Genomic DNA, 56893 nt, shown 5'->3' on the forward strand with positions numbered 1-56893 from the left:
GGTGGTGCCGTCCTCGGGTAAGGTGCTGACCGGTGGCGTGGACGCCAACGCGCTGCAGAAGCCCAAGCGATTCTTCGGCGCCGCGCGCAACATCGAAGAGGGCGGCAGCCTGACCATTATTGCCACGGCCCTGGTGGAAACCGGCTCCAAGATGGACGAAGTCATCTTCGAGGAGTTTAAGGGTACCGGCAATATGGAAGTGCACCTCGACCGCCGCCTCGCCGAGAAGCGCACCTATCCTGCCATCAATCTCAACAAATCCGGCACCCGTCGCGAAGAGTTGCTGGTCCAGGCCGACATGCTCAGCAAAATGTGGATATTGCGCAAGTTGCTGGCGCCTATGGACCCGGTGGAATCCATGGAGTTTCTGCTCGACAAGGTGCGTGGCACCAAAACAAACGCGGAATTCTTTGATTCCATGAACCGTTGAGTGGGTCCGCTGGACGCCTGCCCTGTCCATCCCTATAATTCGCCTCTTTGTATCGAGGCCCCGAGAGTAGCTATCATGAAAACCGATATTCATCCCAAGTACGAAGAAATTACCGTCACCTGCAGTTGCGGCAACGTCTTCAAGACGCGCTCGACCGCGAATCGCGACCTGCACATCGACCTTTGCTCCGAATGCCATCCCTTTTACACCGGCAAGCAGCGCGCCGTTTCTGCCGCTGGTCAGGTAGAGAAGTTCCGCAAGCGTTACGGCGGTTAGTAAATCGCCATGACGGAGGCGGATACCCAGACAGATCTGCGGCGACGGGCACTGGCGTATCACGCCCGCACGCCAGCGGGTAAGCTTTCGGTCATGCCGAGCAAACCCTGCAGCAGTCAGGAAGATCTGTCTCTGGCCTACACGCCCGGAGTCGCCGCTCCGGTGCGGGAGATCGCCGACGATCCGGAGAAGGCCTACGACTATACCGCGAAGGGCAACCTCGTCGCCGTAGTCAGTAACGGTACGGCGGTGCTCGGTCTGGGCAACGTCGGGCCGCTGGCGGGTAAGCCGGTCATGGAAGGCAAGGCACTACTCTTTAAACACTTTGCGGATATTGATGCTTTTGATATCGAAGTGCAGGCGCGCGATGCCGAACATCTCATTGACGTAGTGGCGGCCATTGCCCCCGGTTTTGGCGGCATCAATCTGGAGGACATCGGTGCGCCGGTCTGTTTTCAGGTCGAAGAAGCCTTGCAGGCCATGCTGGACATTCCCGTATTCCACGATGATCAGCATGGTACGGCAGTGATCGTGGCGGCGGCGTTGCAGAATGCATTGGAATTGCAGGGTAAGGAATTGGGCCGCATCAAGGTCGCTGTTGTTGGTGCTGGCGCAGCCGGACTTGCCATTGCGCGTATGCTGCGGGCGCTGGGGGTAGCGGATATCTTCCTGAGCGATTTGCACGGCGTACTGCACAGCGGACGCACGGACCTCACCCGGTGGCATAAACCCTTTGCGGTGGCGCCCCGGGACTGGGATCTGGCGGCAATGTTGCGCGGTGCCGATGTGGTCATCGGCGTCTCTGTGCGCGGCACCATTCCGGAAGCGGCGCTGCCGACGCTGGCACCCAAACCAGTGATTTTTGCGCTGGCCAATCCCGATCCTGAGGTGGACCCCGCCGTAGCGCGGCGCCTGCGTCCCGACGCCATCATCGCCACGGGTCGTTCGGATATGCCCAATCAAGTCAACAATGTGTTGGGCTTTCCCTTTCTCTTCCGTGGTGCGCTGGATTGCCGGGCTCGGCAGATCAACCAGCCCATGCTGCTGGCGGCCGTGGATGCATTGGCGAAGCTGGCGCGGGAGCCGGTGCCGGATGCGGTACAGGCCGCTTATGGGCGGACAGCAACGCAAGGCCTGGCCTTTGGCCCCGAGTACATTATCCCCAAACCTCTGGACCCACGCCTACGGCAGCGGGTCTCTGGCGCAGTAACCGTTGCCGCGCGAAAAAGCGGCGTTGCGCGGCGTTAAATCACGATGCGTCTCGCGGATCTGACGGTTCGCGATCTGCGTTTCGCCTTTGGCCAATTGCTCGCCGCCGTTCTCTTTTTTGCCCTGGTCTGGAAAATTCTCGCGCCCTTTTTGCCAGCGCTTGGCTGGGCGGCTGTTCTCGTTTATGCGACTTGGCCGCTGGCTGGTCCCATGCGTCGACATTGGCCGCCTGTGCTGGCAGCAGCAGGCGCCACGCTCATGCTGGCGCTGATTTTTATTCTTCCCGTACTTTTCCTGAGCATCACCCTGGGCACGGAGTTGCACCATGTACTGACCGATCTTGGCAATCTGGATGCACGCACGGCTCTGGAAGCAAGGCTGAATCGGATATCTTGGGTGCATGATCTGCTTGCACAGATCCCCGCCCCCTGGACGGCGAAACTCATGCCTGGTGCTCTGTCTCCCGACCTCTCCGCCTGGGCAGGGCGGCTGGGCAATGTTGCGGGCGGGATCGGGCGTTTCGGCGCTTTGCTTGTACTCGTTCTCATCACCGCTTTTTTCTTCTACCGGCATGGTGAATTGCTGTTGGATCAGTTGCGCCGTTTCGTCGGCCAGGTGCTGGGACAGCGGGGTGACGCTTATCTGCGGACGGTGGCCAGCACCATCCGTGCAGTGATTTACGGTATTCTGGCGACAGCGGTGGCGCAGGGGGCCCTTGCGGGGGTGGGTTACGCGATGGCAGGACTGTCCGCGCCCGTACTGCTGGCCATCATCACACTGCTGTTTTCCTTTATTCCCTTCGGTACTCCCCTGGTTTGGGGCGCTGCGAGCATCTGGCTGCTCTTTCAAGGCGATATCTGGGCGGGAATAGGGCTGGCCCTGTGGGGGGCGCTGGTGGTGAGTTGGATTGATAACCTGATTCGCCCACTGGTGATTTCCAGCGCGGTACGGATTCCATTTCTACTGGTGCTCTTCGGGGTGTTGGGTGGCATTCTCGCCTTCGGTTTTCTCGGGTTGTTCCTGGGGCCGGTGCTGCTGGCCGTATTGCTGGCAATATGGGACGAGTGGTTGCTGAGGCCAGCGCCTGCTGGGCCGCAGGGTTGAATGTCCGCTCTATGAGGTGTTGTGAGCGAGTTGCGGATTCCGGTCACACTTGCGGCTTGTGCAATCCGGCCAAGCAGATGCCTTGATATATCCCCTCACCATGCATATATTTTGGTATCTATCCTGGTAAGAGGTGCAGTCATGAGTCAGGTAGCCAAGCTATTCACCAATGGCCGCAGCCAAGCGGTACGTTTGCCAGCCGCTTATCGGTTCGATACCAAGGAAGTTTTTATCCGCAAGGACTCGGAAACGGGCGACGTGATATTGTCGCGCAAGCCGGCTACCTGGGATGACTTCTTCATTGCGCTCAAGGGTGCCAATGTGCCAGCCGATTTCCTGGACGAGAAGGAACGCAACCAGGGGATGCAGAATCGTGACCCTTTTGAGGGATATAGCGAGTGAAACGGTACATGCTGGATACCAATACGGTAAGCCACCTGCTCAGAGAACATCCGGTCGTGACTAAGCGCATAGTGACGGTACCAATGGCGTCCCTTTGCATCTCTGCCATCACCGAAGGCGAGCTGCTTTTTGGTCTGGCAAAACGTCCGGTCGCCAAACGGCTTCACGTTGCCGTGCGGGAGTTTCTCCGGCGCGTCGATGTGCTGCCTTGGGACAACTCCACGGCAGAACATTACGGGGTTGTGCGGGCTGATATGGAGAGGCGAGGCAGGATACTGGCGTCACTTGACTTGCTGATTGCTACGCACGCGCTAAGCGTGGATGCGGTACTGGTGACAAACGACAGAGCTTTCAGCCAGATGGCTGATCTGAAAGTGGAAGATTGGACAATATAACTTTCTCGCTGTTCTGATAGGTAACGTCGGCTTCTTGGCCTGTCTCCCACTTGGCCCTATACTCCAAGCACTAACCAGGCGGTCAGTGTGCTTTTGCTCTGCACCCTGTCGCGCCGCTCTCTGGGTGTTATCCACGCGATATCCCCTGCTGAACTTGCCACGAGGACCTCATGCGCTCCGATATGATCAAAAAAGGTTTTGAACGCACTCCCCACCGCGCCCTGCTCAAGGCTTGCGGTGTCACGGATCAGGATATGGACAAACCCTTCATCGGGGTGGCCAACTCCTTCATCGACATTATCCCCGGTCATGTGCATCTGCAGGAATTCGGACGCATCGTCAAGGAGAACATCCGTGCGGCAGGGGGCGTGCCCTTCGAGTTCAATACCATTGGTGTGGATGACGGCATCGTCATGGGTCACGACGGTATGCGTTACTCGCTGCCGAGCCGTGAGCTGATTGCGGACTCCATCGAGACGGTGGTGCAGGCCCATCATCTGGACGCGCTCATCTGTATCCCCAACTGCGACAAGATCGTGCCCGGTATGATCATGGGCGCGTTGCGCTGTGACGTCCCCACGGTGTTCGTCTCCGGCGGCCCCATGGAGGCCGGTCATCTGTCTGACGGGACGGCGATCGATCTGGTGACGGCCTTTGAGGCGGTCGGACAGTTCAAGCGCGGGCAGATCACCCAAATTCGTCTCAAAGAGATCGAGGACAAGGCCTGTCCGACCTGCGGCTCCTGCTCCGGCATGTTTACGGCCAACAGCATGAACTGCCTGATGGAGGTCCTCGGTATTGCGCTGCCTGGCAACGGTACCATCCTGGCGACGGCGGCGGCGCGCCGCGACCTGGTGCGGCAGGCTGCGGATCGGGTGGTGGCCCTGGCCATGGCGGGCGGGCCGACCATGCGGCAACTGGTGGACTTCGATGCCATCGATAATGCGTTCATACTGGATATGGCTATGGGCGGTTCCACCAACACGGTGTTGCACACCCTGGCTATCGCTCGGGAGGCTGGTCTGGAGTATCCGCTGGCGCGGCTGAACGATCTGGCGCAGCAGGTGGCCTACCTTGCCAAGGTATCGCCAGCCCTGTCTACGGTGCATATCGAGGACATCGGCCGCGCCGGTGGTATCCCGGCTATCCTCCATGAGGTGCACAAGCGCAACCCCGATGTACTGCATCTCGATAAGCCGACAGTGAGTGGCCAGAGCCTGCGCGAGATCGTATCGGCGGCGACGGTCAAGGACAGCAGGATCATCCATCTGGCCAGCGATCCCATTTCACCCACTGGCGGCCTGCGGGTGGTCTTCGGTAATCTCGCGCCCGAAGGCGGTATCGTCAAAATTGGCGCGGTACTGCCCGCGATGCGGAAATTCTCGGGACCAGCGAAGATTTTTGAGAGTATGGAAACGGCGGCGGACGGTATTCTCGCCGGTGAGGTCAAGGCCGGTGATGTGGTGGTGATCCGTTACGAAGGCCCGAAGGGTGGTCCCGGAATGCCGGAAATGCTGACGCCTACCGCCAACATCATGGGCATGGGCCTGGGCGAAAGTGTGGCCTTGATTACCGATGGTCGTTTCAGTGGAGCGACCCGTGGGGCCTGTATCGGCCATATCTCCCCGGAGGCGGCGGAAGGCGGCCCCATTGGCCTGCTGAAAGATGGGGACATGATTTCTCTTGACCTCGACAACGGCAAAATCCACGTCGACCTGAGTGACGAAGAATTGGCCGAACGCCGCAAACATTGGGTGCCGATAGAAAAGCCTCTGAAGTCATCGTGGTTGCGCCGTTATCGTAAGCTGGTGACCAACGCCGCCAATGGCGCGATCCTGGAGTCCTAAGCATTCATGAGCACTGGTGAGCTACATCTCGGCGTCTATGTAGACGCCGAAAATATTCGTTATAACGGTGGTTATGCGATGCGTTATGACGTGCTGCGGCGCTTCGCCGGACGGGAGGACGAGGCGCGGCTACTGCGCCTGAACACCTACATGGCAGTGGACGGCGAGCGCATGAAGCGTGACCGCGAGTACCGGGAACGGATTCGTGGCTATCAGCAGGCGGTGCGCGATCTGGGCTGGAAAATTATCGAAAAGCCGGTGCGCTGGTTCATGGACGAAGAAGGCAACAGCATGTCCAAGGCCAATGCTGATCTGGATTTGGCGGTGGATGTGATGCTGCAATCCGAGCGGCTGGATCAGGTGCTGCTGGTCACGGGTGACGGGGATTTCCTGCAGGTGGTCCGCGCGTTGCAGAATAAGGGATGCCGGGTCGAGGTGCTGGCGTTCAAAAATGTCTCCAGAGAATTGCAGCATGAAGCGGACGCTTTCTACTCCGGTTATTTGGTGCCCGGGTTAATTCCTACCCGCGGCGACGTGCGGGTGCCGTGGGGGGAAATAGGCTCACGCATCCGCGGTATCTGCATCCGCTGGGAGGCGGACCGTGGCTTCGGCTTCATCCGTTTTTTGACCGGTATTTCTGCCCGGTTGTGGGTGACCGATACCCGGCAGGAGGATTCTCCTTACGAGTCGGCCTTTGTGCATATTTCTGACCTGCCGCGCGAATTGGATACGGATGACCTCCCGAGCCGGGACATCATTCTGGAGTTTGATCTTGAGTCCAGTGAGACGGAAAAGGGTGGCTTCATCGCCCGTCGCTGCACGGTGGTCAATCGCTATGATGGACGCACCGGGGGCTTGTCTAAGGTGCCCGACCGCGCCGCCGCCACGGAACGGGGGGAGGATACGGGGTTCTCTTCGGAAGGCGAAGGCGAGGAAAATGAGGCGGTCGCCGACCCCTCCTGACCCCGTTTCACGCTTTCACGCTGCGAAAAAATACCTGGCTGCGGCGCTGGAAGTTGTAAAGGTGCTGCCGCGGTACCGGTAAATCCTCCAAAGTGCCGTGGTGAAAGTTGCGCTCCAGAAACCAATGGGTCGTCTGGGTGCTGAGCACGAAGATCTGTTCCAGCTTCTGCGCCCGCGCGCGTTCCTGACAGTAGTCAAGCAGTCGCTCACCGCGCCCCTGACGACGATAGCGGCTGTCTACCGCAAGACAGGCGACTTCGGCCATCCCCTGTTCAAGGTAAGGATACATGGCCGCACAGCCGATGATTTTGCCATCCCGTTCCATGACCACGAAGTGATCTGCTTCCATTTCAAGGCGCTCCCGGCTGCGCCGCACCAGCACGCCACGTTCTTCCATGGGACCGATCAGATCCAGGATGCCGGGAATATCGGCGACAGTGGCGGTCCGCAGATGTTCGAAAGGGTCCTGGGAGATGAGTGTACCGAGACCATCGCGCGTGAAGAGTTCGCGCAGCAGCGCACCGTCCACATGCCGGGATATGAGGTGGACACGATCCACCGTTCCGGCGCAGGCGATCGCGGCGCTGTGCAGATGCTCGCGCAGGTCACCTTGGATATCGTCCTGAGAAAGTAATTTCGGCAGTTCAGACAAGGTAATCTGGCGCAGAAGTTGACCCTGGGCATCGGTCACGCCGTCTTCATCCATGAAAAATATCAGCTTGGCGGCGTGCAAGGCCAAAGCCGCCGCCACGGCCACTTCCTCCGCGCGGATGTTGAACAGGGTGCCCGTCGGTGAGACACCGATGGGGGAGAGCAGGACGATTTCGTCGGCGGCAAGATGGCGTTGGATGGCCTCTGTCGCCACCCTCCGCACCTGGCCGGTATATTGGTAATCCACTCCCTCCAGCACCCCAAGGGGCTGGGCGATGATGAAGTTGCCGCTGACCACCTGCAACCCGGCATGGGCCATGGGCGAGCCCATTTGTCCCTCGGACAATGCCGCCTCCACCACCAGACGGGCGCCGCCTACCGCCTCGCGGAGTACCTGCATGGCCGCCAGGTCGGTGATGCGTTTGCCGTTGACCCGCTCGGTGCGCAGTTGGTAGGCCCGCAGTGCCGCGTCAATCTGCGGCCCGGCCCCATGCGCCAGGACGACATTGATGCCCAGACTGTTGAGCAGGGCGATATCGTGGGCGAGGTTGCGGATGCTGCCGTCCGCCAGGGCGTCGCCACCGAAATTGATGACGAAGGTCTGCCCGCGAAAGCGATGAATGTAGGGCGAAGACTCGCGGAAACTGCGGACGAAGCTATCGGCTGGCATCTGAGAGCACGCCGCCCCTAAAGGACATTCAGGGCGATGGCTGGACGCCGTGTTTTGGGCGTGTTTTGCGCGGCATACTCCTCCGGGCTATAGGCCTTGATCGACAGTGCGTGTATCTCCTGACGCACCGGGTCGGTGGCCGCATTGACCAGGCGGTGACGTGCCAACGGGGCCAAGCCCGCGAACTGGCTGCTGACAATGCGCACCTCGTAATGCCCGCCACCGCCGGACGACGCATGACCACTGTGGGCTTCCGTCCTGTCATCGATTTCCAGGAATTCCGGATTCAGGGCGTCACGCAATAAATTACCAAGGATTTCCTTGTTCATGGCAAAAATACTCCTTTATAAGGGCGAACGCTGACCTCTGCGTAAACACCGGCACTGAGATAAGGTTCGGCGGCAGCCCAGGTATGGGCATCCTCCAGCGAATCAAAACGGGCAATGATCAGACTGCCGGTAAACCCCGCTTCGCCCGGTTCTTCACTGTCTATGGCGGGGAATGGCCCGGCAGTCAGTAAACGCCCCTCGGATTGCAACTGATGCAGGCGCGCCAGATGATCGCCCCGCGCCGTCTGGCGCTTGCTCAGGGAGTCGGGATTGTCCGTGCCAATAATGCAGTAATACATGAACCTTTTCCTGTCGGTGAAATGTATGCTCTAAAGCTGCCCCATTTGCAGTCCGTTGGCAACTATCTCCGCTGATCAACGACTACGCCGACGAATCGCCATCCTTAGCCTCTTGCGGCAAAGCACGCGAGATCACCACTGCTTGAAAGAGCACGAAAATGACGGTGATGGCGAGCATGCCGAACAGCTTGAAATCCACCCAGATACTCGTCGAAAACGCATAGGCCACGATCAGGTTCAGGACCGCGCCGAAGAGAAAGAAGGCAATCCAGTAGCCATTGAGGCGCCGCCAGAAAGACAGGGGCAGCGCGGCCGGCAGTTGTCCGCCCATCAAATGTTGCAGGAGCGGCTCCTCGCGCCAGTGGGTAAAGAGCAGGGCCGCCGCGAACAGCACATAGAGAATGCTGGGTTTGACCTTGATGAAGGTGTCATTATGGAAATATAGGGTCAGGCCGCCGAAGGTCAGGATCAGCAGGGTGGAGACCCAGGTCATGGTCTCCACCCGGCCCCGCCGCCACCACTGCCAGGCCATCAGCAGGATAGCGGCAACGATGAGCACCTCGGTGGCCGTGTAGATCCCGTGAATCCTGTAGGCCACGAAAAAGAGGATGATGGGGAGGAAATCGGTAAGCAGTTTCATGACGCGCCACGGTAAATGGGGTTAAGCTACGCTATCTAATCACAGAAAGGAGTTCGTGGACAGTGGAACGTCAACAGGTGATTCAGGGTTTAGCCGCCCTTTTGGGGGACAACAGCAGCCATCCTCTGCCCGATTTTGCCGGGGTAAAGGCCGCGCGCTGGCGCCATCTGCCCCTCGGTGGCCGTCTGGAAGGGGTGGCCCGCGTGGACTTGCCGGAGATGGACGAACTGCTCGGTATCGAAGACACCAAGGCCGCACTGGATTTGAACACCCGCCAGTTTGTCGCCGGTTTTCCCGCCAATGACGCCTTACTCTGGGGCGGGCGGGGCACGGGCAAGTCTTCGCTGGTCAAGGCGCTCTTGCATCGCTATGCGGATCGGGGGCTGCGGGTGATTGAAATCGACCCGGACGGCATCCTCGACCTGCCGGAGATTCTGGCGGCGCTGCAGGCAGCCGATCCGCAGCAGGCCTACTATTTTGTGCTCTTCTGCGATGACCTGTCTTTCGGCGCCGATGACCCCGGCTACAAGGCCCTCAAGTCGCTGCTGGACGGTGGGGTGGAGGCGCGTCCGGACAACGTGCTGCTCTACGCTACCAGCAACCGGCGGCATCTGATGCCGCGCCATTTCGCCGACAACGAGGAATATCATCGCCACGGTGAGGAAATCATCCCCGGCGAGACGGCGGAAGAAAAAATCAGTCTCTCCGAGCGCTTCGGCTTATGGCTGGGCTTTTATCCCTTTGATCAGGCCATGTATCTGGATATTTGCATTATCCATCTGCAACGTCTGGGGGTGCGGACGCCGCCGGCGGAGTGGCGGGAGGAAGCCTTGCGCTGGGCCTTGCAGCGCGGCTCGCGCAGTGGCCGGGTGGCGCGGCAGTTTGCCCGTCACTGGGCCGGGTCCAGGGCGCTGGCGGCACGATAGCAGCTTACCCATCCGATCGTGCGCCGAGTTCGCATAGCCTGCCCGGCGCTTGCGGATCAAAGGATATTTGCCGATGGTTACCGAACATAGAAAGATGAAAGATATACGAGTTATTGAACAGTTTTGCCCTCCAGAATGGGGACCAAAAGTGCGCATAAACGGGGTGTTGTGCGATCAGAAAACGTTCGTTTGTAGTTCGTCCGTTTTGGAAGCCAGTGCGTGCGCGAGCAGTGCGTAAAAAACACTCAATATCAGACCCATAAAGGCGCCCAATATGATGAAAACGGATTTCCCTGGTCCAACAGGCTCGATGGATGGCGATGACGGACGCACCACATGCGTTGTTTGCAAAGCTTTTAATGTTGTTCGCGCCAATTCTATTTGTGCGGAGTTGGTTGCGATCCGCGAACTAAGGTCGCCCTCCCTAAGCTTTAAAGCTGTCCGCGCCAATTCTATTTGTGCGGAGTTGGTTGCGATCTGTGAACTAAGGTCGCCCTCCCGCCGTTTTAATGATTTCAATTGATTCAGTAGGTCGGTCTGCTCCTTAGGTAGTGCTACAGATCGCTCCATCTCTATGTTAAATAATTGTTGCTGCTCTTGTGCTACCTGATTATTTTGGATCATCATAGTTAGTGCGGTAGAATTGTTGTGGACTCCATGGACACCATTTTTCACAAGCGGTTGCATTTTGGCAATCTCTTGCTTTATGCGACCCCCTTGGTTTTGAAGCACGACATCTTTTGTCTTTAGAATATCTAATTCACTGGCAACAGAATGTTCTTGATCAAGATTATTTGATACCTCAGTTGAGAGGGTTTTTGCAGTTGCCTGAAGTTGTTTAAGTTTGGCTTCTGCAGCAGCTTTGACATTTGGTATGCTAACGGAGAAGGTTTTTGCATTTTCCTGAAGTTGTTTAAGTTTGACTTCTACAGCAGCTTTGGATACGGCCGCGATCCTTGCGTTGTCGCTAACCACACGCTGAAGCGAAGCGTTCTGAATTTGGCTGACGATATTACCAAAACGCTTCGGTGCGTCTGTCTTGATGCAAACCATGGAAGAGGATTTGGGATTGGACGTCTTAAACTGTTTTGTATCAAAATTAATTTTCTTCTGCCCATTGAGGACGCTGTCGACGACAGACGGAATATAGGCATTATCTAATTGCGCTATTGCACTTTGTGGGGAGTCAATGAATATCGGCTGACCTTTTGTGTCACGTCCAATAACGCCCATAGCAACACAGGCTCGATAGGAATAGTTGGTTGGACGAATAAAGCTGTAAGCAGCTGAAAGTGAGGCGAAGAATATGGTTGCGCCTATGATAATAAATCGTTTTTGGCGAAGGATTGAATATATTTCATACAGGCTTATTTCATCATAATTTGCTTGTTGCTTGTTGCTTGTTGCTTGTTGCTTGTGTTATTCATGCGGCACCTTTTAAGTATGTTCTTTATTTGTTAAAATTATTCAACTACAAATTTTATTGCAGTACGCTAATGTCACATTCTTGTGAACTATGATGCTATAAGGCGATTTGTATCATTGTGTCTTGTGGCTTGCAACAGGATGGTAAGTGATAGCCTGATGTTACGCGCTTCATCGCCTGCAAGTGGATTGCCATTTTGAGACAAAACGATGAGCGTCCTTAGCGGTTGCTCAAGCGGTCGTGCTGTTGCCATGCCTCCTGCTGGCATGGGTGATGTGAAGATCATAGTGCAATCCATGCGGCCAGGCCATAGCGGAAATCGCCGTTTCAACGGGCTGATTGCGGCTGGTTGATCTCCTGGCTGATGATATGCAGCATCTGGGCATGAATCCGCAGATTACCGGCGACGATATTGCCGTTTTGCAGGTAACCCTGATCACCCTTGAAGTCGGTGGCGACACCGCCCGCCTCCTGCACCAGTAGCGCACCGGCGGCGAGATCCCAGGGCTTGAGGTTGAACTCCCAGAAGCCGTCATAGCGCCCCGCCGCGACATAGGCGAGGTCCAGCGCCGCGGAGCCGGGCCGCCGGACGCCCGCGGTCTTCAGCATGAAGGCTTTGAGGGTGGCGAGGTAGGGGTCCAGGTAGGAAAAATCCCCGTAGGGGAAACCGGTACCCAGGAGTGCCCCATCCAGGTCCTTGCGCTGGGCAATGCGCAGGCGGCGATCGTTGAGGTGCGCCCCGCTGCCCCGGCTGGCGGTAAACAGCTCGTTATGCACCGGATCATAGACTACCGCGTGCTCCAGGCGGTCGAAATGGCGGACGGCAATGGAGACGCAGACTTGCGGCATGCCGTGGATGAAGTTGGTGGTGCCATCGAGGGGGTCAATGATCCACTCGAAGTCTTTATCGGAGATGCGGCTGCCTTCCTCGGCGAGAAGCCCGTGATCGGGGTAAGCGCGGCGGATAATCTCCACAATGGCGGCCTCGGCGCGCTGGTCGACGTCGGTGACAAAGTCATTGTGCGCCTTGCTGGCGATGCTGATTTCATTGACCCGGTCGAAGCTGCGGTTGATGATATCGCCAGCTTTGCGGGCCGCCCGAATGGCGGTAACGAGAATAGGATGCTGCATGAGAACCTTGTGCGAGGAGGAGTCGGAATTGGGGCAGTATAAAGGAGAAAGGCGGTGGCCGCACGGGCGAGGGTTGCGGGCATGATCGGGACGTCTTTGCAGGGCTTGCGTATTGTCCTCGTTGAACCCAGCCACCCCGGCAATATCGGGGCGACGGCACGGGCCATGAAGGTGATGGGATTGCGCCATCTGGTGCTGGTTAATCCGCGCTTTTTCCCCCATCCGGAGGCCACGGCTCTCGCTTCCGGTGCCGAAGATATTCTGGAATCGGCGCAGGTCTGTACCAATCTGGATACGGCCTTGCAGGGTTGCCACAAGGTCTATGGCACCAGCGCCCGCGATCGCCGTATCCAGTGGCCCAGCAGCAACGCGCGGGAGGCGGCGGGAGAGATTCTCACGGATCTGGACACGGGGGATTGTGCCCTGCTCTTCGGCCGGGAGCGGACGGGGCTCACCAATGCGGAGATGGATCGTTGTCAGGTGCTGGTGCATATCCCCACGGCGGATGCATACCACTCCCTGAATCTGGGGCAGGCGGTGCAGGTACTCGCCTATGAGCTCCACATGGCCGCCCTGACGGCCCAGCCAGCGCAGGATGTACCTGTGGAGGATGTGCCGGAGCCGCCCGCGCCCATCGAGGATATGGAAGGCTTTTATGGCCACTTGCAGCATGTGCTGCGCCGTAGCGGTTTTCTTCAGGAGATTCGCGCTACTCGCATGATGCGGCGCCTGCGTCGTCTCTTTGACCGCGCCAGACCGAGCCAGAACGAGGTGAACATCCTGCGCGGTATCCTTACCGAAATTGAGCGCTGGGCGTCTAAAGTAGACAGAAAGGATCAGGATAGTCTTTAATGCGAGGCTTGGTAGTGGCTGGGGCAAATACAGGGGAGTGTGGCAATGGGCGGATACTGGCGGAGTGACCTCGACGCAGTTTTTGCGCGCGATCCCGCAGCGCGTACCCGTCTGGAAGTGTTGCTCACCTATCCCGGCGTTCACGCCCTGTTCCTGCATCGGATCGCTCATGCCCTGTGGCGTCACCGCTGGCGCCTGTTGGCGCGCAGTCTGGCGGCCTTTTCGCGTTTCTGGACAGGTATCGAGATTCATCCGGGGGCGCAGATCGGTAAGGGTTTCTTCATTGATCATGGGATGGGCGTGGTGATCGGTGAGACGGCGGAGATCGGCGACGACTGTACCCTCTATCACGGCGTGACTCTGGGCGGGACTTCCTGGAAGCCGGGCAAACGCCATCCGACCTTGGGGCGTGGCGTCATTGTCGGCGCTGGTGCCAAGGTGCTGGGACCGGTCGTTATCGGGAATAATGCGCGGATCGGCTCCAATGCAGTGGTGGTCAAGTCGGTGCCAGAGGGCGCCACCGTGGTGGGCATCCCTGGGCGGGTCGTCAATAAGGGTGAGCATACGGACAACTTCGAAGCCTACGGCCTGACCGGGCAAATGCCCGATCCGGTGGCGCGGGCCGTGGAGTGCATGCTGGAACACATGCATCGCCAGGATGCGGAGATCGCGCAATTGCGGGATGGTCTCCAGCGGCTGCAGCCGCTGGAGACCATGATGCCCGTGGAGGAGATCGTCTGTGTGCTGGATGATGAGGCCTCAGAAAGCGAGGGAACTCGTGCGGGTAATACTTGACTAATTTAGTAGAGATAGTAGGATGTCGTACAGAGGAGCACCGGACATGAAACTGACGACGAAAGGACGTTATGCGGTGACCGCCATGCTGGATCTGGCATTGAATCAGCGTGGCGGCGTGGTGACGGTAGCCGACATTTCCCAGCGTCAGCAGATTTCCGTGGCTTATTTGGAGCAGCTCCTTGGCCGCCTGCGTCGTTATGGTCTGGTGGAGAGTGTACGTGGTCCGGGTGGTGGTTACCGGCTGGCCATGCCGGATTCAGAAATTTCGTTGACGCGGATTGTGGAGGCTGTCAATGAGTCCATCAGTACGACCCAGTGCGGTGGTGATCCGCAGCAAGGATGTAAGGGGGGCGGGCAGCAGTGCCTTACCCACGACCTGTGGGAAGAATTGGGAGATCGTATCGCCGAGTTTCTCGGGGGAATCACCCTCGGGCAACTGGTACAGAAGCAATTGCACAAGGAGTCGATGCAGTCGGCACCGATCCGGATGACGGATAGGACAGCACTGCGCCCGACGCATGAAACCGCTTAGGATCATGAGGTACAGGAAATGAATCAACCCAAAATCATTGCACTGGATGTCGGGCAGCCCTGGTTGGTCAATCCGGATCGTCCCATTTATCTGGACTATCAGGCGACGACCCCGGTGGACCCGTTGGTTCTGGAACAGATGCTGCCTTTTCTGACCCATGACTTTGGCAATGCGGCTAGCCGTTCCCATCCCTATGGCTGGACAGCGGAAAAAGCGGTAGAGAAGGCGCGCCAGCAGGTGGCTGATGCCATCCACGCCGATCCCCGCGAAATTGTCTGGACTTCGGGTGCGACGGAAGCGACCAATCTGGCCCTCAAGGGTGCGGCGCATTTCTACTCCGGCAAGGGCAGGCATCTCATCACCTTGCGCACCGAGCACAAGGCGACTCTGGACACCTGCCGCCAGTTGGAGCGCGAGGGTTTTGAAGTCACTTATCTGGAAGTGCAGGAGGACGGTCTGGTTGACCTACAGGCTTTTGCGGCGGCGATTCGTCCGGACACCATCTTGGCTTCCGTGCTGTACGTGAACAACGAGATAGGCGTCGTCCAGCCCGTAGAAGCCATCGGCAAAATACTGCGCGCTCACAAGGTATTGTTCCATGTGGATGCAGTGCAGGCCCTGGGCAAGATACCGGTGGATGTGGAAGCCATCGAGGCGGACATGATGAGCCTGTCCGGGCACAAGATTTACGGACCCAAGGGGATCGGTGCCCTCTACGTGCGGCGTAAACCCAGGGTGCGGGTCGAGGCGCAGATTCATGGCGGTGGCCACGAGCGCGGTATGCGTTCCGGGACGTTGCCTACGCACCAGATTGTCGGCATGGGTGCGGCAGCCGAACTGGCCGTACAGTCGATGGAGAGCGATGCCAAGCGTATCCGCCAGTTGCGCGACCGTCTGCTCAAGGGCATTCAGGAGCAGGTGGAGGAAACCTATATCAATGGCAATATGGAACACCGGGTGCCGCATAACCTCAATATCAGTTTTGCCTTTGTGGAAGGCGAGTCGCTGATTATGGCGTTGAAGGAAATCGCTGTGTCCAGCGGATCGGCCTGTACCTCGGCCAGTCTGGAGCCTTCTTATGTGCTTCGCGCCCTGGGTAAGTCCGATGAGCTGGCGCACAGCTCCATCCGCTTCGGCATCGGTCGCTACACGACAGAAGAGGAAATCGATGCCACTATCGAGCTCATCGCCGCGAAGGTAGACAAATTACGAGAGTTGTCTCCGCTCTGGGAGATGCATCAGGAAGGTATTGATCTCAACAGCATTCAGTGGGCCGCACACTAAGGCCCTTACAAGAGGAGAACCATCATGGCATACAGTGAAAAAGTGATTGATCATTATGAACATCCCCGCAACGTGGGAGCGATGGACAAGGATGACCGTGGCGTCGGCACCGGTATGGTGGGTGCACCGGCCTGCGGCGATGTGATGCGTTTACAGATCAGGGTGAACGGGCAGGGCATTATTGAAGATGCCAAGTTCAAGACCTACGGTTGCGGTTCGGCCATCGCCTCCAGTTCGCTGGTGACGGAGTGGGTCAAGGGCAAAACCCTCGATGAGGCGATGACCATCAAGAACAGCCAGATCGCCGAAGAGCTGGAACTGCCTCCGGTCAAGATCCACTGCTCCGTGCTGGCCGAAGACGCCATCAAGGCGGCGGTGGAAGATTACCGGAAAAAGCAGGACGGGGCGCAGGTGGCGGTACAATCGGAAGTGGCCGTTGTCCAGGTGGCACACTAGGATATCGTCATGGCTTTGACCTTATCGGAAAGCGCGGCGCAGCAGGTGCGCAAGAGTATTACCAAACGTGGCAAGGGTCTGGGTATCCGCATCGGTGTGAAAACCAGCGGCTGCTCCGGCTTGTCGTATGTTATGGAGTTTGTGGACGTCCCCAACCCCGAAGATCTGGTGTTTCCCCACGATGACGTGAGTCTTTTTGTGGACCCCAAAAGTCTCATCTATCTGGATGGCACGGAGCTGGACTTTACCCGCGAAGGCCTGAACGAGGGATTCCGTTTTAATAATCCCAACGTGAAAGATGCCTGCGGCTGCGGTGAGAGCTTTACGACCTGATGGCGGATTCCTGTTTCCGCTGCGGGGCGGAGTTGGGTGCTCCGCCCGCGCTGTGTGCATCCTGCGGGGCGGTGCAACCCTTCCGCGCGGAGCTCTCCCTGTTTGCGGTGGCGGGCTTGCCCGAAACCTATGATCTGGACGTTCAGGCACTGCGCACGCAGGTGCTGGCGCTGCAAAAGGGCCTGCATCCAGACCGCTTCGCCAATGCAGTGCCTGCAGAAAAACGCTATTCCCTGGAGTGGAGCACCCGCCTCAATGAGGCCCTGGCGATATTGCGGGACCCCCTGCGGCGTGCCGATTATCTCCTGCAGCGGCAAGGCGTGGACGCGCTGGGTGAGCAGGTGAAGGTCGCTGACCCGGAACTGCTGATGACCCAGATGATCTATCGCGAACGTCTGGAAGATCTGGTGGCGGCACGCGACCTGGCGGGCATGGAGGCTTTGCGTCGGGAGGTGGATACGGCAGTGAGCGGGGTGGTGCAACGTCTCAGGGGGTTATTGGGGGTTTTACCCTGTGCTGAGCCGGAAGCAGCGGGTGCCGCGGTGCGCGCGTTACAGTTTCTCGATAAACTTCTCGGCGAGATAGACCGCAGCGAAGAGTCCTTGCAGAATGCCTGAGCGGCAGAACCTCCACAATCAGGGCGATATATCATGGCGTTAATGCAAATTGCAGAACCGGGCATGGCCGCCGAACCGCATCAGCGGCGGCTGGCCATCGGCATCGACCTGGGGACCACCCACTCGCTGGTGGCCTCCGTGTTGTCGGCGGTGCCCACCGTCATGCGCGATCATAAGGGTAAGTACCTGCTGCCTTCGGTGGTGCGCTACCTCGGTGGCGGCGATATTCATGTCGGCTATCCCGCAGCCGCAGCCGCCGGGCAAGACCCGCACAATACCATTGCCTCGGTGAAACGCCTGATGGGGCGCGGCCATGGCGATGTGCAGACCCTTGCCGGGCACCTGCCTTACGATCTTGTTCCTGGAGAAGGTATGGTGCGTCTGCGCACGGTGGCGGGCGAAAAATCCCCCGTAGAGGTGTCTGCCGAAATATTGCGGGTGCTCAAAGAGCGGGCGGTGGAAACCCTGGGTGGCGAACCGGAGGGCGCGGTGATCACGGTGCCCGCCTATTTCGACGAGGCCCAGCGTCAGGCCACCAAAGATGCGGCCCGTCTGGCGGGGCTGAATGTGCTGCGCCTGCTGGCCGAGCCGACCGCCGCTGCGGTGGCCTATGGTCTGGACAAGGGCAGTGAGGGCGTTTTCGCCATCTACGATCTGGGCGGCGGAACCTTCGATATTTCCATATTGCGCTTGCAGGCGGGGGTCTTTGAGGTGTTGGCGACCGCCGGTGATTCCGCCCTGGGCGGCGACGATATGGATCATGCGTTGGCCGAATGGCTGATGCAGGAGGAGGGCGGTGATGTGTCCGATCCCTTCTGGCGGCGGCAGCTGTTACAGCAGGCGCGTACCACCAAAGAGGTGCTCAGTACCGTTGAGGAAACGACGATAGTGCTGACACCTTCCGGTCGTGCGCCCCATGCGGTGAAACTGTCGCGTAGCCAGTTGGAGTCACTGATTCAGCCGGTTATCCAGCGGTCCCTCCCGGCTTGTCGGCGGGCGCTACGGGATGCCGGTTTAAAGCTGGATGAGATTGAAGGCGTGGTGCTGGTGGGCGGCGCCACCCGTGTCCCCGCCGTGCGCGCGATGGTGGAGGAATTCTTTCAGCAGGTACCGCTGACGGATATCGATCCCGATCAGGTGGTGGCCCTGGGCGCCGCCATTCAGGCCGATGCCCTGGTGGGCAATCAGCGCGAAGATTTGCTGCTCATGGACGTGCTGCCGCTCTCCCTTGGTCTGGAGACCATGGGCGGACTGGTGGAGAAAATCATTTCCCGCAACACCCCCATTCCGGTGGCACGGGCGCAGGAATTCACCACCTTCAAGGATGGTCAGACGGCCATGACCATCCACGTCGTGCAGGGGGAGCGCGATCTGGTGCAGGACTGCCGTTCGCTGGCGCGCTTCAGTCTGCGCGGTATTCCCCCCATGGTGGCCGGTGCCGCAAGGATTCGCGTGACTTTTCAGGTGGATGCCGATGGCCTGCTGGCGGTGCGTGCAGAGGAAACCGGTACGGGGGTGCATTCGGAAGTCGTCGTCAAACCGTCTTACGGTCTGAATGATGCGGAAATCGCCAGGATGCTGCAGGACTCGTTCACCCATGGCGCCGAAGATGTGGCCAGGCGGCGCCTGTCGGAAGCGAAAGTGGAGGGCGAGCGGGTGCGTGAAGCCTTGCGCTCGGCTTTGGCCGTCGACGCCGACCTGCTAGCTCCTGCGGAGCGGGAAATTCTGGACAAAGCCGGTGCTGCGTTGACCAACGCCTTGTCGGGTAATGACGCCGACGTTATCACTGGCGCCGCTGAAGCGGTTGAAACTGCCGCGGAACCGCTGGTACAGCGGCGTATGGACAGTGCCCTGCGCCGCGCCATCGCCGGCCGTTCTATTGACGATCTGGGAGATTGAATGACTAAAATACGCGTCTTGCCGAACCCGGAAATCTGTCCCGAGGGGGCGGAGTTCGACGCTGAACAGGGGGAGACCATCATCACCGCCGCCATGCGCAATGATATTCACATTGAGCATGCCTGCGAGATGTCCTGCGCCTGCACTACCTGTCATGTGATTCTGCGCGCGGGTTTTGACAGTCTCGCGGCGGCGGAAGAAAAAGAAGAGGATTTGCTCGATAAGGCCTGGGGCCTGGAGCCGACCTCCCGCCTCAGTTGCCAGGCGAAAGTGACGGATACCGAACTGGTCATCGAAATCCCCAAATATACTATCAATCTGGAAAAGGAGCGGCACTGATGCGCTGGACCGACACCATGGAGCTTGCCATTGCCCTGGATGAAGCCCACCCGGACGCCGATGTGGTCCATCTGCGTTTCACCGATCTGCATCGCTGGATATTAGAACTGCCCGATTTTGAAGGCGAACCCGAAAAGTCCAGCGAAGGCATCCTCGAAGCCATCCAGATGGCCTGGTTGGCGGAGAGAGACTGAGTCGGGCCGCGCCATGGCGGATAAAAAGGCCCTCATCGCCCTCTCGGGAGGGGTGGATTCTGCCGTAGCGGCACTGCTCATGCGGGAGCAGGGCTACGAACTCACCGGCGTGACCATGCGCCTGTGGCCCAGGAGCCGCTGCTGCGATGAAAAAGATATCGAAGACGCCGCCGAGATCTGCGCCCTGCTCGATATCCCCTATACGGTGCTGGATTATCGCGAGGCGTTCCGGCGTCAGGTGGTCGATGTGTTTGTCGCCGAATATCAGGCGGGGCGTACGCCCAATCCCTGTGCGCGCTGCAATCAGTTCCTCAAGTTCGATGCCCTCCTGGCGGAAGGCGAAAAGTTGGGCGCCACGATGCTGGCAACGGGGCACTATGCGCGCCTGGCGGAAATTTCTTCGGGCACCGCCCTGCTGCGTGGCCGTGACGAAGCCAAAGACCAATCCTATTTTCTTTTCGCCATTGGCGTCGCGCTATTGCCCCGCCTGCGTTTTCCCGTGGGTGGCATGAACAAGGATGAGGTGCGCGCCATGGCCCGCAAACACGGCCTGCCCGTGGCCGCCAAGCAGGATTCACAGGATATCTGCTTTGTCCCGGATGGCGACTACCGCCGCTTTCTGGAAGATTACGCCGGATTGGACATGGCGCAGGAAGGAGAGATGATCGACAGCAGCGGGCAGGTTATCGGCCATCATCCGGGCACCTTGCACTTTACCGTCGGACAGCGGCGCGGTCTGGGCGGTGGCAGCGGTCAGCCGCGCTATGTTTTGGCGCTGGACCCGGTGCAGAACCGGGTGATTGTCGGTGGTGCGAACGAGCTCTACCGCCGTGCAGCCAGCCTGACCGAGTGCAACTGGCTGGCGGATTTGCCGCCCGGCGAAAGCCATGCTGTGACCGTAAAATTGCGTTATCGCTCTCGCGCCGAGCCAGCCATGCTGCGCCTGCTCCCCGATGCCAGGGCCGAACTTCGCTTTTCCGAGCCGCAACGCGCCGTCACCCCCGGTCAGGCTGCCGTCTGCTACCAGGGCGAGCGTCTGCTGGGCGGGGGCTGGATTCAACACGCAGGATAGTCCGCGCGCCTGCGTCAGAACATACCCAATATATGCTGTATTTCCGGTAACATGCGCTGTACGCATTTTTTCCCCTCCATTATGGCTTCACCGGCACGATAAAACTCCAGTAAGCCAATATGGGACAGCTTTGGAGAAAGCAGGATATCCGGGGGATCTCCTGCCATGCGACTCCTGGTGATCCTATCCTGCATAATATTGACCGATCCGGCGATGGCATCAAACAGGCTGGGTGGTTGCTCCTCATCGCTGGTCACTGGAAATATCGAGGCGGTATATGCCGTGACCAAATCTGATATTTTTCCTGCGACACCGGTACCTTGTTTTTCTATGGTTTTGTGGTTTTTGAGGCGTTTTCCAATGATGTCATCGTTTAACGTTACGGCTATAACCATATTCGCACCAAGCGCCCGACAGGCGGAAATGGGAACGGGATTCACCAGCCCGCCATCTATAAGCCATTTACCATGGTTTTTAACCGCTGGAAAGAGGCCAGGTACTGATATGGAAGCAAAAACGGCCTCCAGGATGGAGCCCTCCGTCAACCAAATTTCCCTGCCAGTATGCAAATCTGTTGCTACAGAGGCATACCTTTTGGCAACAATATCCTCTATTTCCGAATCATCATCTGCCACATATTTTTTGAGAAAATAATGGAGCCGTTCTTTGTTGACAAAACCATTCAGTGACATGTTGATGGCAAAAAATTTGGCGGTTTCAAGCTTCGTCAGCGAGCGCACCCATTCTTCCAGCTTCTCAAGGTTGTTGGAAACATAAGATGCGCCAACCAATGCGCCTATGGAGGTACCGCAAACAATATCCGGTACGATTCCATGATCACTTAACGCGCTTATCACCCCGATATGTGCCCATCCGCGAGCCGCGCCACTGCCAAGAGCTAAACCTATAGTCATGGTGATCTCACCCCCAAGTGTTTTTTGTCACATGGCCCAGGATGCACTGTAGCGCGCCCGCGAAGTGCGCGATAGGGAAGGTGTGGATGATGTCGCTCCTTTCGCGGCTGCCGATCCTGCCATCATTTATTACTCGCAATGATTAGTATGTTCTGTTAAAGTGCACTCGCCTTCATGCCTCAGTCTGCATGAAGCGCGTCGCACTGGTTCCCACCTTGATGAAGCGTCTGCCATAGACTGGCGCCCCTGTGGCGAGGCCGGTGTTTTTGGAGTAAAAATTATGTCATCTTTTGAATCCCTTGGGCTTTCTGAACCCATTTGGCGTGCAGCTGCCGAGCGCGGTTACACTACTCCCACCCCCATTCAGGAGCAGGCCATTCCGGTGGTCATGTCCGGTGTCGATCTGTTGGCTGGCGCGCAGACGGGTACCGGCAAGACCGCTGCGTTCGCCATGCCCATTCTGCACAAGCTGTCCGCCACCGCAGATACTGCGGCGCATAGTCCTTCCAGTGTGCGTGCGCTGATTCTCGTCCCCACCCGTGAACTGGCGGCACAGGTAGAGGAGAGCGTGCAGTTGTATGGGCGTTATCTTTCTCTGCGTTCGCTGGTGCTCATCGGTGGTGTTAAGATCAATCCGCAGATGCAAAAGTTGCGTCGCAGTGTAGACGTATTGGTCGCTACCCCCGGTCGTCTGCTGGATCATATCCAGCAGCGCAGCGTCGACCTCTCTCACGTCGAGATCCTTGTGCTCGACGAAGCAGATCGCATGCTCGACATGGGTTTTATCCGCGATATCCGGCGTATTCTTGCGGTTTTGCCCAAGAGGCGCCAAAACCTGCTGTTCTCGGCGACGTTTTCACCGGAAATCCGCAGCCTGGCCGATGGCTTGCTGAACAATCCGGCCAGCGTCGAAGTCGCGACGCGCAATGCTACTGCTGACAATGTCGCCCAGCGGATTTTTGCCGTCGATCAGGATCGCAAGCGGGAACTTCTTGCGCACCTGATTGAAGAACATCAATGGGGGCAGGTGCTGGTCTTCACCCGCACTAAGCATGGTGCCGATCGACTTGCCAAGCACCTGTCCCAGGATGGTATGCAGGCCATGGCCATCCACGGTGACAAGAGTCAGGGTGCACGTACCCGCGCTCTGGCGGAGTTCAAGGAAGGTAAAGTTCGGGTATTGGTCGCAACGGACATCGCCGCCCGCGGCATCGATATCAGCGAGTTGCCCCATGTAGTTAATTTTGAACTTCCCCATGTGCCCGAGGATTATGTCCATCGCATCGGACGAACCGGTCGCGCTGGCAACAATGGCCAAGCCGTATCGCTGGTGAGCAGCGAAGAGCGTAAGCAGTTGCAGGATGTGGAAAAGCTGCTGCGCCGCTCCTTTGATCGAGAGATCGTCGTCGGCTTCGAGCCTCGGCAATCCTTCCCCAGCCATGTGCCGTCATCGGCTCCGCGCCGTCCGACTCACGCCGCCGGGCGGGGCCGACCCAGTTCAGGGACGACGCCTTCGGGCCGTGCCCGCCGCGCATGATCTAGCCTTTTTTCAGTCCGATAATGAGGTGTAACCCGCGGGGACTGCGTTCAAACCGGATAGGCCCGTCAGCTTGCATCACCAAGGCCTTAGTTTGTGGGTCTAAAGAACGAGCTGGCCCCGTGTCTGGGGCCATGAGGAAGTGCTGTCTGATTGAACGAATACGCCCCCGGATTTGTTGCTTTTCTCTGTGAGCCGCCTATATAGAATCGTGTATAGCATTACCAATACTTTCAAACTTTCCGCATATTCTGGGCGATTCGCAGTCTGTTTTTGGTTAGAAGGAAGGTGTTATGTCCGATGCCGCATCAGAGCCTGCCGTAAATACTATTTCTCAATTGATTCGACTCATTACGGACAAGCACTTGCCGGCGTTTGCAAGTACCCTCAAAAACGTCTTCAGAGCTACCGACAGCGATTCGACATCTGGGCAGCAGATCGCGCAGATCATATTGCGGGATTCCGCTTTGACTTCACGGGTGTTGTGCGCGGCCAATGCGGCCAATCTGGGTTACGGCGCACACACTAAAATTGCGACGGTCAGCCGTGCCGTAGTGGTATTGGGCGTCAATGCATTGCGCAGCTTATGCGTTTCGGCAGCGGTGGTAGAGTCCATGACTGGCCCTCGACAGTTCCGGGATCGCGTGCGCGATGCACTGGCACGGGCACTGCATTCCGCTTTTCAGGCTCGGGACATTGGTGTTAGCGAAGGTCTTGGTCCTGAGGCTGCAGAGCGCCTATTTATTGAGTCACTGCTTTCCCATATCGGTGAGATTGCGTTCTGGTGCTATGGCGAGGAGTTCGCGGTGCGGATGGATGCGGTGTTGCGGGTAGGAATGCCAACCGCGGAGGCCGCGCGTGAAGTATTGGGATGTTCTTTTCAGCAATTCGGTCGGGATCTTTTACAGATTTGGAAGCTCGATTTTGTGTTGCAGAACAGCCCGGAGGTGGGGTTGGGCAATCGCCTGACCAGTGCCGCCGCGCAGGGCTGGGGGCACCCGATCCTGAAGAGTATTGTCACCGAAATCAGCCAGATATACCGTCTGTCCGACGAGGATACCTGTGCACGTCTGCAACGGAATGCTGAGGCGGCAAATCAGATGGCCATTATGCTGGGTATTGAAGGTATCCAAGAGTTGTTACCCGACCATACGGATGCAGAAACTATTGAGAATATTGCGGACGAAGGCCAGGGCACTCAATACCCAGAACCCGATTTCAAATTGCAGATGCGGGCACTGACTGAACTGGGGAAGGTCGCGCAATCGCGCAAGGATCTCCCGCTGCTGCTGGAAACCTGTCTGGAAGGTATTTATCGCGCTGTGGGACTGGATCGCGCGGCTATTTGCCTGATCAGTCCGGATCGGGCCCTGCTGTCCGCACGTATCGTCGTTGGCCATCAGGCGAACGTGCTACACGCGCTGCTAAACTGGCCGCTGACCGCGCAATCGCTCAGGGCTCTGCAACCCGATCTGCGTTGTTGGCGGCAGGAGCGCACGACGCACTCAAACCATCCAAAAAATCCGATGAAAAGCGCACTAAGCTTCTTGTTCGATACCTTGCCGGGTGATGCCTTGCTGGCGACCTTTTCGGTGGACAACCGCCCTATCGGAATTCTCTATGCGGATCGGGAGCCTTCGGGCCGTGCCCTCGATGCGGACGCCTTCGAGGGCTTCAAGAGTTTTGTCGAGCAAACGGAGATGGTCATGCGCAGTCTGCGTCGTGCCTGAGCCGACGGGTTGCTTTGTCAACCGCCTGGGCCGTAGTCCAGAGTCGGACTTGGCGGGCAGCGTTCTTCCCATCCAGCACTGGCCGAGTTATCTTTGTCCGCAATGCCTTGGCATTCCGCCAGGGCTTGCGCCACAATAAGCGGGTGATGAGCGTGTCCGAGCGAAAGGCAGATATGGACGAAGACAAGACATCCTCCCGCGTTCTGGTGGTGGAGGATGAGGAAGGTATTCAGGAACTCCTGCGCGTCACCCTGCAGCGTCAGGGCTTTGAAGTGCGTTGTGAGGGGAGTGTCGAATCTGCGGAAACGGTGCTCCTGACCTGGGCGCCGCAGTTGCTCGTTCTTGACTGGATGCTTCCCGGCGAGAACGGTCTGGCATGGTGCCGTACTCTGCGCCGCCGTGAGGAGACCCAGAAGCTGCCCATCATTTTGCTCACGGCGCGCGGTGGAGAGGGCGACCGGGTGCATGGTCTTGAATCGGGCGCGGACGATTATCTGGCCAAACCTTTTTCTCCGCGGGAGTTGGTGGCGCGGGTCAATGCCCTGCTACGGCGTAGTTATGGCGGTACGGCGGCTAGTCGGGTACGGCTCGGTGAGCTGCATGTGGACCTACGCGCGCATCGGGTGTATGCCGGTAAGGTACAGATCCATCTCGGCCCTACCGAGTTTCGCCTTTTGCGTCTCTTTGTGACCAATCCAGAACGCGTCTTTTCGCGGGATATGCTGCTCGATCAGATCTGGGGGCGGCAGAGCTTTATCGAAGAGCGGACGGTCGACGTTCACATTCGTCGCTTGCGGCGGGAATTGGACCATCACGGTTATGCTCATATCATCGAAACAGTAAGGGGTGAAGGCTATCGCTGTAGTGCCTTGGGTCCCCAGCGAGATACGGTGGGCGGGCGATGACTGGTACGGCGGTTTTTGAGCATTCAGCGCGCCGCCGCGCACGTCGCTATCCTTTTCCAGCGTGAAGCACCTCCGTGCCTGGTTTTATCCCGTAGCGCTCTGGGCGCTGATCCCGATTTTTCTGACCGCCGATGATTTGCGCGCTTGGCCCTACCTCCTACCGGTGGTCATCGCCCTCTTGTTGGCGCTCTGGGTCGGCTGGCATCGCCAGCAATCCCAGAGCTTCAGCGCTTGGTTCCGCAACCCGGATACCTTGCTGCCACCGTTGGCGGGGGGGATGTGGGAGGAGACCTTTGCCGAGGGCTACCACTGGCGGCGTGATCAGGAGGTACAGCACCGCCTGCTCAGTGCCCAGATTGTACAATTGCGCGACGCCTTGCAGGCCATGCCGGACGTCGTGGTGCTCATGGATGAGCGCGGCCAGCTACTTTGGGTGAATCCTTCCGGTATCCGTTTGCTGCAACTGCAATGGCCAGAGGACGCCGGAAAGCCGCTAACCTTCTGGCTGCGCACCCCGCATCTGCGGGCCTTCCTCGCTGGCGAGGGGCCACCCAGCTTGCAACTCCCCGCACCGGCAGATGCACAACAGATTTTGGAGGGTATGCGCTATCCCCTCGCCGATGCTGGCGCATTGGTTATTTTCCGGGACGTGACCCGCATCCGTCAGCTCGAACAGGTCCGTCAGGACTTCGTGGCCAATGTCTCCCACGAGTTGCGTAGCCCGCTCACGGTGGTGCGCGGTTTCCTGGAAAATATGTTGGATAGCCCTATCGCGACCGATGATGAGGTGAGCAGTCAACTCCGTCTCATGGAGCAGCAGACGCTACGCATGCAGTCTTTGGTTGAGGACTTGTTGTCCCTGGCGCGCATGGAAGCCGCCGAAGCAAATCCGGAACACTGCGAAACGCTGATGCTCGCGGATATGGTACACAACACGCTGGATACCCTGGCGCCCGCGATAGCGCAAAAACGTTTGCAGATCGACACCGTGCTGGATAACGACTTGGGTTTTTTTGCAGAAACCATCGACCTGACTAGTATCATTCGCAATTTATTGGAAAACGCCATCAAATATACCCCGGTAGACCGCGCTGTCAGCGTGCGCTGGGAGCGTCGCCCTGGCGATCTGCTTCTGGTGGTGCAGGATACCGGCGATGGTATCGCTGCCGAGCATCTGCAGCGTATCACCGAACGTTTTTACCGGGTGGACAAAGGTCGTTCCCGACGCATGGGCGGCACGGGGTTGGGACTGGCTATTGTCCGTCACGCCGTCGAGCGTTATCAGGGGCATCTGGAGGTAACCAGTGAAGTGGGTAGGGGAACCACTTTTACTGTGCATTTCCCGCTTCATCTCGCCCGCAGTCTCCTTTCCGACCCTGCGATGTCATAAAATTGTAATAAAATCTTGCTATAATCTTTGCTCAGTCTTGAACAAGACCTGAATAAGGGGCGTGATATGATGAAAACCATTGGCGTGGCTTTCGTGTTGGGCGTGATGAGCCTGGGCGCAGCAGGGCTGGCGCAGGCGGCAATTATTTCCGCCGCAGGCGGCACGGCCATTTATCCCGTTCTGTCCAAATGGGCAGAAACCTACAAACAGAAAACGGGCACCATGGTGAACTATCAGGCCATCGGCTCTGGTGGTGGTATTGCCCAAATCATGGCCAAGACCGTCGCTTTCGCCAATAGCGACATGCCTATTAAACCTGAAGATCTCAGCAAAGACCAACTCATCCAGTTTCCGGCAGTGATTATTGGCATTACCCCCGTCGTGAATGTCCCCGGTATAAAGCCCGGTGAACTGACCTTCAACGGTACCGTGCTCACCGGTATTTACCTGGGTAAAATCAAGAAATGGAACGACACGGCCATAGCCGACCTCAATAAGGGCGTTAAGTTGCCGGATATGAATATCACCGTGGTCCATCGTTCTGATGGTTCCGGCACTACCTTCAACTTTACCAATTATCTGGCCAAGGTCAGCCCGGAATGGAAGCAACGGGTGGGCGATAACACCGCCGTTTCCTGGCCTGTGGGTGTGGGTGGCAAGGGTAATGCGGGCGTCGCTGCTTATGTGCAGCGGATTCCTGGTGCCATCGGCTACGTGGAATATGCCTATGCCAAGGAAAATCACATGGCTTACGGCAAAATGATCAATGCTGCGGGCAAAGTGGTGGCCCCTGATCTGGCCACTTTCCAGGCCGCCGCGGCGAACGCGGACTTTACCAAGGTAGAGGATTTCTACATGATTCTCACCAACCAGCCGGGTGCCCAGAGTTGGCCCATCTCCGCTGCGACTTACATCCTTATGCGCAAAAACGCCGATAAGACGGCTAATGCCGGGGTTTTGAAGTTTACGCGCTGGTTCCTGACAGCCCCGCAGGCGCAAGCAGAAGCCAAGAGCCTGGATTATGTGCCATTACCAAAAAATACGGTGACGCAAATTGAGGCGTACTGGAAAAAGAATCTGGGTCAGTGAACTAAAATATGGACGATACCCGTGGCGCAGAATTGGGAATGGGGAAGGCTGCGGTGCCGTCCCCCGCTGTGCCATCTCGCATCGGCCTGGTGCGATCAAGGCGTCTGCATGTTATGGACCGTGGTTTCCGCTGGCTGACAGGCGGGCTCGCCTTTTTGGTTCTGCTCCTGCTGGTCGGTGTAGCGTTGTCCCTCTTTGTGCGCGGGTGGGGAGCCTTTCATCATTTTGGCTTCGCTTTTTTCTGGAGCGAGGCCTGGGATCCTGTTACGGAAAACTTCGGCGCTCTGGTGCCGATTTACGGGACTTTGGTCAGCTCCCTGGTCGCCATGTTGATCGCCGTGCCCATCAGTTTCGGCATCGCGTTATTTATCAGTGAACTTGCGCCCGAATGGTTACGCCAACCGGTCGGTAGCGCCATAGAATTGCTGGCGGGTATCCCCAGCATCATCTTCGGCATGTGGGGTCTCTTCGTCTTTGCGCCGGTTTTGGGCCGCGCAGAGCCTTGGCTCAATGACCATCTGGGTGTTCTGCGCGGTATTGGTGCGTTGTTTCGCGGCCCGCCGATGGGCATCGGTATGCTGGCTGCCGGTATTATTCTGGCCATTATGGTAATCCCCTTTATTTCGGCGATCATGCGCGATGTTTTTCTGGTTGTGCCCACGCTGCTCAAAGAGTCGGCCTATGGCCTGGGTGCCACGACTTGGGAGGTGGCACGCCATGTGGTTCTTCCATATACCCGTACGGCGGTAGTCGGTGGCGTGTTCCTCGGTCTGGGCCGCGCCCTTGGTGAAACCATGGCAGTAACTTTTGTGATCGGTAATGCCCACGATCTCCACATCTCTTTGCTCGACGCTGGAAACTCTATCGCCGCAGCACTGGCGAACGAGTTTGCCGAGGCTTTTTCACCCATGTACAAATCGGCGCTCATGGCCTTGGGTTTCATTCTCTTCATCATTACCTTCGTGGTGCTGGTGCTGGCCAAACTGATGCTTTGGCGTCTCGGTCAGGGGCAAGAGAAGGCGGGCTTATGAGCACGGCTATGAACGTCCGCTATCTGCGCCGCCGCTTCTGGAATATCTTTAATCTGGGCATGGCGGTAGCCATGACCTTGTTTGGCCTCTTCTGGCTGGTCTGGATTCTCTGGACCACCCTCTCTTATGGCGCTACCGCCCTGAACCTGGAACTGTTTACAGCCGATACACCTGCGCCCGGCAGCATCGGCGGGCTGCGCAATGCCTTCGTGGGTAGCCTGTTGATGATCGGCGTGGCGGTACTGATTGGTACTCCTGTGGGAATCCTGGCCGGCACCTATCTCGCCGAGTTTGCGCAAGGCAGCCGCCTGGCGGGGGTCATCCGGTTTTTTAATGATATTCTGCTCAGCGCGCCTTCCATTGTGATCGGCCTGTTTATTTATGCAGTCATGGTGGTGCCCATGGGGAACTTCTCTGGTCTTGCCGGGGCCTTGTCACTGGCTATTTTGCTTTTGCCCGTCGTCCTGCGTACCACGGATGAGATGCTGGGCATGGTCCCCGGCACCCTGCGTGAGGCGGCCCTGGCTCTGGGGGCGCCCCATTGGAAGATGATCGTTCAGGTGAGTTATCGGGCTGCGCGTTCTGGTATACTCACCGGGGTTCTGCTGGCGGTCGCGAGGATTAGCGGCGAGACCGCACCGCTGCTGTTCACGGCGCTCAATAATCAGTTCTTCAGCATGAATCTGGACAAGCCGATCGCCAATGTCCCCGTAGTCATTTTTCAGTTTGCCATGAGTCCTTATCCGGAATGGCAGCATCTGGCCTGGGCGGGTGCGTTGATAGCTGCCATGGCTGTGCTAGTCTTGGGCCTCGTTTCTCGCTTTCTTATCAAAGACAGGAGTCCGCGTTAATGTCGGAACCTCAGAAAACCAAAATATCCGTCCGCCACCTGGATTTTTTTTACGGGAGCAACAGGGCTCTGACAGATATCAATCTGGAAATGCCCGAGAATCAGGTGACAGCGTTCATCGGGCCATCGGGTTGCGGCAAGTCGACGCTCCTGCGGGTCTTTAATCGCATGTATTCTCTGTACCCCGGGCAACGGGCGACCGGCGAGGTACTGCTGGATGGTGAGAATACGCTCGCTCCCGGCACGGATGTGAATATGCTGCGCGCCAAAGTTGGTATGGTATTTCAGAAACCAACGCCTTTTCCCATGTCCATCTATGACAATATCGCCTTTGGCATCAAGCTCTATGAAAAATTACGCAAGGTGGAGATGGACGAACGGGTGGAGCAGGCGTTGCGTCAGGCAGCCCTCTGGGAGGAGGTGAAGGATAAGCTCAAGACGAGTGGGCTGGGGTTGTCCGGCGGACAGCAGCAACGCCTGTGTATCGCGCGCGCAGTGGCGGTGCAACCAGAGGTGATCCTGCTGGATGAGCCGACTTCGGCGTTGGATCCTATTGCTACCCTCAAGATTGAAGAGCTGGTGAGCGAACTGCGCAATCAATTTACGATTCTGATCGTCACCCACAACATGCAACAGGCGGCGCGCGTCTCTGATTACACGGCATTTATGTATATCGGCGAGATGGTGGAATTTGGGCCTACCAATCAGTTATTCACCAATCCCGAAAAAAAGCAGACAGAAGACTACATCACGGGTCGCTACGGTTAAGGAGCGCAGCTATGGACAAAGAACCACATATTTCCCAGCGTTTTGATGAAAAACTCCATGAGGTCCACGCCTTGGTCCTTGCCATGGGGGGGGTGGTGGAGGAGCAAATCACCAATGCTGTCAAGGCATTGCAGGAGTCAGATGCCGAACTGGCCCGTGAGGTGATTGGCCGTGACCATGAGGTGAATGGTTACGAGGTGCGTATTGAAGAAGAGTGCATCAATATTCTGGCTACACGTCAGCCTGCCGCCAGTGATCTGCGTTTGGTGATGACGCTGATCAAGACTGTTGCGGATCTGGAGCGGATGGGCGACAAGGCCAGCAAAATTGCCGACATGGCCCTGGCCATGGGACATGGCGCGCGTAACGACAATCCGGCCTTTCTCAGAGACGTGAGCGTCATGGCGGACTATGCCCTGAACATGTTGCGGCGCGCCATGGATGCTCTGGCCCGTGCAGATGCCGAGGAAGCCATTGCCGTCGCCAAAGGCGATGAGGTGCTCAATCAGGAATACCGTTCTGCCCTGCGCCGTCTGATTACCTACATGATGGAAGATCCGCGTACCATCACCCCGGCCATTGATGCGCTTTTTATCGCCAAGGCCATTGAGCGTATTGGCGATCATGCCCGGAATATCTGTGAATACGTCATTTATCTTGCTAAAGGGAAAAGTGTCCGGCATGTTCCGTTAGATGAGGTAGAACAAAGTATCCAGAGGAAATAGCCATGGTGGAATCCACAGCCACAGCAGAACTCAAAAACTTTCTGGCGGCCGTGGATCTGGGTTCCAACTCCTTTCATATGGTGGTTGCAGAAGAAGTTGGCTCTGATATCCGTCTGCATGATCGTTTGCGTGAAGGCGTTCGTCTGGCTGAAGGTCTGCGCGATGATGGTAGCCTTGATCCTGCGGTAGAACAACGCGCACTGGACTGTCTGGCGCGCTTCGGTCAGCGTCTCCGCGGTATCCGCCCGGAGCGGGTGCGGGTGATCGGCACGAATACCTTGCGCGATGCGAGTGCTGGAGAAGACTTTGTGCGCGCCATCGAAAAAACGCTCGGTTACCCGGTGGAAATCGTGGCCGGCCGGGAAGAAGCGCGTCTAGTTTACCTCGGCGTGGCGCACAGCTTGGCGGTAGACGCGCGTGAGCGGCGTTTGGTTGCGGATATCGGGGGAGGTAGTACGGAGTTGATTGCGGGCCAGGGTTTTACCCCTGATCTGCGGGAAAGCCTGCATTTTGGCTGTGTGGCCTCTACCCGGGCCTACTTTCCCGATGAACTGATTACGGCGGCCGCCTGTGAGCGTCTTGAAAAACGGGTGCGTATGGCGGTAGAACCCATGCTCGATGATTTTCTCCGCCATGGCTGGGATCAGGCGGTGGGTTCTTCGGGTACCATCAAGGCGATTGCCCGTGTCCTCGCGGAGAACGGTCAGGGTTCGCGCATCACCCACGCGGGCATGCACTGGCTGCGTGAGCAAATGACGCGTCTCGGTTCAGTACGTGCGCTGACCCAGCTGAAGGGCCTGAAGGCGGATCGTGCCGCCGTTTTTCCGGGTGGATTCATCATTCTCTTCGCGCTCTTCGAGTCCTTGCGTCTACAGGAAATGCGTTTTTCTGAGGGCGCTTTGCGCGAGGGGGCCATTTATGACCTGCTCGGGCGCATCCATCAGGAAGACACCCGGGAGATGAGTATCCGCAGCCTGCAGGAACGCTTTCACAGCCAAGTGCAGCGTAACCAGGGCATAGCGCAGTGGGCGGCGCACTTTTTCAAGACGGCATCCGTATCCTGGCCGCTCCACGGCGGGCATCAGCAATGGCTGCACTGGGCCGCTATGACCCATGATATCGGCCTCGACATCGCCCATTCGGGATTTCACAAACATGGTGAATATGTCTGGCGGAATGCCGATATTGCGGGATTCTCCCGTCGTGAGCAGGGCGTTGTTGCAGCGCTCGTGCGCGCCCAGCGAAAACGCCTGCCTAGCCACGCGCAGTTACGTGCTCTGGGTATCGCGGCTGAGGATGTAGTGGCGTTGCAGCAATTGGCGATTCTGCTCCGCTTGGCTATCCTGTTTCATCGTGGCGCGACCCCGCTGGCGGCACCTCCGAGTTTGACTGTGTCCGGTAAAAAATTGATCCTCGCATTACCACAGAAATGGCTGACAGAAATGCCACTGATGGCTGCCGATCTGGAGCAGGAGCAGGAGTGGATCACGCCAGATTTTTGCCTGCAATGGTAATCCTCTAAACCCTTTGTTTTATCGACACGAGGCGTGGGGCACGCATGTCAGACGGTTTTGCTCACCTGGCCCTCATCACGGAAACCTATCCACCAGAGGTGAACGGCGTAGCCCATACGCTGCAGCGCATGGTAGAACATCTCCATGAGCGAGGTTATCGGGTTACCATATTACGTCCGCGGCAGACGGGTGAAAGGGCAGGGGGCGACCTGTTTCGTGCCCTGTCTTTACCGTTCTATCCGCAGGTTCGGGTGGGGTACAGCTTGTCTGGCCACATCGGTCAGCGGTTGCAGGCTTTGCGTCCGGATCTGGTACATATTGCCACGGAAGGCCCGTTGGGCCTCGCCGGACTTCGGGCCGCCCGTCACCTTAAAATCCCCGTGGTGAGCAGTTTTCATACAAATTTTGACGGCTATGCCCGGCATTACCGTTTGCAGTTCCTGCAAGGGCTGGTCTTGCGCTATCTGCGGCGCTTCCACAATGCCACCCGCAAAACCCTGGTACCCAGTCAAGGAACTTTCGCCCACCTGCAGGCGCAGGGCTTCCTGAACCTCGCCATGTGGAGACGCGGGGTGGACACGGCGCTCTTCAATCCGTGCCGACGCAGCGCTGCGCTGCGTGCACAACTTGGGCTGGATAAGGACGATGCGCTCTTGATTTATGTTGGACGCCTGGCTCATGAAAAAAATCTACCCGTTCTCATGAACGCTTACGAACGCTTGTGGAAAACTTGGCGAGGGCCGGGCAAGTTGCATCTCGCCCTGATCGGCGACGGCCCCCTGTTGACTGGTCTCACCAGGCAGAACCTCGCCGGTTTTTCCCTGGAGGGCATACAAAAGGGTGAGGATCTGGCGCGATGGTATGCGAGTGCGGATCTGTTTTGTTTCCCCTCCTGTAGCGAGACTTTTGGTAACGTCGTGCTGGAGGCCATGGCCAGCGCCTTGCCGGTACTGGCCTATGACGCCTCTGGTGTCAATGAACATTTCCGTTCGCCAGATGAAGGCGTCCTGCTTCCCCTAGAGGGTGATTTTGCCAGTGCCATCAGTCAGCTGCTTATGGATCGTGCGCATTTACGGGAAATGGGCCAGCGTGCCCGGCAACGCGCAGAAGGTCAAACCTGGGCGCATATTATCGATGCGCTTCTCGAGGATTACCGGAATAGCCTGGATAGCATTTCTTGACCGCCCTCAGAACCAATTTGCGTCCGCCAGCACCTTTGCTATTGTTGCGCATGCTGGAGAAGCTCCTGGCAGAAAGGGGTGGAGGATGCGACCATTGATGTGATCAACGAGGTGCTGAGCTGGCTGCATCTTCAACCCATTACGTTGGCGGTGATTATCGTCTTCCTGCGTCAGTATGGTTACTGGATTCTCTTTATTGGCACCCTGCTGGAAGGGGAAGCTGTGGTGATTGTTGCCGGCGCCTTGGCGCATGCGGGCGTTCTGGATCTTCCCATGGTGATATTTGTTGCCTGGCTGGGTAGTACCCTCAACGACCAGGTGCTTTACCAACTCGGTTATCGTTATGGCGAACGCCTGTTGAATATTCTGCCGCGCTTTCTGCGCCGCCATGTAAATCAGGCCGAGGACTTGATTCGCCGTTTTGGTGACTGGGTGACGCTACTCTTCCGTTTTATCTACGGCACTCGCACCATTACTCCGATTTTGCTGGGAGTACATCGCTACCCAGCGCGGCGTTATCTGTGGATGAACCCGGCTGCCGCGGCGGTGTGGGCGGCGGCCATCGCCGGAATGGGTTACGTTCTCGGTGCTTCGCTACAGAGCCTGTTGCAAGGTGTTCAGCATGTGCAGATCCTGCTCCTGCTGCTGTTGATCGCGGGAGCGGGGGTGTATTGGTGGTGGCATGGGCATGGGCGCGGTGAATAGCGCGCTGTGGCCACATTATGATGGGCAAGACGGGCACTTCAGGCCATCTGAACCTTACGACGATTTGCCAGAAGGCGTGGTTTTATGCTAAAACGCGCTGGGCTTCGGCCTAATACTCACACGTGCCGATACAGATCAGCCGGGTGTCCGCAAGGATGGCTGCCTGGGGTGCGTGGCGGATCATAACCCTTGAAAACTGGAGAAACCTTATGAGCAGCAATGTAACCATGCGCGCCCTGCTGGAAGCTGGCGTCCATTTTGGTCATCAATCCCGTTACTGGCATCCGAAGATGGCGCCATATCTCTTTGGTGAGCGTAACCGCATTCACATCATTAACCTTGAACACACCCTGCCGATGCTGCGCACCGCGCTGAGCTTTATCGAGCAGATTTCCCGCAAGCATGGCCGTGTCCTTTTTGTCGGCACCAAGCGCCAGGCACGCGAGGCGGTCGAGCAGGAAGCCCGCCGCAGCAGCGCCTTCTTTGTCAATCAGCGCTGGTTGGGTGGTACCCTGACCAATTTCAAGACCATCCGTCAATCCATTCGTCGTCTCGATGAATTAGATCAGATGGCGGCCGACGGCACCATGGAAAAGCTGACGAAAAAAGAGGTGCTCACCCTGACCCGCGAGCGTGACAAGCTGGAGCGCAGTCTCGGTGGTATCAAAGACATGAACGGTCTGCCGGACGCTATCTTCGTGATCGACGTCGGCCATGAAAATATTGCCGTGCTGGAAGCCCGCAAGCTGGGTATCCCGGTGATCGGCGTGGTGGACAGCAACTGTGATCCGCTGCTCATCGACTATCCCATCCCCGGTAACGATGACGCCACCCGCGCCATTCGTCTGTATGCCGCTCTGGTGGCTGATGCCATTCTCGACGGCCGTCAGGGTGGCGAATCAGCGCTGCTCGACGAATTTGTCGAGGTCGACGAAGAAACGATCGAAATCGACGCCGACTAAAGTATTCATCAAAACCAAGGAGCATTCATGGCTATCAGTGCACAACAGGTCAAAGAACTGCGCGAGCGCACCGGCGCCGGCATGATGGAATGTAAAACGGTACTGACCGAAGCCGGTGGTGATATGGAGGCTGCTATCGACCTCCTGCGCGCGCGTGGTCTGGCCAAGGCTGACAAAAAGGCGAATCGGGTAGCCGCAGAAGGGGTAGTTGTCACCGCCCTCAGTGGTGACCAGAAGCGGGGCGTAGTGCTCGAAGTAAACTGTGAAACTGATTTTGTCGCCAAAAATGAAGATTTTCTGGCCTTGGCGAAAGACTGTGCGGAGCAGGCACTGGCGCAGGGGTTCAAAGAAGCAGATGCCTTACTGGCCGATGCGGAAGTGGAAGAACGCCGCAAGGGGCTGGTCAGCAAACTCGGCGAGAACATTAGTCTGCGCCGTCTGCAGCATTTGCAGGTCAAAGAAGGCGTGGTCGGCGCTTATATCCATGGCAGCCGCATTGGTGTGCTCGTCGCTCTGGACGGCCAGGCGGCGACCAGTGAACTCGGTCGTGATGTGGCCATGCATGTGGCGGCGGCACGTCCCGAGGTGATCCATCCCAGCCAGGTTTCTCCTGAGCGTCTGGCCCGTGAGAAAGAAATTCTCATTGTGCAGGCGGCAGACAGTGGTAAGCCCGCAGACATCATCGAGAAGATGATCTCCGGACGTCTGAACAAATTGCTCAACGAAATCGCGCTCACTGGGCAGCCCTTCGTCAAGGATCCTGATCGCAGTGTCGGTCAGCTGGTGCAGGGCTTCCCGGGTGTCGAGGTGCTGGAGTTTGTACGTTTCGAAGTAGGTGAGGGAATTGAAAAGGCCCCCACCGCGGATTTTGCCACCGAGGTTATGGCACAAGTCCGGGGGTCCTGAATGACTGCGCCCGTGTATTCCCGCGTCCTCCTCAAACTCAGCGGGGAGGCGCTCATGGGCGAGGGCCAGTATGGTGTCGACCGTGAGGTCGTGCAGCGTATGGCCCGGGAAATCAAGGACGTTTCTGATGCCGGAGTACAGGTCGCTATCGTGATTGGTGGCGGCAATATCTTCCGGGGTATGGCCAAGGCGGCCGAAGGCATGGATCGCGCTACCGCCGACTACATGGGTATGCTGGCGACGGTCATGAATGCGCTTGCAGTGCAGGATGCCCTGGAACATCTGGGTTTGCCGACTCGGGTGCTGTCGGCGCTGCATATTGAGCAAGTGGCGGAGCCCTATATCCGGCGGCGGGCTATCCGTCATCTGGAGAAGGGGCGGGTCGTGATCTTTGGTGCTGGTACCGGTAATCCCTTTTTCACTACCGACACGGCGGCCAGTCTGCGCGCTGTGGAGATCAATGCCGAGGTAGTGCTTAAGGGAACCAAGGTCGATGGTGTTTACACCGATGATCCAGTCACCCACCCTGAGGCCATGCGCTACCGGGAATTGTCCTATAGCCAGGTGCTAGAGCAGAATCTGCAGGTCATGGATGCAACGGCCATCACCCTTTGCCGTGATAACGACATGCCGATCATCGTTTTTTCCATCAATAAATCCGGCGCTTTGATGCGGGTGATGCTGGGTGAAGAGGAAGGCACTTCGGTGCACAGAGAGATTGCATGAGTATTCAAGAAATTAAAAAGGATTCCGAAACCCGGATGAAGAAGAGCATTGAGTCTCTGAAGGGGGAGCTCACCCGGCTGCGGACGGGCCGGGCCAGTGCCGGACTGCTTGACCATGTGCAATTGGACTATTATGGGGCGCCGACGCCCCTGGCGCAGGTTGCGTCTGTGTCGGTTGCCGATGCCCGATCGCTGCTTGTCACGCCGTGGGAAAAAAATCTGATTCCGAAGATTGATAAGGCGATTCGCGATGCTGGCCTGGGCCTGAATCCAGTGGCAGGTTCGGATAACGTGCGGGTTCCGTTGCCAGCGCTCTCCGAAGAACGCCGCAAGGAAATGGTCAAAGTGGTCCGGCAGGAGGGTGAGGGTGCGCGTGTAGCTATTCGTAACATCCGTCGCGACAGCATTTCTCAGGTTAAGGAACTGCACAAGCAGAAAGCTATCTCGGAAGATGAAGAACGGCGCGCCGAGGAAGAATTTCAGAAGCTGACGGACCGCTTTATTGATGAAGTGGACGCGGTGGTGGAGGCGAAGGAAGCTGACCTCATGGAGGTCTGAACGCATGTCTTCTGCTGACGAAAACCTGCCTGCCATGCCGCGCCACATTGCCGTCATTATGGATGGCAATGGCCGCTGGGCTTACCGTCAGCACTTGCCGCGGGTGGCTGGTCATCGGCGCGGTGCGGAAGTGGTACGGGAAATGGTGCAATCCTGCGTGGATATCGGTATTCCCTACCTGACGCTTTTTGCGTTCAGCACCGAAAATTGGCGGCGCCCGGTCCTCGAAGTGCGCTTGTTGATGAATCTCTTCCGCCTATTGTTACGGCGAGAAGCTCGTAAACTCCATGAGAATGGCGTTCGCCTGTGTATCATCGGCGATCGCAGTGCATTGGATTGCGATATACGCCAGCTCGTCGAAGAGGCGGAGGCGCTCACTTGTAACAATAAGCGGCTCCAACTCAATCTTGCAGTGAATTACGGTGGACGTTGGGATATTGTGCAGGCAGCACGCGCCGCCATGGCGGCAGTGCAGGCGGGGGAACTCGCCCCTGAAGACTTCTCGGAGGCACACATTGCCCAGCATCTCTGCCTGGCAGACATCCCCGAGCCCGACCTGTTGATTCGTACCGGTGGCGAGGAGCGCATCAGTAATTTCCTGATTTGGCAGTTGGCTTACACCGAGTTTTATTTCAGTGATACGCTTTGGCCGGATTTTGACCGCATGGCTTTGGAGTACGCTCTGCAATCTTTCGCGCATCGGCAACGCCGCTTCGGACGGACGGGTGACCAGGTTCTGGAGGGCGATTGCTCCGCCAGCGATTGATTACTGCCTCCTTGTTATTCTTGCTGGTTCTTGTGCTGATTTTTTGGGCACCTTTCTGGGTTTTTCTCGCTTTCCTCATATTGTTGGCCTTCTTGGCAGGGCAGGAGTGGGGGCATCTTAGTCTGATAGCCTGGCCAAATGCGTTGGCGTTGGTATTGGCAGCGCTGCTTCCGATGCTCATCTCCTCGCAGTGTCTTTCCTGGTCCGCGCTGGCACAGGGCAGCGTGATCTGGTGGGGGCTGCTCGCGGCACTGCTGATGCTGACGCCGCCTTCTCTGTTACGCGAGGCTGCGGCCTGGCAGCGCCCGGTGACCGCTATGACGGCGTTTCCTGTGCTTTTACCGGCACTGCTATTCAGTCTGTCCTTGCAGCAGCGTACCCCACAGTTTTTGTTATGGGTGATTCTGGTCATCAGTGCGGATGACGTGGGTGCGATGACTTTTGGTAAAATCTGGGGGCGTCATCGATTAGTACCACGCATCAGCCCTGGCAAGACCTGGGAGGGTTTGCTGGGCGGCTTGCTTGCCAGCGCCATTATGGGCACACTGGGCGCTTGGATGTGGATAGGTGCGGCGGTCTCGAGCCTTCGTTCCGGCGCCGTTTTGGGCTTGGTTACGGGCACCTTTGCGGTCTTGGGAGATCTTTCCGAGAGCTTTCTGAAACGCCGCGCCGATTGCAAGGATAGTGGCCAGTTGTTGCCGGGGCATGGCGGCCTGCTGGATCGCTTGGACAGCATGAGTGCGGGCATCCCGGTGTTTGTAGCCGGGCTTTATTATCTGGGTTGGTGGAAATGACACGAGGCATCTGCATACTCGGGGCTACAGGCTCCATCGGCAAGAGTACCTTGGATGTGGTATCGCGCCACCCGGATCAATTTCGGATCGTTGCGCTCACCGGTAATCACCGTGTCGCAGAAATGCAGGCATTGTGCGTGCAGCATCATCCTGAGTTGGTGGTAATGGCCGCTCCAGAGGCCGCGCAGCAGTTGCGCGTTGCCCTGGCTGATGCGGGTCTGAAGAATATCCGTGTGGAAAGTGGTCGGGAGGCGCTGGCAGAAGCAGCGCGTATGCCCGGTGTTGATGAAGTGATGGCGGCCATTGTGGGTGCCGCCGGTTTGTTACCGACCCTGGCGGCGGTGGAGTCTGGAAAAAAAGTCTATCTGGCCAACAAAGAATGTCTGGTGATGGCGGGTAACTTGTTCATGGAGCGGGTACGGCATCATCAGGTGATACTGCTCCCCATCGATAGTGAGCACAATGCCGTATTCCAGTGCTTTGCCGAAGGCAAAGGCGTGCGCCGCATTCTGCTGACGGCCTCCGGAGGACCTTTCCGGACCTGGCCCGTGGAGCGTCTCGCGGCCGTAACGCCGGACCAGGCCTGCGCCCATCCCAACTGGGTCATGGGCCGGAAAATCTCCGTGGATTCCGCGACCATGATGAATAAAGGTCTGGAGGTCATCGAAGCGCATTGGCTCTTTAATCTCTCCGCATCCCATATTGATGTATTGATCCATCCGCAGAGCATCATCCATTCCATGGTGGAATATGTGGATGGCTCCGTGCTGGCACAATTGGGTAACCCCGATATGCGCACCCCCATTGCCCATGCCCTGGCCTATCCGGAGCGCATGGAAAGTGGGGTTTCTTCTCTGGATCTGGCGCGCGGGCCGGACTTGCAGTTTGAAGAGCCAGATTTGCAACGTTTCCCCTGTCTGGCGCTGGCCTTTAATGCCCTGCGGGCGGGCGGTGCCGCAGCGACTGTGCTGAACGCGGCCAACGAGGTGGCGGTGCAGGCCTTCCTGGATGGCGCCCTGCCATTCTCGCGTATTGCGGCCGTTGTTGAAGACACACTCAACGAATTGCAGCCTGCCGCCCCGGATCATCTGGATGCGGTGTTGGTTGTCGATCGGCTCGCACGGGAAGCCGCAGTCCGCCATCTTAGCCACCATAGATCGGGTATGCAGTGACCTTCCTGAGAGCAAATGCAAATTCTTGAGACCATAGGGGCCTTTATTCTGGCTATCGGCATCCTCGTGCTGATCCACGAATCCGGTCACTTCGCGGTCGCCAGATTGATGGGCGTCAAGGTGCTTAAGTTTAGTGTAGGCTTTGGGCCGACCCTGATCAGCCGCCGTTGGGGGCGAGATCAGACGGAATATGTGATCGCCGCACTACCCCTGGGTGGCTACGTCAAAATGCTCGGCGAACAGGGCGGTGAGCCAGTCCCGGCCGAAGACAGTAAACGGGCCTTTGATAACCTTGCGCCCGGTAAACGCTTTTTGATTGCCTTGGCGGGACCGCTGGCCAATCTCCTGTTTGCCATCGTGGCTTATGCGGGCGTGGCATGGATCGGTATCCCGGGATTGGCGCCCATCGTCGGTTTGGTACAGGATCATTCCCTTGCGGCTCAGGCGCAATTGCGTCCGGGGGAACGTATCACGATGCTCGACGGGCGACCTGTCCATACCTGGGAGGATATGCGTATGGGGCTCCTCTCAGCAGCGGTTGCGCGTACCCCAGTGATCCTACAGACGATGCGCGGTGACGGTGCTCAGGTGACCCATGTGCTGTCTCTGCAGGTGCTTGCCGCGGACGCTGTGGGGCCAGACTTTATCAGTAAGGTTATTGGGATGGAGCCCTACCTGCCCGCCGTCATCGGTGCTGTAGAGCCGCATAGCCCGGCACAACTGGCCGGGTTGCGGGCAGGAGACCGCATTGTCGCCATGGATGGTCATCGGATTTCCAGTTGGGAAAGTCTGGCCCGGCATGTCGAGTCGCACCCCGATAAAGTCATCCAACTACGTTATCTGACGGCGCAAGGGCTTGCAAAAGCCGTAAGTCTCACCCCGCAGATGTTTCTCGACAAGGCCGGAAAACCGGTAGGTCGTATCGGTATCATCATGGCACCGTTGCCCAAAAATTTGATCGTACGGCGCGAGCGCGGCCCTCTGGAGGGCCTAATCTATGGGGTGCGAACGACTGGGCAGATGTCGCTCATGACCGTCGAGATGATCGTGCGAATGGTGCAGGGTTTTGTATCCCCGGATAATATCAGCGGTCCGATTGCCATCGCGGAATTTGCCGGGCAGTCTGCACAAGCCGGTCTGGCGCCATTTTTGTCTTTTCTCGCGCTGATCAGTATCAGTCTGGGGGTGCTTAATCTTCTGCCCATTCCGATTCTGGATGGGGGCCACCTCGTATTTTATGCCGTGGAAATGGTACGTGGTAAACCACTCCCTGCGGCGGTGGTGCAAAAAGCGCAGCAGATCGGTATAGTGCTGCTTTTGATGCTCATGTCCTTCGCCTTCTACAATGATATTATGAGATTGCTGACACCGTGAAAAAATTCAGCCTCAGTTCGCCCCCTCCCATCCTTTTCGCTGCCGGTGTGGCTTGTGTTGCCGCCGCTTGGGCGGCACCAGCCTGGGCATTTACGCCCTTTACGGTCAAGAATATAGAAATTCGTGGCCTGGAGCACATCGCGCCCGGTACAGTCTACAACTACCTGCCCATCCATATTGGCGAGCAGGTGGATGACCAGAAGGCGCAGCAGGCCATTAAAGATCTCTATTCTACGGGATTCTTCAAGGATGTGACCATTGCCCGCTCTGACGACAATCTGCTGGTCATCGTGCAGGAGCGGCCCATCATCTCCGGCATCAAGATGATGGGCATCAAGGCTTTTTCCAAAAGTGAGGTGAATGGCACACTCAAGGGTGTCGGCCTGGTGGACAGGCACATCTTTAATCGTTCGGTTCTTGATCAGGTGGTGCATGGCCTGCAGGAACAGTACGAAGGCATGGGCTATTACAATGCCAAGATCCAGGCGCGAGTGGAAAAATTACCGCGTAACCGGGTAGTCATCCATATTGACGCGCAGGAAGGCGAGCAAGCGACCATCAAGCAGGTAACCATTGTTGGTAATCATGCCTTCAGTGAAAGCCGTCTGCGCAGCCTTTTCAGTATTGGTGCGCCGGATGCATTTTCCTTTTTTACCAAGAATGATCGTTACTCGCGTGAAAAGCTTATGCAGGGCCTGGAGAAACTCCATAACTATTATTTGGACCGGGGTTATCTGAATTTTGATGTCGAATCCACCCAGGTACAGGTGTCTCCTGACCGACGTTTTGTGTATATCACGGTCAATGTGAGCGAGGGGGATCTCTATCATATTCAATCGGTGGGGCTGAGTGGCGATCTGGTCGTGCCGAAGCCGGAACTGGAAAAACTGGTGGAGATCAAGCCCGGAGGAGTGTTTTCCCGAGCCAAGATCAACGACACCAATAATGCTATTGCAGATAAGTTGGGAGACTTGGGCTACGCTTTTGCCAATACCACGCCGGTGCCTAAAGTAGATGAAAAAACTCACGAAGTGGCTCTGACCTTTGCAGTGGACCCAGGTCGCAAGGTCTATATTCGCCGTATTGAGATCACCGGTAATGACAAAAGCCGGGACTATGTGGTACGGCGTCAATTCCGACAGATGGAAGGCGCGCTTTATGATGGTGCGCTGATCCGACGCTCTAAGATGCGTCTGCAGCAAACAGGCTTTTATGACAAAATTGATACTAAAACCGTACCGGTTCCTGGGCATCCTGATCAACTGGATCTGGATGTCCACGTGAGCGAAAGACCTACGGGCAGCTTTAGTATCGGTGTCGGCTACTCCAATGCCCAGGGTATCTTGTTCAACGGTTCGATCAGTCAGAACAACTTTATGGGTACGGGCAACGCGTTGTCTTTCTCGGCGAATGTGGGCAGCCTGGGGACGGCGTATAATCTTTCCTTCACAGACCCGTATTTTACGCCTGACGGCATCAGCCTCGGCTTCAGTCTGTATCGGAACGACACCAATCTTTCCACTCTATCCGTAGCCCCTTATCAGGAAATAGATTACGGTGGAACTGCCACACTGGGTATCCCGGTGATGCAGTATGTCTATGATTATATGTCGTTGGGTTTTAGTAACACGACGATTAATCTGTTTGCTAGTCCGCCGGCAATTTACTCCCAATATGTCCAGACATTTGGTAACACGGCCACAGCGTTGACGATTGGAAATGACCTGACTTATGATAGCCGAAATTCCCCGATATTTCCCACCAAAGGTTTCTACGGAAGTCTGGCGCTGAAGGCGGCGGTGCCCCCCGCGAAACTGCGCTGGTATAAGGCAGAGATTAAAGCGGACTACTACCATCCCATTACTTCTTGGCTGACGGGTGGTTTGAGCGGGCGCTATGGCTTTATCAACGGTTACGGCGGTCTAGGCGTGCCATTCTTTAATAACTACTATCTGGGTGGTCCGACCACCTTGCCGGGTTATCAGACCTATTCGTTAGGGCCACAAGTGGGTGGCTATCCCGTCGGCGGTACTCGTGAGTTGCTGTTTAATGCCAGCTTGTATTTCCCGCTTCCGGGCCTCGCAGACAATAATAATTTCCGGATGTCTCTGTTTACGGCCAGCGGGTGGGTTTATGGTGTCAATGCTGATGGCTCATCGTCAAATAATTACTTCCCGAGTTTGGGACAAATGCGGACGACGGCGGGTATCGGTTTCCTGTGGATCAGCCCGATGGGACCGCTGCGCCTGTCTGTCGCCGTACCGCTCAACAAGCAGCCGAATGATTTGACCCAGCCCTTGCAGTTCACTGTGGGTAATAACTTTTGATGGTGCGGTGTTAGGGTATGAATTGGCAATTGCGTATTGGAATGGTTCTCCTGTTAATGCTGACTTCGGCGATGGCGTGGGCGGACCCGCTGAAGATTGGATTCGTGGATCTCGACCGCGCGTTGCGCGAATTGCCCGAGGCGCAGGCTGGCGCGACGAGTCTCAACAAACAGATAGAGGCGAAGCAGAAGGAAATCCAGGCTAGGCGGCAACAGGTCGATACCTTTCAAAAGACCCTGGAAAAGGATTTCCCGCATCTGACCAATACCCAAAGGCGGGAACGAGAGGCGCAATTGCAAAATATGATTCTCAATTTGCAGCAGTTCCAGCGACAGGCTCAGGATAGTTTGAATTACCAACGTAATCGTATTCTGAAAAATATACAGGATCAATTGGTCAGAGTGGTGGGCAGGATTGGGCGTGCCGGACATTATACGGTTATCCTCAATGATAAATCGGTGCTTTATGTCAATGGCGCCATTGATATTACCTCGCAAGTAGTGGCAGCGATGGCGAATAAACCAGTTCCTGCTCAGTCGGCTGGCAGTAAATAGCGTGGTGCGCAAGGAATACCTTCTCAGCGATCTTGCGGCGGTGGCGGGCGCCGAGTTGCGTGGTGACGCTGCATATAGGATCACTTCACTGGCGCCACTGGAAACGGCGGGTAGTGGTGAGCTGACATTTTACCAGGATTCCCGCCTGCGCAGGCAGTTAGAGGCCAGCAAGGCGGGGGCGGTAATTTTGACACCGCAGGATGCTGAGACGTATGCGGGCCAGTGTCTGCTGACGGATAATCCCTATGCGGCCTTTGCACGGGTCATGCAGTATCTGCACCCGGTCGCGGTGCCTCAGCCAGGGTTGCACTATACGGCACAGGTGGCGCGCGACGCGCAGGTAGATCCTGGTGCCCGCATTGATGCCTACGTGCAGATAGAGGCTGGAGCGGTGATCGCGGCAGGTGTCTGGCTGGAGGCCGGTACCTTTATCGGTGCGGGCACGGAGGTAGGACGAGGGTCACATCTTTACCCCGGCGTTAAAATTTATGCGGGCTGCAAGTTGGGCGCCGATTGCATCCTCCATGCGGGCGCGGTGATTGGTGCCGATGGTTTTGGTTTTGCCGAGGCAGATGACCGGTTTCTGAAGATACCGCAGGTGGGTCGTGTACTTATTGGAAATGGCGTGGAGGTTGGTGCCAACTCCTGCATTGACCGAGGTGCGCTGGCAGACACGGTGATTGAAGATGGGGTAAAGATAGACAATCTGGTGCAGATTGGGCACAACGTCCAGATCGGCGCGCATACGGTTGTCGCCGGACAGACAGGTATTGCTGGGAGTACGCGGGTTGGCTGTCATTGCCGTATTGGTGGTCAGGTAGGGATTGCCGGTCACATAGAAATTGCCGATGGTTGTGTAATTGCTGGACAGAGCGCGGTGACTCGTTCGTTGCGTCGTTCCGGTGTTTATTCCGGGGTGATCCCTGCACAGGAAGTGAATCGCTGGAGACGTGTCGTCGCGCGTCTCGACGGGCTGGATGCACTGTTTCGGCGGGTGAAGCGGGTCGAGCGTGAAGTCGAGCAGGATTTATCTACAAACGGGGGGCCGTCTGATCGTGAATGAACTGAATATTCAGGATATTCTTAAACGCTTGCCGCATCGCTATCCATTTCTGCTGGTGGATCGGGTGGTTGAAATAGAGATAGGGAAACGCTTACGTGCTTTGAAAAATGTCACCATGAACGAGCCGTATTTTCAGGGGCATTTCCCAGGGTTCCCGGTTATGCCGGGCGTGCTCATCATTGAGGCGCTCGCCCAGGCGGCGGCCCTTCTCGCCTTTGTTTCCGAAGACAAGAATGGCGAGAATGCAGCGGTCTATTTTGCCGGGATAGATAAGGCACGTTTCCGCAAGCCGGTGACGCCCGGTGATCAGCTGGAACTCATCGCCAATGTGAGCCGCCGACGTTCCGGCATGTGGCAGATGGAAACGGTAGCGCTGGTGGATGGCGCGGAAGTCGCTTCTGGGCTGCTTTTGGCCACATTGCGCGAGCATGCCCAATGACCTCGCAGATTCATCCGCAGGCTCTCGTCGATCCCTTGGCCCGAATCGGCGAGGGCTGCATAGTCGGGCCTTTTGCTGTCATCGGTGCAGGGGTGGAAATTGGCGATCACTGCCAGATCGGTGCGCATACAGTGATTGAAGGCCCTAGCCGATTGGGAGCCTATAACCATATTTTTCAGTTTGCGTCGATTGGCACCGCTCCGCAGGACCTTGGCTACAACGGTGAACCTACTGCGCTTGAAATCGGTTCGCACAATACAGTACGTGAGTTTGTGACCATCAACCGCGGCACCGTGAAGGGTGGTGGAATGACGCGGATTGGTAATCACAACCTCCTCATGGCTTACTGTCATGTGGCGCATGACTGTTGTATCGGCGATCAGGTGGTGATGGCCAATGCGGCAACACTTGCCGGACATGTCAGTGTCGAAGATCACGCCATCCTTGGTGGTCTGTCGGCAGTGCATCAGTATGCACGGGTGGGGGCTCACGCGATTCTCGGCGGCGGGACCATGGCTCCTCTGGATATCCCGCCCTATATGATGGCGGCAGGTAATCACGCCAGTTTGCATGGCATTAATGTGCGCGGTTTGGCTCGGCGGGGGATTCCCCGGGAGACCATTTTGCAGATTAAGCGGACTTATCGCCTGCTCTTCCGCTCAGGGCGCCGTCTGGAGGATGCGATGGATGAGGTTATGCAGCGCGGATTGACTGCTCCAGAGGTGGCTTACCTTTTGGATTTTATTCGTAATACGCATCGCGGAATTACCCGACCATGATCAATCTACGAAATATACGAACCGGCGTTATTGGTGTTGGCCATCTTGGCCGTTTTCATGCGCAGAAATATGCCGCAATCTCAAAATTGGCAGGTGTTTTTGATGAGGATGGGGAACGGGCCGCGGAGGTCGCCGCCGAGTTGGGGTGCCATGCTTTTCCCAGCGTTGGTGCGTTACTGGCTGAAGTGGATGCGGTGTCCATTGCCACACCCACCTCTATCCACTTCGCGGCGGCGGAAGCCGCCATGCAGGCTGGTGTACATTGTCTGGTCGAAAAACCCTTTACTCTGGATACCGAAGAAGCGGATGCGCTGATCGGCATGGCGCAGGAGCGCCATCTGGTGCTGGCGGTTGGTCATATCAAGCGGGTACATCCTGCTATTCAGCATTTGCTGCAAGCTGGCTACGGAGCGCCCCGCTACCTGGAGGCGGAGCGTCTGGCGCCCTTCAAGCCACGCTCGCTGGATATCGACGTGATCATGGATCTGATGATTCACGATCTGGACCTGACTTTGCTGCTGACTGGCGCCGAGCCTGTAGACGTGCGCGCCGTGGGTGTCGCGGCAGTGACAGACAAGGCGGATATGGCCAATGCCTGGATGACGCTGAATAATGGCACCGTGGCCAATCTGGCAGCCTCCCGGGTAGTGCGGGAACCAGCGCGGCGCATGCGTATCTTTTGGCAGGATCGTTACGCCTCGGTGGATTTTCTCAATAATACCCTGCATATCTACCATCGCGGTGCGGGAGCCGTGCCGGGAATTCCCGGTGTGCGTGATGAGGCCGTGGAGTTACCCAAACGGGATGCTCTGGCGGCGGAGATCGAGGATTTCCTGAACGCCATCGCAGCGCACCGGCCGGTGTTTTGCGATGGCATTGCAGGTCGGCGGGTGCTGGCGGCGGCGCTGCAGGTGCGGGTGGCCGTGGAGGCTTTTTTGCAGCACTGAGCGGCATACTGGTGCTGGTCTTGACGTTTTTTGGACGGTGATGCATGACTCAAAATACAGCAATTCCCATGGTTGATTTGCGCGCACACTTTGCGCCGCTGCGGGATGAGATTCTGACAGGGATAGGGAAAATTCTGGACGAGTCCAGCTTTATCCTTGGAAATCATGGGCGTGCGCTGGAGGCGGAGGTAGCAGGCCTCTCTGGCGTTGCCTACGGTGTAGGCTGTGCTTCCGGTACAGATGCCCTGATGCTGGCTCTGCGTGCCCTGGAGATCGGTCCCGGCGACGAGGTGATCGTCCCTACCTTTACGTTCATTGCGACTGCGGAAGCCGTGCTTTATGTGGGTGCTACGCCGGTCTTCGTGGATGTGGATGATCGTTTTTACGCGATGACCGTGGCCGGTATCGAGGCGGCCATTACGCCGCGGACCAAAGCGATCATTCCCGTACATCTCTACGGCTTGCCCGCGGAGATGCCCGCTATCATGGCGCTCGCGCGGAAGCATGGTTTACGGGTGGTTGAGGATTGTGCCCAGGCCATTGGTGCCGAAATCAACGGCCAAGGGGTGGGCAGCTTTGGCGATATCGGCTGTTTTTCTTTCTTCCCCAGCAAAAATCTCGGTGCTGCCGGAGACGGTGGCATGGTAGTGACGGCGGAAGCGGAGCTGGAACGTAAACTGCGCGGACTGCGCAACCATGGTTCCTGGCAGACTTACCACCATGACGTGCTGGGCTATAACAGCCGCCTTGACGAGATGCAGGCGGTGATTCTGCGGGCGAAGTTCCCGCATCTGGTGGCCTATAACACCGGGCGGCGGCAGGCCGCAGAATGGTACGCTGAGCATCTGGCGGGTCTCGACCTGCAATTGCCGGAATCTCCCGCAGGTTATCACCACGTATTCCACCAGTTTACGATTCAGTTGAACGGGCGGGATGCGGTGAAGGCCGCCCTCCATGCTGAAGGCATTGCCAGCGCCATTTATTATCCGATTCCAGGACATCAGCAGAAGATGTTTGCACACCAGGCCCACGCCCATTGTCCGGTGGCAGAGCGTCTGGCGGAGCGGGTACTCTCGTTGCCCATGTTTCCGGAACTGCGTGAGGAGCAGATTGCCAGGATCGCTACCGTGATCCGTCGCACCCTGCACGGCTAAGGCCTTGAGCAAGGCCTTTATCCTCGCGGTAGAGCGTTCCGGCGAAAATCTCGGGCTGGAAATCATGTTGAATGCAGCGCAGGCCGGACTCGATCTGCAGTGGTCGGGGGTGGTTGGATCTCGCCTGCAGGCAGCGGGAGTGCAAAATATTGCCGATGGTGAAGTGCTGGCGATGGTCGGGTTGGTCGAAGTCTTGCGACATTACCGCCGTCTGCGCTGGCTCTATGGGCAGATTCGGCAGCATCTGCGGGCGGAACGGCCAGATTGTGTGGTGCTGATTGACCATCCGGCTTTCAATCTGCACATTGCCAAGATGGCAAAAAAACTAGGCATTCGTGTGCTCTACGTGGTAGGCCCACAGATCTGGGCCTGGCGATCGCAGCGGATTCATCAGATCAAGCGCGTGGTGGACCACATGCTGGTTCTTTTTCCCTTTGAGGTGCCCATTTATGCACTGGCGGGGGTGCCGGTGCATGTGCTGGCACATCCTCTATTGGTGCAGACTGCCGCCGCGCCAAATCGGGAAAACGCGCGGGCAACGCTGGACATGGCGACAGATGGCCAGGTGCTTGCGCTTCTACCCGGCAGTCGACGTGGTGAGCTGGAACGGTTGACATTGCGTTACGCCGAAACCGCGCGACTTTTGCGCGAACAAATGCCGGATCTGCGGATTCTGGTGGCCTTGGCCAGAGAGGAGTTATGCCCTCTCTGGGAGCGGCTCTGGAAACAGGGTGCCGGGCCGGAAGATGCACGGCTGGTGATCGCTCAGACGCAAACTGTGCTAGCGGCCGCTGACGTGGTGCTGGTCGCCTCCGGTACCGCTACACTGGAAACCGCACTCATGCAGCGCCCGGCGGTTGTCGTCTATATTTTGAACGCACTCACCTTTGCTTTCGTCCGAAGACTGGTGAAGACACCTTTCGTGGCTATGCCTAATATTCTGCTGAAAAAGTCCGTGTACCCGGAATTCCTCCAGGGGGCCTTTGCGCCCGCGCAAGTGGCGGACGCACTGGCAGCGCTTTTTGGCTCGGCGGGTCCCGAGCAGGTGGCGAAATTGCAGAAACTGCGTGGTCTACTGAAAGGTGATCCACCCGAGCAATTGCAGCAGGTACTCCGCGAGATGCTGGCGTGACGCCGATGAATCCATGAAAAACGCCCCAATCCTGGAACACTATGGGCCTCGGTGCGCGGGTGTGGATGAAGCGGGGCGGGGCCCCTTGGCGGGGCCGGTGGTGGCTGCGGCGGTGATTCTGCGCGCACCGCTTCATGGTCTGGATGATTCCAAGAAAATGACGGCGGCCGCACGGGCGCATTGGGCCGTGCGTATCCGCAGTGAGGCCTTGGCCTGGTCGCTGAGCTGGGCTGCGGTTTGGGAGATTGAGCGCTACAATATTCTCCAGGCATCGTTGCGTGCCATGGCGCGGGCTATCGCCGGCCTGCCCCGGCGACCTCAACGGATTCTCGTCGACGGCAACCAGCCGCCCCCCGGCTGGCAAGTGGCGACACTGGTGGGTGGCGATGGCCGGGTGGATGCCATTGCCGCCGCGGGTATTCTCGCCAAAGTGGCACGGGATGAAGAGATGCAGTTGCTCGACAGGTATTACCCCCAATATGGACTGGCGCGGCATATGGGCTATGGCACGGCGTTGCATCTCCAGGCGTTGCGACGCTGGGGACCATGCACGCTGCATCGGCGAGGCTTCGGACCGGTCGATCGGGCCTGGGAGGCGCAGCGATGAGTACGCCGCAATTTATCCATTTGCATGTACACTCCGAGTATTCTCTGGAGGATGGCATTATCCCGGTGAAGGCGCTGGCCAGGCGCTGTGCGGAGCGCGGTATGCCGGCAGTAGCGATCACCGATCACGGTAACCTCTTCGCTTTGGTCAAATTCTATAACGCTGTCCGGGGGCAGGGCGTCAAACCGGTGATTGGCAGCGAGATCTGGGTGCATGATGCGGCGGAGCCGGAACAGCCCGCCGGCCTTATCCTGCTGTGCATGAATAAAACCGGTTACGGCAACCTCAGCCGCCTGCTCAGCAGGGCTTATCTGGAGGGGGCGCGCCACGGCCGTCCGCAAATCGACGCAGCGTGGCTGGAGGGCGCGAGCGATGGTCTCATCGCCTTGTCGGCGGCAGGCCAGGGGGAGATCGGGCGTGCCTTGCAGCGCAATCCGCAACAGGCGGAAGGCCGGGCACAGCACTACGCACGACTTTTCCCGGAACGTTTTTATCTGGAGGTGCAGCGTAATGGCGAGGCCGGGCAGGAAGCTCTGGTTCAGGCCACGGTGGCGCTGGCGGAAAAACTGGAACTACCGCTGGTAGCCACCAATAACGCCCACTTTCTCGATGCCGCGGACTTTGCGGCCTTCGATGCACGGCAGTGTATTTCTGCAGGCTTTACCCTGGACGACCCGCGACGTCCACGGCGTTTTACGCCGGAGCACCGCCTGCCCGACCCCGCAGAAATGCGGGAGCGTTTTGCGGACCTGCCGGAAGCTTGCGACAATACCGTCGAGATCGCGCGACGCTGCAATATGGAGCTGGTGCTCGGGCATTACGCGCTCCCGGATTACCCCATTCCCGCCGGTCAGTCCGTGGATGAGTATTTGCACGATGCGGCGCAAAAAGGTCTGCAGGAACGTTTGCAGGAGTTGCGTATCAGTGGCGACGCCACGCTGCTTTATCACGAGCGTCTGTTGCGTGAGGTGGGCGTCATTCAGCAGATGGGCTTCCCCGGTTATTTTCTCATCGTCGCGGATTTCATCCAGTGGGCAAAAAATAACGGCGTCCCGGTGGGACCGGGGCGTGGCTCCGGCGCCGGTTCGCTGGTCGCCTATGCACTGCGGATCACCGATCTCGATCCCATTGGCAATGGCCTGTTGTTCGAGCGCTTTCTCAATCCCGAGCGCGTTTCCATGCCCGACTTCGATGTGGATTTCTGCATGGATCAGCGTGACCGCGTTATTCAGTATGTGGCCGACAAATACGGTCGCGACCGGGTCGGTCAGATCATCACCTTTGGAACGATGAAAGCCCGGGCAGTGGTACGGGATGTCGGCCGGGTGCTGGGGCTGCCTTATGGCTTTGTCGACCAGTTGGCCAAGCTGGTGCCGGGCGATCTGGGTATGACCCTGGCGAAGGCCCTGGAGGAGTCCGAGGAACTGCGCCGCCGCCAGACCGAGGAAGACGATGTCCGTGACCTGCTGGACATCGCGCTGCGCCTGGAGGGTTTGCCACGTCACGCCTCGACCCATGCCGGTGGCGTGGTGATTTCCCCGGATCCGCTCGCCGATCGTCTGCCGCTCTTCAACGATGGCTCCGAAGGGGGGGGTAACGTCACCCAGCTCGATAAAGACGATGTGGAGAAGATGGGGCTGGTTAAGTTCGATTTTCTTGGGTTGCGCACTCTGACCATCATTGATATGGCGGTCAAACTCATCAATGCCGATGCGGCGGCGGTGGGCCGCGCACCAGTGAATATTCAGCAATTACCTCTGGATGATGCGGCGACTTTTGCCTTGCTCAAATCCACCGAGACCGCGGCGGTCTTCCAACTGGAATCGTCGGGTATGCGCGATCTGGTGCGGCGTCTGCAACCGGATACCTTTGAAGATATTGTTGCGCTCGTTGCCCTGTTCCGGCCTGGGCCGCTGCAGTCAGGTATGGTCGATGACTTCATCGCCCGTAAGCATGGTAAGGCGCCGGTGATTTTTCTGCATCCGGATCTGGCGCCGATTCTCGATGAAACCTACGGCGTGATCGTCTATCAGGAGCAGGTCATGCAGTCCGCCCAGGCGTTAGCGGGCTATTCCCTCGGCGGCGCCGATTTGCTGCGACGGGCCATGGGCAAGAAAAAGCCGGAGGAAATGGCCAAACAGCGCAGTATTTTTTTGGAAGGTGCCCACAAAAATGGTTTGGCCGCAGATCAGGCCGGGGCCATCTTCGACCTCATGGAAAAATTTGCTGAATATGGCTTTAACAAGTCGCACTCGGCAGCCTATGCCCTGGTTTCCTATCAGACCGCTTATCTGAAGGCCCACTATCCACAGTTTTTTATGGCAGCTGTGCTGAGCGCCGATATGGACCACACCGACAAGGTGGTGGCCATGATTGCCGAGTGCGCGCGCATGGGCCTGCGGATTGCTCCGCCGAGCATTCAGCGCAGTGTGCTGGAGTTTCGACCGGAGGGAGAGAGTGATATCCGGTTTGGTCTGGGCGCCATCAAGGGCTTGGGACGGGCGGCTATTCAGGCGATTCTCGACGCTCGTAGAGAGGGACCCTTCCTGAGTCTTTTCGACCTGCTCTGCCGGGTGGATGGCCAGAAGATCAATCGCCGTGCCCTGGAGGCGTTGATTCGCGCCGGAGCCATGGATGACTGGAGCGTGTCGCGGGCCAGTCTGATCGCTTCGGTGGATAGTGGTGTTGAAGCAGCTGCGCAGTTTCAGAACAGTCAGGTGAGCCTGCAAGAATCGTTGTTTAGTGGGCAGGAAGCGTTACCGGTAGCTCCGCCGCTGGTGTCGGCCGAAGTGTGGAGCCTTACCGAAACCCTGCGTCAGGAACGGGAAACCCTGGGCTTCTATCTCAGTGGTCACCCCATGGACAGTCTGCGGGATGATCTGGCGGCTCTGGGAACGGTGCCTCTTGGAGACATCCGTAGCGGGACCACGGTATTGGTGGCCGGGTTGGTGGTGGCGCGGCGCAGCACCCGGACCAAGCGTGGCGATCGTATCTATTTCCTGACCCTCGACGACGGTCGGGGGCGGCTGGAGGTCGTCGTCTTCGCCGAAGTCTGGGCGCGAGCTGGCAAAGTCGGGGAGGGTGAGGAACCAGTGCTGGTTCTGGGTGAGGTGGGCGAGGACAGCTATTCTGGTGGTCTGCGGCTTAATGCCCTGCGCGTGCTGGGTACGGTGCAGGCGCGCGAGGAGCTGGCTACCCAACTGACCCTGGAACTGGATGTCGCTACAGATGTGGCTCCGCAAGATCTGCTTGTTGTGCTCCGTAAATACCCTGGCCAAACAGCATTGCGTCTGCGTTTGCGCGTCGGTGACGATATTGTCGCGCAACTGCGGGTGACGGAAAGCCTTTCCTTTGCGGCGAAGCCCGCCGCTATCGCCGCCTTGGCGGCGCTGGCACCCACGGCGCGCTGGCGTTGGGACTATCGGTCGGTGACCCTTCTCGTCAATAATGTTACCCCCTTGGAGCGTACTCGGCCTGCGGCGCGACGCCCGGTCTAAGCGCCGGTCTTATTCGGAGTGGTAAGGAGTAAACATGAAAATCAGTTATCTGGATTTTGAACAATCGGTGGCGGAGCTGGATGCCAAGGTGGAGGAGCTCCACGCCCTGAATCAGCCGGGTATCGCCGATGACATCAGCCGTCTGGAAGTCAAGGCGCGCAAAGAGTTGCAGCGTATCTACAGCAAACTGGGTGCCTGGCAGACGGTACAGGTGGCTCGTCATCCACAGCGGCCTTACACCCTGGATTACGTGCGGGCCCTTTTCACGGAAGTACAGGTGCTGGCAGGCGATCGTGCCTTCGCCGATGATCAGGCTATTATTGGCGGCCTGGCCCGTTTCAATGGACAGCCTATCGTCTGGATGGGACATCAGAAGGGGCGCGACACCAAGGAAAAAATCCAGCGCAACTTTGGAATGCCGCGTCCGGAAGGTTATCGTAAGGCGTTGCGTCTGCTCCGTCTTGCCGAACGTTTTGACTTGCCAGTATTTACTTTCATTGATACGCCCGGAGCTTATCCGGGTATCGGTGCTGAGGAGCGCGGCCAGAGTGAGGCCATCGCTCGCAATCTCGCGGTGATGTCCGACCTGGCTGTACCCATTATCTGTACGGTCATTGGCGAAGGCGGCTCCGGCGGCGCGCTGGCGATTGGCGTGGGTGACCGGATGCTGATGCTGGAGTACGGCGTCTACTCCGTCATTTCGCCGGAAGGTTGCGCCTCGATCCTTTGGAAGAACGCCGCTATGGCAGCGGAAGCAGCGGAAACCCTGGGTATCACTGCACGTCGTTTGCAAGGCATGGGCTTGGTCGACGAAGTGCTGCCGGAGCCCCTCGGTGGCGCGCATCGCGATCCCGAAGCGGTTTTCGCGCTAACGCGCGAGCGCTTCGCCCATCACCTGCGGGAACTGCAGGCGATGGATACCAGCAAGTTACTGACCACCCGTTACGAACGCTTGATGCACTATGGGGTCGTCGGCGCCGCCTGAGCTGGAGCGACGTCTCCAGGCGCGCCTGGAGGGGGATTTGCGTCCCCCGGATGGACGTATACTCTATGTAGCCTACAGCGGCGGCGGCGATTCTACAGCTCTGCTCGTGGCACTGCTTGCTTTAGGGTACGGCGTCCATGCCTTGCATGTGGATCACGGCTGGCATCCGGACAGTGCTCAGTGGGCCCAGTTCTGCCAGCAGCAGGCTGTGGCGCTGGGGGCTTCCTTCACCGTACTGCGCCTGCCCGCAGATACACCCGGCGAAGGGCCGGAGGATCAGGCACGGCGTGCCCGCTATGCCCTGATGGCGGCGCAGTTGGCGCAGGGCGACTGGTTGTTTACGGCGCAGCACCTGGAAGACCAGGCGGAGACTTTGCTTTTGCAACTGTTGCGCGGTGCTGGTGTAGCGGGGCTGGCGGCCATGCCCGGGCAGCGCGCTCTGGGAGCCGGGCTGCTGGTCCGACCCCTGCTGGATGTACCTCAACAGGTGTTGCGGGATTATCTGGAACAGCGGCACTTACCCTTTCTGAATGACCCGGCCAATGCCGATGTGCGCTATGACCGGGTACGGGTGCGCAATGTGCTGCTTCCCCAGCTGCGCGATCTGGGCTGGCCTCATGCGGCGGCCAATATCGCCCGCGCGGCGGATAACCTTGCCGATATGCGGGAAGTCGCGGCGGACTGGTTTGCTTTGCGTTGGCAGTGGTATCGCGCAGATTACCCGGAACTCTCTGTGGAG

Annotated in this window: 59 protein-coding genes and 1 pseudogene (2 of these 60 cut by a window edge); 52 read left to right on the forward strand and 8 right to left on the reverse strand. The window is 57.8% G+C overall.

From position 1 onward, the window contains the following. From rho to M0P56_RS00370, 8 genes are all read left to right on the forward strand, one after another. Nucleotides 1-430: the 3' portion of a transcription termination factor Rho gene (gene rho / locus M0P56_RS00335; protein WP_291509241.1), read on the forward strand. The gene continues 827 nt to the left of window position 1, outside the view; the window shows 430 of its 1257 coding nt (coding positions 828-1257); its start codon lies beyond the left edge, outside the window; its stop codon occupies nucleotides 428-430. Between the two features lie 75 nt (nucleotides 431-505). Next, the gene (gene rpmE, locus M0P56_RS00340; RefSeq protein ID WP_291508067.1) at nucleotides 506-706 is read left to right on the forward strand and encodes a 50S ribosomal protein L31; all 201 of its coding nucleotides are present in this window, start codon (nucleotides 506-508) and stop codon (nucleotides 704-706) included. 9 nt (nucleotides 707-715) lie between these two features. Beyond that, nucleotides 716-1954: a malic enzyme-like NAD(P)-binding protein gene (locus tag M0P56_RS00345; RefSeq protein WP_291508068.1), complete on the forward strand. Its 1239-nt coding sequence runs from the start codon at nucleotides 716-718 to the stop codon at nucleotides 1952-1954. Between the two features lie 6 nt (nucleotides 1955-1960). Beyond that, the gene (locus M0P56_RS00350) at nucleotides 1961-3019 is read left to right on the forward strand and encodes an AI-2E family transporter (RefSeq protein ID WP_291508069.1); all 1059 of its coding nucleotides are present in this window, start codon (nucleotides 1961-1963) and stop codon (nucleotides 3017-3019) included. Between the two features lie 141 nt (nucleotides 3020-3160). Then, nucleotides 3161-3421 (forward strand): antitoxin, encoded by a 261-nt coding sequence (locus M0P56_RS00355; protein WP_291508070.1) that lies wholly within the window; start codon nucleotides 3161-3163, stop codon nucleotides 3419-3421. 8 nt (nucleotides 3422-3429) lie between these two features. Continuing rightward, a complete protein-coding gene (locus M0P56_RS00360; RefSeq protein ID WP_291508071.1) occupies nucleotides 3430-3816 on the forward strand; it encodes a type II toxin-antitoxin system VapC family toxin in 387 nt (128 codons plus the stop codon). 170 nt (nucleotides 3817-3986) lie between these two features. After that, nucleotides 3987-5663 carry a dihydroxy-acid dehydratase gene (gene ilvD, locus M0P56_RS00365; RefSeq protein ID WP_291508072.1) on the forward strand — a complete coding sequence of 559 codons (1677 nt, stop codon included), beginning with the start codon at nucleotides 3987-3989 and terminating at the stop codon, nucleotides 5661-5663. Nucleotides 5664-5669: 6 nt separating this feature from the next. Continuing rightward, entirely contained in the window at nucleotides 5670-6626 is a 957-nt protein-coding gene (locus tag M0P56_RS00370) for an NYN domain-containing protein (RefSeq protein ID WP_291508073.1), read from the forward strand. Between the two features lie 7 nt (nucleotides 6627-6633). Here the strand turns inward: M0P56_RS00370 and argA are convergent, their stop codons facing one another. The 4 genes from argA to M0P56_RS00390 all read right to left on the reverse strand — a co-directional run bounded on the left by argA (nucleotide 6634) and on the right by M0P56_RS00390 (nucleotide 9215). After that, nucleotides 6634-7947, reverse strand: coding sequence for an amino-acid N-acetyltransferase (gene argA / locus M0P56_RS00375; protein WP_291508074.1), 1314 nt, complete (start codon nucleotides 7945-7947; stop codon nucleotides 6634-6636). Nucleotides 7948-7964: 17 nt separating this feature from the next. Further along, nucleotides 7965-8276, reverse strand: coding sequence for a BolA family transcriptional regulator (locus M0P56_RS00380; protein WP_291508075.1), 312 nt, complete (start codon nucleotides 8274-8276; stop codon nucleotides 7965-7967). Next, nucleotides 8273-8575, reverse strand: coding sequence for a YciI family protein (locus M0P56_RS00385; protein ID WP_291508076.1), 303 nt, complete (start codon nucleotides 8573-8575; stop codon nucleotides 8273-8275). The genes M0P56_RS00380 and M0P56_RS00385 overlap by 4 nt, the downstream gene beginning before the upstream one ends. Nucleotides 8576-8657: 82 nt before the next feature. Beyond that, nucleotides 8658-9215, reverse strand: coding sequence for a septation protein A (locus M0P56_RS00390; protein WP_291508077.1), 558 nt, complete (start codon nucleotides 9213-9215; stop codon nucleotides 8658-8660). Nucleotides 9216-9277: 62 nt separating this feature from the next. Here M0P56_RS00390 and M0P56_RS00395 point away from each other — a divergent pair, with 62 nt between their 5' ends. Further along, nucleotides 9278-10141 carry an ATP-binding protein gene (locus tag M0P56_RS00395; RefSeq protein ID WP_291508078.1) on the forward strand — a complete coding sequence of 288 codons (864 nt, stop codon included), beginning with the start codon at nucleotides 9278-9280 and terminating at the stop codon, nucleotides 10139-10141. A 174-nt stretch (nucleotides 10142-10315) separates the two neighbouring features. Here M0P56_RS00395 and M0P56_RS00400 read toward each other — a convergent pair whose 3' ends face one another. The 3 genes and pseudogenes from M0P56_RS00400 to M0P56_RS00405 all read right to left on the reverse strand — a co-directional run bounded on the left by M0P56_RS00400 (nucleotide 10316) and on the right by M0P56_RS00405 (nucleotide 12698). Beyond that, complete coding sequence (locus M0P56_RS00400) at nucleotides 10316-11374, reverse strand: hypothetical protein (protein ID WP_291508079.1); 1059 nt, start codon at nucleotides 11372-11374, stop codon at nucleotides 10316-10318. A gap of 12 nt (nucleotides 11375-11386) precedes the next feature. Then, a pseudogene (locus tag M0P56_RS12350) lies at nucleotides 11387-11512 on the reverse strand (Wzz/FepE/Etk N-terminal domain-containing protein); the annotation flags it as partial. Nucleotides 11513-11894: 382 nt separating this feature from the next. Beyond that, on the reverse strand, nucleotides 11895-12698 hold the full coding sequence (locus M0P56_RS00405; RefSeq protein WP_291508080.1) for an inositol monophosphatase family protein: 804 nt from the start codon (nucleotides 12696-12698) through the stop codon (nucleotides 11895-11897). 54 nt (nucleotides 12699-12752) lie between these two features. Between M0P56_RS00405 and M0P56_RS00410 the strand changes: the two genes are divergently transcribed. The 11 genes from M0P56_RS00410 to mnmA are packed head-to-tail and all read left to right on the forward strand — an operon-like array spanning nucleotide 12753 to nucleotide 21074. Further along, nucleotides 12753-13550, forward strand: coding sequence for an RNA methyltransferase (locus M0P56_RS00410; RefSeq protein WP_291508081.1), 798 nt, complete (start codon nucleotides 12753-12755; stop codon nucleotides 13548-13550). Between the two features lie 45 nt (nucleotides 13551-13595). Then, nucleotides 13596-14345 carry a serine O-acetyltransferase gene (cysE, locus tag M0P56_RS00415; RefSeq protein WP_291508082.1) on the forward strand — a complete coding sequence of 250 codons (750 nt, stop codon included), beginning with the start codon at nucleotides 13596-13598 and terminating at the stop codon, nucleotides 14343-14345. 46 nt (nucleotides 14346-14391) lie between these two features. Then, entirely contained in the window at nucleotides 14392-14880 is a 489-nt protein-coding gene (locus M0P56_RS00420) for an Rrf2 family transcriptional regulator (RefSeq protein WP_291508083.1), read from the forward strand. 18 nt (nucleotides 14881-14898) lie between these two features. Then, a complete protein-coding gene (locus M0P56_RS00425) occupies nucleotides 14899-16164 on the forward strand; it encodes an IscS subfamily cysteine desulfurase (protein ID WP_291508084.1) in 1266 nt (421 codons plus the stop codon). A gap of 24 nt (nucleotides 16165-16188) precedes the next feature. Beyond that, the gene (iscU, locus tag M0P56_RS00430; RefSeq protein WP_291508085.1) at nucleotides 16189-16620 is read left to right on the forward strand and encodes a Fe-S cluster assembly scaffold IscU; all 432 of its coding nucleotides are present in this window, start codon (nucleotides 16189-16191) and stop codon (nucleotides 16618-16620) included. Nucleotides 16621-16629: 9 nt separating this feature from the next. Beyond that, nucleotides 16630-16953, forward strand: coding sequence for an iron-sulfur cluster assembly protein IscA (gene iscA / locus M0P56_RS00435; protein ID WP_291508086.1), 324 nt, complete (start codon nucleotides 16630-16632; stop codon nucleotides 16951-16953). Next, complete coding sequence (hscB, locus tag M0P56_RS00440; protein WP_291508087.1) at nucleotides 16953-17570, forward strand: Fe-S protein assembly co-chaperone HscB; 618 nt, start codon at nucleotides 16953-16955, stop codon at nucleotides 17568-17570. Before iscA ends, hscB begins: the two co-directional genes overlap by 1 nt. 33 nt (nucleotides 17571-17603) lie before the next feature. Further along, nucleotides 17604-19469, forward strand: a complete 1866-nt coding sequence (hscA, locus tag M0P56_RS00445; protein WP_291508088.1) for a Fe-S protein assembly chaperone HscA — start codon at nucleotides 17604-17606, stop codon at nucleotides 19467-19469. Further along, nucleotides 19470-19808, forward strand: coding sequence for an ISC system 2Fe-2S type ferredoxin (gene fdx, locus M0P56_RS00450; RefSeq protein WP_291508089.1), 339 nt, complete (start codon nucleotides 19470-19472; stop codon nucleotides 19806-19808). Then, the gene (gene iscX, locus M0P56_RS00455; RefSeq protein WP_291508090.1) at nucleotides 19808-20002 is read left to right on the forward strand and encodes a Fe-S cluster assembly protein IscX; all 195 of its coding nucleotides are present in this window, start codon (nucleotides 19808-19810) and stop codon (nucleotides 20000-20002) included. Before fdx ends, iscX begins: the two co-directional genes overlap by 1 nt. Nucleotides 20003-20015: 13 nt before the next feature. Beyond that, on the forward strand, nucleotides 20016-21074 hold the full coding sequence (mnmA, locus tag M0P56_RS00460; protein ID WP_291508091.1) for a tRNA 2-thiouridine(34) synthase MnmA: 1059 nt from the start codon (nucleotides 20016-20018) through the stop codon (nucleotides 21072-21074). A 14-nt stretch (nucleotides 21075-21088) separates the two neighbouring features. Here the strand turns inward: mnmA and M0P56_RS00465 are convergent, their stop codons facing one another. Continuing rightward, nucleotides 21089-21988 (reverse strand): patatin-like phospholipase family protein, encoded by a 900-nt coding sequence (locus M0P56_RS00465; RefSeq protein WP_291508092.1) that lies wholly within the window; start codon nucleotides 21986-21988, stop codon nucleotides 21089-21091. Between the two features lie 280 nt (nucleotides 21989-22268). Here M0P56_RS00465 and M0P56_RS00470 point away from each other — a divergent pair, with 280 nt between their 5' ends. The 32 genes from M0P56_RS00470 to tilS all read left to right on the forward strand — a co-directional run. After that, nucleotides 22269-23525, forward strand: a complete 1257-nt coding sequence (locus tag M0P56_RS00470) for a DEAD/DEAH box helicase (RefSeq protein WP_291508093.1) — start codon at nucleotides 22269-22271, stop codon at nucleotides 23523-23525. A 293-nt stretch (nucleotides 23526-23818) separates the two neighbouring features. Further along, nucleotides 23819-25255, forward strand: coding sequence for an HDOD domain-containing protein (locus M0P56_RS00475; protein ID WP_291508094.1), 1437 nt, complete (start codon nucleotides 23819-23821; stop codon nucleotides 25253-25255). Between the two features lie 152 nt (nucleotides 25256-25407). Further along, nucleotides 25408-26160 (forward strand): phosphate regulon transcriptional regulator PhoB, encoded by a 753-nt coding sequence (gene phoB, locus M0P56_RS00480; protein WP_291508095.1) that lies wholly within the window; start codon nucleotides 25408-25410, stop codon nucleotides 26158-26160. Nucleotides 26161-26221: 61 nt separating this feature from the next. Continuing rightward, entirely contained in the window at nucleotides 26222-27550 is a 1329-nt protein-coding gene (gene phoR, locus M0P56_RS00485; protein ID WP_291508096.1) for a phosphate regulon sensor histidine kinase PhoR, read from the forward strand. Nucleotides 27551-27616: 66 nt separating this feature from the next. Further along, nucleotides 27617-28639: a phosphate ABC transporter substrate-binding protein PstS gene (gene pstS, locus M0P56_RS00490; protein ID WP_291508097.1), complete on the forward strand. Its 1023-nt coding sequence runs from the start codon at nucleotides 27617-27619 to the stop codon at nucleotides 28637-28639. Between the two features lie 113 nt (nucleotides 28640-28752). Further along, nucleotides 28753-29670 carry a phosphate ABC transporter permease subunit PstC gene (gene pstC, locus M0P56_RS00495; protein ID WP_291508098.1) on the forward strand — a complete coding sequence of 306 codons (918 nt, stop codon included), beginning with the start codon at nucleotides 28753-28755 and terminating at the stop codon, nucleotides 29668-29670. Beyond that, nucleotides 29667-30521, forward strand: a complete 855-nt coding sequence (pstA, locus tag M0P56_RS00500; RefSeq protein WP_291508099.1) for a phosphate ABC transporter permease PstA — start codon at nucleotides 29667-29669, stop codon at nucleotides 30519-30521. The genes pstC and pstA overlap by 4 nt, the downstream gene beginning before the upstream one ends. Next, a complete protein-coding gene (gene pstB, locus M0P56_RS00505) occupies nucleotides 30521-31288 on the forward strand; it encodes a phosphate ABC transporter ATP-binding protein PstB (RefSeq protein ID WP_291508100.1) in 768 nt (255 codons plus the stop codon). Before pstA ends, pstB begins: the two co-directional genes overlap by 1 nt. Before the next feature lie 11 nt (nucleotides 31289-31299). Further along, nucleotides 31300-32013 (forward strand): phosphate signaling complex protein PhoU, encoded by a 714-nt coding sequence (phoU, locus tag M0P56_RS00510; protein ID WP_291508101.1) that lies wholly within the window; start codon nucleotides 31300-31302, stop codon nucleotides 32011-32013. 2 nt (nucleotides 32014-32015) lie between these two features. Beyond that, on the forward strand, nucleotides 32016-33527 hold the full coding sequence (locus M0P56_RS00515; RefSeq protein ID WP_291508102.1) for a Ppx/GppA phosphatase family protein: 1512 nt from the start codon (nucleotides 32016-32018) through the stop codon (nucleotides 33525-33527). Between the two features lie 44 nt (nucleotides 33528-33571). Next, nucleotides 33572-34708, forward strand: a complete 1137-nt coding sequence (locus tag M0P56_RS00520) for a glycosyltransferase family 1 protein (protein WP_291508103.1) — start codon at nucleotides 33572-33574, stop codon at nucleotides 34706-34708. Between the two features lie 78 nt (nucleotides 34709-34786). Next, complete coding sequence (locus M0P56_RS00525; protein ID WP_291508104.1) at nucleotides 34787-35413, forward strand: DedA family protein; 627 nt, start codon at nucleotides 34787-34789, stop codon at nucleotides 35411-35413. 209 nt (nucleotides 35414-35622) lie between these two features. After that, complete coding sequence (rpsB, locus tag M0P56_RS00530; RefSeq protein ID WP_291508105.1) at nucleotides 35623-36375, forward strand: 30S ribosomal protein S2; 753 nt, start codon at nucleotides 35623-35625, stop codon at nucleotides 36373-36375. 27 nt (nucleotides 36376-36402) lie between these two features. After that, nucleotides 36403-37281, forward strand: coding sequence for a translation elongation factor Ts (tsf, locus tag M0P56_RS00535; protein WP_291508106.1), 879 nt, complete (start codon nucleotides 36403-36405; stop codon nucleotides 37279-37281). Then, nucleotides 37282-38007, forward strand: a complete 726-nt coding sequence (gene pyrH / locus M0P56_RS00540; RefSeq protein ID WP_291508107.1) for a UMP kinase — start codon at nucleotides 37282-37284, stop codon at nucleotides 38005-38007. Continuing rightward, nucleotides 38004-38564, forward strand: a complete 561-nt coding sequence (gene frr / locus M0P56_RS00545) for a ribosome recycling factor (RefSeq protein WP_291508108.1) — start codon at nucleotides 38004-38006, stop codon at nucleotides 38562-38564. The genes pyrH and frr overlap by 4 nt, the downstream gene beginning before the upstream one ends. 4 nt (nucleotides 38565-38568) lie before the next feature. Further along, on the forward strand, nucleotides 38569-39330 hold the full coding sequence (locus M0P56_RS00550) for an isoprenyl transferase (protein WP_291508109.1): 762 nt from the start codon (nucleotides 38569-38571) through the stop codon (nucleotides 39328-39330). Further along, nucleotides 39312-40124, forward strand: coding sequence for a CDP-archaeol synthase (locus M0P56_RS00555; protein WP_291508110.1), 813 nt, complete (start codon nucleotides 39312-39314; stop codon nucleotides 40122-40124). Before M0P56_RS00550 ends, M0P56_RS00555 begins: the two co-directional genes overlap by 19 nt. After that, nucleotides 40121-41296 carry a 1-deoxy-D-xylulose-5-phosphate reductoisomerase gene (gene ispC, locus M0P56_RS00560; protein ID WP_291508111.1) on the forward strand — a complete coding sequence of 392 codons (1176 nt, stop codon included), beginning with the start codon at nucleotides 40121-40123 and terminating at the stop codon, nucleotides 41294-41296. The genes M0P56_RS00555 and ispC overlap by 4 nt, the downstream gene beginning before the upstream one ends. A 15-nt stretch (nucleotides 41297-41311) precedes the next feature. After that, the gene (rseP, locus tag M0P56_RS00565) at nucleotides 41312-42670 is read left to right on the forward strand and encodes an RIP metalloprotease RseP (protein ID WP_291508112.1); all 1359 of its coding nucleotides are present in this window, start codon (nucleotides 41312-41314) and stop codon (nucleotides 42668-42670) included. After that, a complete protein-coding gene (gene bamA, locus M0P56_RS00570; protein WP_291508113.1) occupies nucleotides 42667-44997 on the forward strand; it encodes an outer membrane protein assembly factor BamA in 2331 nt (776 codons plus the stop codon). The genes rseP and bamA overlap by 4 nt, the downstream gene beginning before the upstream one ends. A 17-nt stretch (nucleotides 44998-45014) precedes the next feature. Then, nucleotides 45015-45551, forward strand: a complete 537-nt coding sequence (locus M0P56_RS00575; protein ID WP_291508114.1) for an OmpH family outer membrane protein — start codon at nucleotides 45015-45017, stop codon at nucleotides 45549-45551. A gap of 1 nt (nucleotide 45552) precedes the next feature. After that, on the forward strand, nucleotides 45553-46614 hold the full coding sequence (gene lpxD, locus M0P56_RS00580; RefSeq protein WP_291508115.1) for a UDP-3-O-(3-hydroxymyristoyl)glucosamine N-acyltransferase: 1062 nt from the start codon (nucleotides 45553-45555) through the stop codon (nucleotides 46612-46614). Continuing rightward, a complete protein-coding gene (gene fabZ, locus M0P56_RS00585) occupies nucleotides 46607-47053 on the forward strand; it encodes a 3-hydroxyacyl-ACP dehydratase FabZ (protein WP_291508116.1) in 447 nt (148 codons plus the stop codon). Before lpxD ends, fabZ begins: the two co-directional genes overlap by 8 nt. Further along, complete coding sequence (lpxA, locus tag M0P56_RS00590; protein ID WP_291508117.1) at nucleotides 47050-47832, forward strand: acyl-ACP--UDP-N-acetylglucosamine O-acyltransferase; 783 nt, start codon at nucleotides 47050-47052, stop codon at nucleotides 47830-47832. Before fabZ ends, lpxA begins: the two co-directional genes overlap by 4 nt. Beyond that, nucleotides 47829-48779 carry a Gfo/Idh/MocA family oxidoreductase gene (locus tag M0P56_RS00595; RefSeq protein ID WP_291508118.1) on the forward strand — a complete coding sequence of 317 codons (951 nt, stop codon included), beginning with the start codon at nucleotides 47829-47831 and terminating at the stop codon, nucleotides 48777-48779. Before lpxA ends, M0P56_RS00595 begins: the two co-directional genes overlap by 4 nt. A 68-nt stretch (nucleotides 48780-48847) precedes the next feature. After that, on the forward strand, nucleotides 48848-49933 hold the full coding sequence (locus M0P56_RS00600) for a DegT/DnrJ/EryC1/StrS aminotransferase family protein (RefSeq protein WP_291508119.1): 1086 nt from the start codon (nucleotides 48848-48850) through the stop codon (nucleotides 49931-49933). A 4-nt stretch (nucleotides 49934-49937) separates the two neighbouring features. After that, complete coding sequence (gene lpxB, locus M0P56_RS00605; protein ID WP_291508120.1) at nucleotides 49938-51065, forward strand: lipid-A-disaccharide synthase; 1128 nt, start codon at nucleotides 49938-49940, stop codon at nucleotides 51063-51065. 13 nt (nucleotides 51066-51078) lie between these two features. Continuing rightward, nucleotides 51079-51672 (forward strand): ribonuclease HII, encoded by a 594-nt coding sequence (locus M0P56_RS00610; protein ID WP_291508121.1) that lies wholly within the window; start codon nucleotides 51079-51081, stop codon nucleotides 51670-51672. Further along, entirely contained in the window at nucleotides 51669-55169 is a 3501-nt protein-coding gene (gene dnaE / locus M0P56_RS00615) for a DNA polymerase III subunit alpha (RefSeq protein WP_291508122.1), read from the forward strand. Before M0P56_RS00610 ends, dnaE begins: the two co-directional genes overlap by 4 nt. A 34-nt stretch (nucleotides 55170-55203) precedes the next feature. Beyond that, the gene (locus M0P56_RS00620) at nucleotides 55204-56154 is read left to right on the forward strand and encodes an acetyl-CoA carboxylase carboxyltransferase subunit alpha (RefSeq protein ID WP_291508123.1); all 951 of its coding nucleotides are present in this window, start codon (nucleotides 55204-55206) and stop codon (nucleotides 56152-56154) included. Next, nucleotides 56132-56893 carry the 5' portion of a tRNA lysidine(34) synthetase TilS gene (tilS, locus tag M0P56_RS00625; protein WP_291508124.1) on the forward strand. 633 nt of this gene lie beyond the right edge of the window, so only the first 762 of its 1395 coding nucleotides appear in the window; its start codon is at nucleotides 56132-56134; its stop codon lies beyond the right edge, outside the window. Before M0P56_RS00620 ends, tilS begins: the two co-directional genes overlap by 23 nt.

Origin of the sequence: Acidithiobacillus sp. (genome assembly GCF_023229925.1) — a bacterium.
In the GTDB taxonomy this organism is placed as follows: Bacteria; Pseudomonadota; Gammaproteobacteria; order Acidithiobacillales; family Acidithiobacillaceae; genus Acidithiobacillus.

Bases quoted from the DNA above. Each gene is read 5' to 3' on its own strand.
- M0P56_RS00360 (WP_291508071.1), top strand. From the start codon at position 3,430: ATGCTGGATACCAATACGGTAAGCCACCTGCTCAGAGAACATCCGGTC.
- fdx (WP_291508089.1), top strand. From the start codon at position 19,470: ATGACTAAAATACGCGTCTTGCCGAACCCGGAAATCTGTCCCGAGGGG.
- M0P56_RS00380 (WP_291508075.1), bottom strand. From the start codon at position 8,276: ATGAACAAGGAAATCCTTGGTAATTTATTGCGTGACGCCCTGAATCCG.
- M0P56_RS00425 (WP_291508084.1), top strand. From the start codon at position 14,899: ATGAATCAACCCAAAATCATTGCACTGGATGTCGGGCAGCCCTGGTTG.
- ilvD (WP_291508072.1), top strand. From the start codon at position 3,987: ATGCGCTCCGATATGATCAAAAAAGGTTTTGAACGCACTCCCCACCGC.
- mnmA (WP_291508091.1), top strand. From the start codon at position 20,016: ATGGCGGATAAAAAGGCCCTCATCGCCCTCTCGGGAGGGGTGGATTCT.
- M0P56_RS00465 (WP_291508092.1), bottom strand. From the start codon at position 21,988: ATGACTATAGGTTTAGCTCTTGGCAGTGGCGCGGCTCGCGGATGGGCA.
- M0P56_RS00400 (WP_291508079.1), bottom strand. From the start codon at position 11,374: ATGGGCGTTATTGGACGTGACACAAAAGGTCAGCCGATATTCATTGAC.
- M0P56_RS00600 (WP_291508119.1), top strand. From the start codon at position 48,848: ATGGTTGATTTGCGCGCACACTTTGCGCCGCTGCGGGATGAGATTCTG.
- M0P56_RS00550 (WP_291508109.1), top strand. From the start codon at position 38,569: ATGTCTTCTGCTGACGAAAACCTGCCTGCCATGCCGCGCCACATTGCC.
- phoU (WP_291508101.1), top strand. From the start codon at position 31,300: ATGGACAAAGAACCACATATTTCCCAGCGTTTTGATGAAAAACTCCAT.
- lpxA (WP_291508117.1), top strand. From the start codon at position 47,050: ATGACCTCGCAGATTCATCCGCAGGCTCTCGTCGATCCCTTGGCCCGA.
- M0P56_RS00470 (WP_291508093.1), top strand. From the start codon at position 22,269: ATGTCATCTTTTGAATCCCTTGGGCTTTCTGAACCCATTTGGCGTGCA.
- M0P56_RS00575 (WP_291508114.1), top strand. From the start codon at position 45,015: ATGAATTGGCAATTGCGTATTGGAATGGTTCTCCTGTTAATGCTGACT.
- M0P56_RS00475 (WP_291508094.1), top strand. From the start codon at position 23,819: ATGTCCGATGCCGCATCAGAGCCTGCCGTAAATACTATTTCTCAATTG.
- rpsB (WP_291508105.1), top strand. From the start codon at position 35,623: ATGAGCAGCAATGTAACCATGCGCGCCCTGCTGGAAGCTGGCGTCCAT.
- M0P56_RS00515 (WP_291508102.1), top strand. From the start codon at position 32,016: ATGGTGGAATCCACAGCCACAGCAGAACTCAAAAACTTTCTGGCGGCC.
- M0P56_RS00355 (WP_291508070.1), top strand. From the start codon at position 3,161: ATGAGTCAGGTAGCCAAGCTATTCACCAATGGCCGCAGCCAAGCGGTA.
- iscX (WP_291508090.1), top strand. From the start codon at position 19,808: ATGCGCTGGACCGACACCATGGAGCTTGCCATTGCCCTGGATGAAGCC.
- M0P56_RS00345 (WP_291508068.1), top strand. From the start codon at position 716: ATGACGGAGGCGGATACCCAGACAGATCTGCGGCGACGGGCACTGGCG.
- iscU (WP_291508085.1), top strand. From the start codon at position 16,189: ATGGCATACAGTGAAAAAGTGATTGATCATTATGAACATCCCCGCAAC.
- M0P56_RS00610 (WP_291508121.1), top strand. From the start codon at position 51,079: ATGAAAAACGCCCCAATCCTGGAACACTATGGGCCTCGGTGCGCGGGT.
- rseP (WP_291508112.1), top strand. From the start codon at position 41,312: ATGCAAATTCTTGAGACCATAGGGGCCTTTATTCTGGCTATCGGCATC.
- M0P56_RS00390 (WP_291508077.1), bottom strand. From the start codon at position 9,215: ATGAAACTGCTTACCGATTTCCTCCCCATCATCCTCTTTTTCGTGGCC.
- cysE (WP_291508082.1), top strand. From the start codon at position 13,596: ATGGGCGGATACTGGCGGAGTGACCTCGACGCAGTTTTTGCGCGCGAT.
- rpmE (WP_291508067.1), top strand. From the start codon at position 506: ATGAAAACCGATATTCATCCCAAGTACGAAGAAATTACCGTCACCTGC.
- pstC (WP_291508098.1), top strand. From the start codon at position 28,753: ATGGACCGTGGTTTCCGCTGGCTGACAGGCGGGCTCGCCTTTTTGGTT.
- iscA (WP_291508086.1), top strand. From the start codon at position 16,630: ATGGCTTTGACCTTATCGGAAAGCGCGGCGCAGCAGGTGCGCAAGAGT.
- dnaE (WP_291508122.1), top strand. From the start codon at position 51,669: ATGAGTACGCCGCAATTTATCCATTTGCATGTACACTCCGAGTATTCT.
- M0P56_RS00595 (WP_291508118.1), top strand. From the start codon at position 47,829: ATGATCAATCTACGAAATATACGAACCGGCGTTATTGGTGTTGGCCAT.
- M0P56_RS00405 (WP_291508080.1), bottom strand. From the start codon at position 12,698: ATGCAGCATCCTATTCTCGTTACCGCCATTCGGGCGGCCCGCAAAGCT.
- ispC (WP_291508111.1), top strand. From the start codon at position 40,121: ATGACACGAGGCATCTGCATACTCGGGGCTACAGGCTCCATCGGCAAG.
- pstS (WP_291508097.1), top strand. From the start codon at position 27,617: ATGATGAAAACCATTGGCGTGGCTTTCGTGTTGGGCGTGATGAGCCTG.
- M0P56_RS00620 (WP_291508123.1), top strand. From the start codon at position 55,204: ATGAAAATCAGTTATCTGGATTTTGAACAATCGGTGGCGGAGCTGGAT.
- frr (WP_291508108.1), top strand. From the start codon at position 38,004: ATGAGTATTCAAGAAATTAAAAAGGATTCCGAAACCCGGATGAAGAAG.
- argA (WP_291508074.1), bottom strand. From the start codon at position 7,947: ATGCCAGCCGATAGCTTCGTCCGCAGTTTCCGCGAGTCTTCGCCCTAC.
- pyrH (WP_291508107.1), top strand. From the start codon at position 37,282: ATGACTGCGCCCGTGTATTCCCGCGTCCTCCTCAAACTCAGCGGGGAG.
- hscB (WP_291508087.1), top strand. From the start codon at position 16,953: ATGGCGGATTCCTGTTTCCGCTGCGGGGCGGAGTTGGGTGCTCCGCCC.
- hscA (WP_291508088.1), top strand. From the start codon at position 17,604: ATGGCGTTAATGCAAATTGCAGAACCGGGCATGGCCGCCGAACCGCAT.
- tsf (WP_291508106.1), top strand. From the start codon at position 36,403: ATGGCTATCAGTGCACAACAGGTCAAAGAACTGCGCGAGCGCACCGGC.
- M0P56_RS00520 (WP_291508103.1), top strand. From the start codon at position 33,572: ATGTCAGACGGTTTTGCTCACCTGGCCCTCATCACGGAAACCTATCCA.
- M0P56_RS00350 (WP_291508069.1), top strand. From the start codon at position 1,961: ATGCGTCTCGCGGATCTGACGGTTCGCGATCTGCGTTTCGCCTTTGGC.
- M0P56_RS00370 (WP_291508073.1), top strand. From the start codon at position 5,670: ATGAGCACTGGTGAGCTACATCTCGGCGTCTATGTAGACGCCGAAAAT.
- pstA (WP_291508099.1), top strand. From the start codon at position 29,667: ATGAGCACGGCTATGAACGTCCGCTATCTGCGCCGCCGCTTCTGGAAT.
- M0P56_RS00385 (WP_291508076.1), bottom strand. From the start codon at position 8,575: ATGTATTACTGCATTATTGGCACGGACAATCCCGACTCCCTGAGCAAG.
- M0P56_RS00420 (WP_291508083.1), top strand. From the start codon at position 14,392: ATGAAACTGACGACGAAAGGACGTTATGCGGTGACCGCCATGCTGGAT.
- pstB (WP_291508100.1), top strand. From the start codon at position 30,521: ATGTCGGAACCTCAGAAAACCAAAATATCCGTCCGCCACCTGGATTTT.